Source organism: Apilactobacillus kunkeei (genome assembly GCF_001308195.1).
Classification (GTDB): Bacteria; Bacillota; Bacilli; order Lactobacillales; family Lactobacillaceae; genus Apilactobacillus; species Apilactobacillus kunkeei_C.
In genome coordinates, this window is sequence record NZ_JXDF01000031.1 from 1 (window position 1) to 57,671 (window position 57,671).

48 protein-coding genes (1 of these 48 running past the window's edge) are annotated in these 57,671 nt (G+C 36.8%); 21 read left to right on the plus strand and 27 right to left on the minus strand.

What is annotated here, in order from left to right:
* The 3 genes from RZ78_RS06930 to RZ78_RS06940 form a co-directional block, all read right to left on the minus strand.
* Positions 1-2,743 (minus strand): KxYKxGKxW signal peptide domain-containing protein (locus RZ78_RS06930; RefSeq protein ID WP_191978854.1); only part of this gene is annotated, 2,743 nt, incomplete at its 3' end.
* A gap of 373 nt (positions 2,744-3,116) precedes the next feature.
* Positions 3,117-5,321, minus strand: coding sequence for a lectin-like domain-containing protein (locus tag RZ78_RS06935; protein WP_054608563.1), 2,205 nt, complete (start codon positions 5,319-5,321; stop codon positions 3,117-3,119).
* A gap of 145 nt (positions 5,322-5,466) precedes the next feature.
* Positions 5,467-6,348 carry a LysR substrate-binding domain-containing protein gene (locus tag RZ78_RS06940; protein ID WP_053793090.1) on the minus strand — a complete coding sequence of 294 codons (882 nt, stop codon included), beginning with the start codon at positions 6,346-6,348 and terminating at the stop codon, positions 5,467-5,469.
* 137 nt (positions 6,349-6,485) lie between these two features.
* Between RZ78_RS06940 and RZ78_RS06945 the strand changes: the two genes are divergently transcribed.
* Entirely contained in the window at positions 6,486-8,114 is a 1,629-nt protein-coding gene (locus tag RZ78_RS06945; protein ID WP_054608564.1) for a malolactic enzyme, read from the plus strand.
* 60 nt (positions 8,115-8,174) lie between these two features.
* On the opposite strand, the gene RZ78_RS06950 is transcribed toward RZ78_RS06945, so the two are convergent.
* A complete protein-coding gene (locus tag RZ78_RS06950; RefSeq protein ID WP_054608565.1) occupies positions 8,175-8,942 on the minus strand; it encodes a methylenetetrahydrofolate reductase in 768 nt (255 codons plus the stop codon).
* Positions 8,943-9,361: 419 nt separating this feature from the next.
* Between RZ78_RS06950 and RZ78_RS06955 the strand changes: the two genes are divergently transcribed.
* Complete coding sequence (locus RZ78_RS06955; RefSeq protein ID WP_041153185.1) at positions 9,362-9,733, plus strand: GtrA family protein; 372 nt, start codon at positions 9,362-9,364, stop codon at positions 9,731-9,733.
* A gap of 45 nt (positions 9,734-9,778) precedes the next feature.
* Here RZ78_RS06955 and RZ78_RS06960 read toward each other — a convergent pair whose 3' ends face one another.
* The gene (locus tag RZ78_RS06960; protein WP_054608566.1) at positions 9,779-11,875 is read right to left on the minus strand and encodes an AAA family ATPase; all 2,097 of its coding nucleotides are present in this window, start codon (positions 11,873-11,875) and stop codon (positions 9,779-9,781) included.
* A gap of 412 nt (positions 11,876-12,287) precedes the next feature.
* Between RZ78_RS06960 and RZ78_RS06965 the strand changes: the two genes are divergently transcribed.
* The 4 genes from RZ78_RS06965 (at position 12,288) to RZ78_RS06980 (ending at position 16,381) form a co-directional block, all read left to right on the plus strand.
* Complete coding sequence (locus RZ78_RS06965; protein WP_054605096.1) at positions 12,288-13,733, plus strand: amino acid ABC transporter substrate-binding protein/permease; 1,446 nt, start codon at positions 12,288-12,290, stop codon at positions 13,731-13,733.
* Positions 13,730-14,467, plus strand: coding sequence for an amino acid ABC transporter ATP-binding protein (locus tag RZ78_RS06970; RefSeq protein ID WP_054608567.1), 738 nt, complete (start codon positions 13,730-13,732; stop codon positions 14,465-14,467). Before RZ78_RS06965 ends, RZ78_RS06970 begins: the two co-directional genes overlap by 4 nt.
* 112 nt (positions 14,468-14,579) lie before the next feature.
* A complete protein-coding gene (locus tag RZ78_RS06975; protein ID WP_053795932.1) occupies positions 14,580-15,002 on the plus strand; it encodes a MarR family winged helix-turn-helix transcriptional regulator in 423 nt (140 codons plus the stop codon).
* Positions 15,002-16,381: a DHA2 family efflux MFS transporter permease subunit gene (locus tag RZ78_RS06980; protein ID WP_054608568.1), complete on the plus strand. Its 1,380-nt coding sequence runs from the start codon at positions 15,002-15,004 to the stop codon at positions 16,379-16,381. Before RZ78_RS06975 ends, RZ78_RS06980 begins: the two co-directional genes overlap by 1 nt.
* 40 nt (positions 16,382-16,421) lie before the next feature.
* On the opposite strand, the gene RZ78_RS06985 is transcribed toward RZ78_RS06980, so the two are convergent.
* Positions 16,422-16,613: a hypothetical protein gene (locus RZ78_RS06985; protein WP_140999841.1), complete on the minus strand. Its 192-nt coding sequence runs from the start codon at positions 16,611-16,613 to the stop codon at positions 16,422-16,424.
* 199 nt (positions 16,614-16,812) lie between these two features.
* Here RZ78_RS06985 and RZ78_RS06990 point away from each other — a divergent pair, with 199 nt between their 5' ends.
* On the plus strand, positions 16,813-17,835 hold the full coding sequence (locus RZ78_RS06990; protein WP_054608570.1) for a YeiH family protein: 1,023 nt from the start codon (positions 16,813-16,815) through the stop codon (positions 17,833-17,835).
* 34 nt (positions 17,836-17,869) lie between these two features.
* Here the strand turns inward: RZ78_RS06990 and RZ78_RS06995 are convergent, their stop codons facing one another.
* A complete protein-coding gene (locus RZ78_RS06995) occupies positions 17,870-19,246 on the minus strand; it encodes an aldehyde dehydrogenase family protein (protein ID WP_054608571.1) in 1,377 nt (458 codons plus the stop codon).
* 327 nt (positions 19,247-19,573) lie between these two features.
* On the opposite strand from RZ78_RS06995, the gene RZ78_RS07000 reads away from it, so the two are divergent.
* A complete protein-coding gene (locus RZ78_RS07000; protein WP_054608572.1) occupies positions 19,574-20,470 on the plus strand; it encodes an ABC transporter ATP-binding protein in 897 nt (298 codons plus the stop codon).
* Complete coding sequence (locus RZ78_RS07005; RefSeq protein WP_054608573.1) at positions 20,463-21,707, plus strand: ABC transporter permease; 1,245 nt, start codon at positions 20,463-20,465, stop codon at positions 21,705-21,707. The genes RZ78_RS07000 and RZ78_RS07005 overlap by 8 nt, the downstream gene beginning before the upstream one ends.
* A gap of 43 nt (positions 21,708-21,750) precedes the next feature.
* Here the strand turns inward: RZ78_RS07005 and addA are convergent, their stop codons facing one another.
* Both addA and RZ78_RS07015 read right to left on the minus strand, forming a co-directional pair.
* Complete coding sequence (addA, locus tag RZ78_RS07010; RefSeq protein WP_054608574.1) at positions 21,751-25,476, minus strand: helicase-exonuclease AddAB subunit AddA; 3,726 nt, start codon at positions 25,474-25,476, stop codon at positions 21,751-21,753.
* Positions 25,476-29,045, minus strand: a complete 3,570-nt coding sequence (locus RZ78_RS07015) for a PD-(D/E)XK nuclease family protein (protein WP_054608575.1) — start codon at positions 29,043-29,045, stop codon at positions 25,476-25,478. The genes addA and RZ78_RS07015 overlap by 1 nt, the downstream gene beginning before the upstream one ends.
* Positions 29,046-29,403: 358 nt before the next feature.
* Between RZ78_RS07015 and RZ78_RS07020 the strand changes: the two genes are divergently transcribed.
* Together RZ78_RS07020 and RZ78_RS07530 are read left to right on the plus strand one after the other, a co-directional pair.
* Positions 29,404-30,210 carry a manganese catalase family protein gene (locus RZ78_RS07020; RefSeq protein WP_053795941.1) on the plus strand — a complete coding sequence of 269 codons (807 nt, stop codon included), beginning with the start codon at positions 29,404-29,406 and terminating at the stop codon, positions 30,208-30,210.
* Positions 30,211-30,374: 164 nt separating this feature from the next.
* Entirely contained in the window at positions 30,375-30,524 is a 150-nt protein-coding gene (locus tag RZ78_RS07530) for a hypothetical protein (RefSeq protein ID WP_155443317.1), read from the plus strand.
* Positions 30,525-30,560: 36 nt separating this feature from the next.
* Here the strand turns inward: RZ78_RS07530 and RZ78_RS07025 are convergent, their stop codons facing one another.
* Positions 30,561-30,911, minus strand: a complete 351-nt coding sequence (locus RZ78_RS07025; protein ID WP_054608576.1) for a hypothetical protein — start codon at positions 30,909-30,911, stop codon at positions 30,561-30,563.
* A 160-nt stretch (positions 30,912-31,071) separates the two neighbouring features.
* On the opposite strand from RZ78_RS07025, the gene RZ78_RS07030 reads away from it, so the two are divergent.
* Together RZ78_RS07030 and RZ78_RS07035 are read left to right on the plus strand one after the other, a co-directional pair.
* Complete coding sequence (locus RZ78_RS07030) at positions 31,072-32,265, plus strand: PucR family transcriptional regulator (protein ID WP_054608577.1); 1,194 nt, start codon at positions 31,072-31,074, stop codon at positions 32,263-32,265.
* Positions 32,266-32,282: 17 nt separating this feature from the next.
* A complete protein-coding gene (locus tag RZ78_RS07035; RefSeq protein WP_054608578.1) occupies positions 32,283-32,864 on the plus strand; it encodes a hypothetical protein in 582 nt (193 codons plus the stop codon).
* 35 nt (positions 32,865-32,899) lie between these two features.
* Here the strand turns inward: RZ78_RS07035 and RZ78_RS07040 are convergent, their stop codons facing one another.
* The 4 genes from RZ78_RS07040 to RZ78_RS07055 all read right to left on the minus strand — a co-directional run bounded on the left by RZ78_RS07040 (position 32,900) and on the right by RZ78_RS07055 (position 36,944).
* The gene (locus tag RZ78_RS07040; protein ID WP_054608579.1) at positions 32,900-34,285 is read right to left on the minus strand and encodes an amino acid permease; all 1,386 of its coding nucleotides are present in this window, start codon (positions 34,283-34,285) and stop codon (positions 32,900-32,902) included.
* Between the two features lie 154 nt (positions 34,286-34,439).
* A complete protein-coding gene (locus tag RZ78_RS07045) occupies positions 34,440-35,825 on the minus strand; it encodes an amino acid permease (protein WP_054608580.1) in 1,386 nt (461 codons plus the stop codon).
* Between the two features lie 193 nt (positions 35,826-36,018).
* Positions 36,019-36,375: a hypothetical protein gene (locus tag RZ78_RS07050; protein WP_034532328.1), complete on the minus strand. Its 357-nt coding sequence runs from the start codon at positions 36,373-36,375 to the stop codon at positions 36,019-36,021.
* A gap of 14 nt (positions 36,376-36,389) precedes the next feature.
* Positions 36,390-36,944 carry an NAD(P)-binding oxidoreductase gene (locus RZ78_RS07055; RefSeq protein WP_054608581.1) on the minus strand — a complete coding sequence of 185 codons (555 nt, stop codon included), beginning with the start codon at positions 36,942-36,944 and terminating at the stop codon, positions 36,390-36,392.
* Between the two features lie 135 nt (positions 36,945-37,079).
* Between RZ78_RS07055 and RZ78_RS07060 the strand changes: the two genes are divergently transcribed.
* Together RZ78_RS07060 and RZ78_RS07065 are read left to right on the plus strand one after the other, a co-directional pair.
* Positions 37,080-38,012, plus strand: coding sequence for an aldo/keto reductase (locus RZ78_RS07060; RefSeq protein ID WP_054608582.1), 933 nt, complete (start codon positions 37,080-37,082; stop codon positions 38,010-38,012).
* 176 nt (positions 38,013-38,188) lie between these two features.
* On the plus strand, positions 38,189-39,499 hold the full coding sequence (locus RZ78_RS07065; RefSeq protein WP_054608583.1) for an NCS2 family permease: 1,311 nt from the start codon (positions 38,189-38,191) through the stop codon (positions 39,497-39,499).
* A gap of 42 nt (positions 39,500-39,541) precedes the next feature.
* On the opposite strand, the gene RZ78_RS07070 is transcribed toward RZ78_RS07065, so the two are convergent.
* From RZ78_RS07070 to RZ78_RS07080, 3 genes are all read right to left on the minus strand, one after another.
* Positions 39,542-41,374 carry a retron Ec67 family RNA-directed DNA polymerase/endonuclease gene (locus RZ78_RS07070; RefSeq protein WP_191978855.1) on the minus strand — a complete coding sequence of 611 codons (1,833 nt, stop codon included), beginning with the start codon at positions 41,372-41,374 and terminating at the stop codon, positions 39,542-39,544.
* A 294-nt stretch (positions 41,375-41,668) separates the two neighbouring features.
* Positions 41,669-42,019 carry a fluoride efflux transporter FluC gene (locus RZ78_RS07075; protein WP_054608585.1) on the minus strand — a complete coding sequence of 117 codons (351 nt, stop codon included), beginning with the start codon at positions 42,017-42,019 and terminating at the stop codon, positions 41,669-41,671.
* Complete coding sequence (locus RZ78_RS07080) at positions 42,016-42,399, minus strand: fluoride efflux transporter FluC (RefSeq protein ID WP_054450884.1); 384 nt, start codon at positions 42,397-42,399, stop codon at positions 42,016-42,018. The genes RZ78_RS07075 and RZ78_RS07080 overlap by 4 nt, the downstream gene beginning before the upstream one ends.
* Positions 42,400-42,637: 238 nt before the next feature.
* Here RZ78_RS07080 and scrK point away from each other — a divergent pair, with 238 nt between their 5' ends.
* The 3 genes from scrK (at position 42,638) to RZ78_RS07095 (ending at position 45,197) form a co-directional block, all read left to right on the plus strand.
* Complete coding sequence (gene scrK, locus RZ78_RS07085; RefSeq protein WP_054608586.1) at positions 42,638-43,522, plus strand: fructokinase ScrK; 885 nt, start codon at positions 42,638-42,640, stop codon at positions 43,520-43,522.
* A 261-nt stretch (positions 43,523-43,783) separates the two neighbouring features.
* Entirely contained in the window at positions 43,784-44,785 is a 1,002-nt protein-coding gene (locus RZ78_RS07090) for a zinc-dependent alcohol dehydrogenase family protein (RefSeq protein ID WP_034532357.1), read from the plus strand.
* 19 nt (positions 44,786-44,804) lie between these two features.
* Positions 44,805-45,197 carry a VOC family protein gene (locus RZ78_RS07095; RefSeq protein ID WP_053795955.1) on the plus strand — a complete coding sequence of 131 codons (393 nt, stop codon included), beginning with the start codon at positions 44,805-44,807 and terminating at the stop codon, positions 45,195-45,197.
* A gap of 49 nt (positions 45,198-45,246) precedes the next feature.
* Here RZ78_RS07095 and lepA read toward each other — a convergent pair whose 3' ends face one another.
* From lepA to RZ78_RS07125, 6 genes are all read right to left on the minus strand, one after another.
* A complete protein-coding gene (gene lepA, locus RZ78_RS07100) occupies positions 45,247-47,040 on the minus strand; it encodes a translation elongation factor 4 (RefSeq protein ID WP_054608587.1) in 1,794 nt (597 codons plus the stop codon).
* A 13-nt stretch (positions 47,041-47,053) separates the two neighbouring features.
* Positions 47,054-47,698, minus strand: a complete 645-nt coding sequence (locus tag RZ78_RS07105; protein ID WP_054608588.1) for a TetR/AcrR family transcriptional regulator — start codon at positions 47,696-47,698, stop codon at positions 47,054-47,056.
* A 104-nt stretch (positions 47,699-47,802) separates the two neighbouring features.
* The gene (locus RZ78_RS07110; protein WP_054608589.1) at positions 47,803-49,137 is read right to left on the minus strand and encodes a GH25 family lysozyme; all 1,335 of its coding nucleotides are present in this window, start codon (positions 49,135-49,137) and stop codon (positions 47,803-47,805) included.
* A 74-nt stretch (positions 49,138-49,211) separates the two neighbouring features.
* A complete protein-coding gene (locus RZ78_RS07115) occupies positions 49,212-49,913 on the minus strand; it encodes a hypothetical protein (protein WP_054608590.1) in 702 nt (233 codons plus the stop codon).
* A gap of 76 nt (positions 49,914-49,989) precedes the next feature.
* Positions 49,990-50,784: a metal ABC transporter permease gene (locus RZ78_RS07120; protein ID WP_034534243.1), complete on the minus strand. Its 795-nt coding sequence runs from the start codon at positions 50,782-50,784 to the stop codon at positions 49,990-49,992.
* 8 nt (positions 50,785-50,792) lie between these two features.
* Positions 50,793-51,461, minus strand: a complete 669-nt coding sequence (locus RZ78_RS07125; RefSeq protein WP_237756585.1) for a metal ABC transporter ATP-binding protein — start codon at positions 51,459-51,461, stop codon at positions 50,793-50,795.
* Between the two features lie 128 nt (positions 51,462-51,589).
* Here RZ78_RS07125 and RZ78_RS07130 point away from each other — a divergent pair, with 128 nt between their 5' ends.
* The 3 genes from RZ78_RS07130 (at position 51,590) to RZ78_RS07145 (ending at position 53,737) form a co-directional block, all read left to right on the plus strand.
* Entirely contained in the window at positions 51,590-52,453 is an 864-nt protein-coding gene (locus RZ78_RS07130) for an N-acetylmuramoyl-L-alanine amidase (RefSeq protein ID WP_081006958.1), read from the plus strand.
* A 146-nt stretch (positions 52,454-52,599) separates the two neighbouring features.
* Entirely contained in the window at positions 52,600-52,917 is a 318-nt protein-coding gene (locus RZ78_RS07135) for a hypothetical protein (protein ID WP_054608591.1), read from the plus strand.
* A 517-nt stretch (positions 52,918-53,434) separates the two neighbouring features.
* The gene (locus RZ78_RS07145) at positions 53,435-53,737 is read left to right on the plus strand and encodes a hypothetical protein (RefSeq protein ID WP_054605126.1); all 303 of its coding nucleotides are present in this window, start codon (positions 53,435-53,437) and stop codon (positions 53,735-53,737) included.
* Between the two features lie 30 nt (positions 53,738-53,767).
* Here RZ78_RS07145 and RZ78_RS07150 read toward each other — a convergent pair whose 3' ends face one another.
* The 4 genes from RZ78_RS07150 to RZ78_RS07165 form a co-directional block, all read right to left on the minus strand.
* Positions 53,768-54,487, minus strand: a complete 720-nt coding sequence (locus RZ78_RS07150) for a hypothetical protein (protein WP_054608592.1) — start codon at positions 54,485-54,487, stop codon at positions 53,768-53,770.
* Entirely contained in the window at positions 54,480-55,379 is a 900-nt protein-coding gene (locus RZ78_RS07155) for an XRE family transcriptional regulator (RefSeq protein WP_155451865.1), read from the minus strand. The genes RZ78_RS07150 and RZ78_RS07155 overlap by 8 nt, the downstream gene beginning before the upstream one ends.
* A gap of 210 nt (positions 55,380-55,589) precedes the next feature.
* Entirely contained in the window at positions 55,590-56,507 is a 918-nt protein-coding gene (locus RZ78_RS07160) for a DMT family transporter (protein WP_054608594.1), read from the minus strand.
* Between the two features lie 104 nt (positions 56,508-56,611).
* A protein-coding gene (locus tag RZ78_RS07165; RefSeq protein ID WP_054608595.1) for an MFS transporter crosses the window boundary here: on the minus strand, positions 56,612-57,671 show its 3' portion. The gene runs 161 nt beyond the window's last position; the window shows 1,060 of its 1,221 coding nt (coding positions 162-1,221); its start codon lies beyond the right edge, outside the window; its stop codon occupies positions 56,612-56,614.

The window sequence follows — 57,671 nt, forward strand, 5'->3', positions numbered from 1 at the left end:
CCTTACTGCTTACAGCTGAGCTTTCTGCCTTACTGCTTACAGCTGAGCTTTCTGCCTTACTGCTTACAGCTGAGCTTTCTGCCTTACTGCTTTCGGCTGAACTTTCTGCACTGCTACTTACAGCTGAACTTTCTGCCTTACTGCTTACAGCTGAGCTTTCTGCCTCACTGCTTACAGCTGAGCTTTCCGCCTTACTGCTTTCGGCGGAACTTTCTGCACTGCTACTTACAGCTGAACTTTCCGCACTGCTACTTACAGCGGAACTTTCCGCACTGCTACTTACAGCTGAGCTTTCTGCCTCACTGCTTTGCGCTGAACTTGCAGCACTGCTACTTTCGGCGCTACTGCTTTGAGCGGAACTTGCGGCACTGCTACTTTCGGCGCTACTGCTTTGAGCTGAACTTGCGGCACTGCTACTTTGTGATGATTCACTTGATGCAGGTTTTGGAACGTAAAGGAATGAGATTTCAGTATATGTTGGTTCGGTGTCACCAAGTGGAGCGGAAACATCCTTAGTAACAGTTGGATTGCTAACTAATGTGTAATTAGGAATTTGGGCTGCATTAGCAGTAACCGCTTTTTTATCAGGTTCATAGCTTCCCCAAGTAACTTCACCAGTTTTTTGATTCTTAATACCCGTCTTAGTGAATGTCACATAAATATGTTGGTCATATCCTGGAATGTTTACGTATGATCCGGATGGCCCACTAGTATTTGTTTTATCCTTAGCTAAAACATTAACATCTTTTACTCTTGTTTGTGTAACTGTTTCAAGTGGATCCATGTAAACAGTCTTAACAACGTCATCCCCTAGTGGTGTTAAAGTACCAGTCATTTCACTGGTATCTTCTGGAACATAACCATCAATAGTAGGAACTGTGAACTTGTATGAAGTTTCCCCACTTGAAATCTTCCATGGGTCCCAAGTGATTGAGTTATCTCGGGTGTCCTTCAAACCGCTTGAAACAAATTCAACTGAACTGCTATCAGTTTTTATCACTTTATTAGTAGTTGAATCTACATAGTTAACAGTTGCGGTTCTAGTAACTTTTTGATCAGAAATAGAAACATATGGGTTAACTAAAGTAAATGTTGCTTGAGCTTTGGCATTGCTTGAGTCAGTAGATGTGTAGGTTAGATTTAATTGTTGTGATGCTCCTGGAGCCACCTTTATGGTTTGTCCATCGCTAACGTTTCCATCATTTGTAACATCAACTGTAGCATTATCTAACTTTTCGTATCCGCCTGGGTTACCATTAACAGTCTTGTATACATTAACGCCATCTTTTAAACTGTTTGCAGAATATACATAAGTTCCATCTGGTTGAGTGTATGCAGTTTGGTTAGGTGCAACAATCCATGAACTTCCTGTATCGCCTTTAGCAGGAATTATCTTATAAGTGTATTCACCTATTCTTTGAGAACCATTTTGATCTATATCGCTTCGATAGTAATCACCATATCCAACGACGTGATAACTACCTGATAAATCTGTATATGGTCTGTAAGCCACAAAATCAACGATGTCTTTTGTGTAAGCGGACTTAGAAAAATCTGAATAAACAGCTCCATTATTATCAATGCCAAATGAAACACCTGGCTTATCGGTGATGTCTTCAAAAGTCACACCTTCATCATGAGATGCATATAGTTTTAAATTATTTAAATCAAAGTTTTTACCATCACTAAATAAAATTCGAGTACCATAATATCCTGCTATATTCCCACGGTTGAACTCACCTGTAACTACAAAGTATGGTTTTCCATCTTTGTTAGTATATGATGGAGAATAATATGCACTACCGCCATCAGTATTAACATAATTGCCATTTGTATTACTTTGACTGTAATCTTTAACGTCGTCAGGGTAATTCTTAATAAAGTGGCTTGATAGATATCCAGGAATTCCGATATCATCAGGATTCTTCTTTTGGTCTTCTTCTTTAGTGTTTGGCAATACTGAAATTTGATTGCCATCGACATTTATATTTTGTTCACTTTCACCTGGTAATTGTAGTGATGAAGTGATATTCACATTGACTGGATCTGGGTTAGTTTCGTGTTCTTCACTATCACCATCCCAGTCATACTTAGGTCCCTTTACAACTAGTGATAAATTAATGTTAACTGTTCCAGGATAAAAGTCCTTATTAGTAGTTAATGTGATTGTGTTTCCAGAAATACTGTCATCAAAATTATTTTGACTTGAGTAATTTGAATATACAGAATATGAGAATACATCATTAAAACTAGTTTTTTCTGGAGTATTGACATTAATTTTAATTTGAGTTCCCTTTGGAATCACTCTTCCAAGGCTGTCATTGTTAGTCAATGTTAATGAATAGTTAATGGATGCATCTTTCTTAACATTAGTAGTTTGAGAGCCTAGATTACTGATGGTAGCATTTACAGAGCTTTGCGGAGCTGAGTAATCACCTGATTTACTTGCTTCGATGCTTGTAGATTGACTAGCATTACTTGGTTGTGCTGACTCACTACTTTGTTGAACAGCAGAACTGTCGTTGCTTTTATCTGAAGTTGAATTGGTTGTGCTTGATGATGATTGTTTATCACTTGTACTAGTGGTTTCATCCGCGTGCGCAACAACTCCAGTTGGTAATGCGCTTGATGTTTGAGATACCACAAATCCGGTACCCAATAAAGCTACTGAGCTCATACCAATTACGACCCAGTTCTTTTTGACTTTATGTAATATCTTTTTTGATTTTACTTCCTTATTCATAACATCCGCTCCTTTTATCTAAATCTCATAGTGTATTTTAGGTTAAAAAGATTGTGAAAACAGCATTTATAAGTTTAAGTTTGCTATGATAAATTTAAAAATTTCATTGGAATATTTAAGTCATTTGAATATTTTTTCAAACTTTTTATAACGCATATATAAAAACACCTATCTCAATAAGAGATAGGTGTTTTTATTTTTATACATCTTGGTTTTATATTAGAAACTATCTAACTATGTGACTAGTCTTAAACTTGCATCATTTACTAAAACTTTGTGATAAACCAAAGTAGATTTTTTGTCTAAAAAATTCAAAATTTAGCAGTTGTTTTTAGTTTTCCATAATTAGAAAAAAATCCAATTATATAAATCCTTAATGCTTACGTCTTCTTCTTGATGCAACAAATGCTAAACCTAAAGCCAAAGCAATCAGACTTGTACCAACAGCAACTAACACATTTTCATGTGTTTGATCACCGGTTTGTGGTAAACGTTTTGCATCTTTGTTGTTTACTAATGAATTTGAAGCATTACTTTCGTGATGTCGAGTTTCATGAGTAGAGGCAGATGAGCTTTCTGCGCTACTGTTTTCTGCGGAACTTTGTGCTGAGCTTTCTGCTTTACTGCTTTCAGCAGAACTTTGTGCACTGCTGCTTTCTGCTTTACTGCTTTCAGCAGAACTTTGTGCACTGCTGCTTTCTGTAGAACTGTGTGCTGAGCTTGCTGCTTTACTGCTTTCAGCTGAACTTTGTGCGCTACTGTTTTCTGTTGAGCTTTGCGCTGAACTTTCCGCCTTGCTGCTTTCAGTGGAACTTTGTGCGCTACTGTTTTCTGTTGAACTTTGTGCTGAACTTTCCGCCTTGCTGCTTTCAGCAGAACTTTGTGCGCTGCTGTTTTCTGTAGAACTTTGCGCTGAGCTTTCTGCTTTACTGCTTTCAGTGGAACTCTCTGCACTACTACTTGCAGATGAGCTTTGTGTACTGCCGTTTTCTGTTGAACTTTGCGCTGAGCTTTGTGCACTATTACTTGCAGATGAACTTTGTGCACTGCTGTTTTCTGCAGAACTTTGTGCTGAACTTTCCGCCTTGCTGCTTTCAGCAGAACTTTGTGCGCTACTGTTTTCTGTTGAACTTTGTGCTGAACTTTCCGCCTTGCTGCTTTCAGCGGAACTTTGTGCGCTACTGTTTTCTGTTGAACTTTGCGCTGAACTTTCAGCTTTGCTGCTTTCAGCAGAACTTTGTGCGCTACTGTTTTCTGTTGAGCTTTGTGCTGAGCTTTCCGCCTTGCTGCTTTCAGCAGAACTCTCTGCACTGCTACTTGCAGATGAGCTTTGTGCGCTACTGTTTTCTGTTGAACTTTGCGCGGAACTTTCAGCCTTGCTGCTTTCAGCGGAACTTTGTGTTGAGCTTTGTGCACTGCTACTTGCAGATGAACTTTGTGCGCTACTACTTTCTGGGTTTAATTGTGAACCAGGAACATATTGATTCTCAATCGATTTTTTCCCATCTTCTTGAGCTTTAGTTACTCCATCAGAAGTAGTTTGTTGTTGAACATTATCATATGCTTTTTGCAACTCATCAGAAACCTTTTGGTTTTGATCATTTTTTTGTTCGTTTGTTAATTTATCATCATTATTAATTTTATTTGTTGTGTCAGTTGCTGTGTTCTTAAGTTGATCCATTGCTGATTGTTGGGATAAATAAATTGGATCAGCTGAATAAGAAAAGCTATCTAATTGGACTTGTTGTAAGTTGTGACTCAATCCGGTAGCAGCACTAATTACTAGCACCATATTTTGACTGTTACCATCATACGTTTTTGTCCATGTTTGGTTATCATAAGTGACAGTAAATTGCTTAGTTGATGCATTGTAAGAAAAGTCAAACGGTAATAGTTGAGCGTCCTTATTTAAAATACTGGATTTATCTTGAATGAATCGTACTGATGATTCGTTCTTTAGTTGTTCTGAGTTACCACTACCGTCGGTGTAGGTAAATGCTCCAAACGGTGCATCACCTTGACCATCAAGTTTTGCATTATCACCATTTGGCAATGGATCGTCGCCATGATTATAAAAAGTATCAAGTTTAAATCCAACAGCATTCGGAATTCCCCACATACCAACAGATGCTCCTGAACTAATAGCGGTTTTAACAGAGTTTGGATGCAAGAAGATTGCTAGACCATCGGCTCCACCTTCTATATCAGTCTTATCCCCAAGATAAATTGAACCCTTAAGGTCAAAACTTCTATTCATTGAAATTTTATTTTTTAGCGAAACACCACCACTTTGAGAAACATTATCAGTTGTAAGTGTAATAACACCATTTTCTTGATTGTATGAAGCATTATTTAAAGTGTCAAAATAGTTATTAAAATTATTCTTATCAATATTGATATTCACAGGACCTTGGTTGTCCAAGGTGTCAGCATGAACGACAACATTTGAAGATACGATGTTGGTATCTTGTAATGTAGTATATCCTGCACCTAATAATGATACTGTCGCCATTCCAATAACGACCCAGTTCTTTTTAACTTTATGCAATATCTTTTTTTCTTTAGTTTCTTTGTTCATTATGGTCTCCTCCATCTTTTCTATTAATGTTAATTTTAGATGAAAAACGGCATCATTGCAGTATATATAACATTAAGAATATCTAAAGATTTTTAAGAAAAAATATACAAAAAAGTCCTAAGATTAAACTTAGGACTTTTTATAGTTATCTTTTAAGTGAATCTCTAATGACATCTAAAACTTCCTTTTGGAAGTCATTGAAGTAATGTGATTTTAGGTAAACCAGGTTGGTAACAAACATTGGCATATCTTCATCTAAGAATTCCAATTTCACTACCCCATCTGGAACCTGAACTAGTGAGTTAAAGAATCCGACACCAACGTTGTTGGAAATCAGACTCATGATGTTGTTGGTTTCATTTGATCTGAAAATCACGTTTGGATGAAATGAATTGCGCTTAGCTAATTGGTTAAAGGATTCGTTTTGGGTAAAACCTTGTTTGAATAGTACAAAGTCTTCCTTGGCTAGGTCAGCAAAATGAATCTTCCCTTCATTAGCTAATGGATGGTCCTTTGAAACGTATGCACAGAATGGAATTCTTTCGATTTCTTCTGTTTCGATATCTGGATCTTCCAATGGGTTGTTAGAACCTAGCAATGCTAAATCTAATTCCCCATTCTTCAAGGCCGACTTGGTCGTTTCAGATCCATATTCATAGGTAATAATACTATTTAATAATTTTCTTTCCTTTAAATGTTGAGCAATTGTAGGAAAGTATCTCGTTTCAATAATTGGTGGTAGTCCGATTGAAACTTTTTTGGCCTTCAAGTTGGCGATATTGCGCTTAGCAACGTCAAAATGACGAATGATTGCGCGAGCGTGGTTCAACAATTGTTTTCCACTATCGGTTACAATGAGTTCGCCATGGGTACGATGTCTAATAATCAACTTAGCGTCCATCTCTTTTTCCAATCGTTGCAGAGCAAAAGTAATGGTAGGTTGACTTACCTTAAATTCTTCAGCAACTTTCGAAAAAACTTTTAATTCCGTTAAGCTTATAAAATATTCTAGGTCTCTGGTGTTCATAAAAAACGCCTCCCAGCGTTGATATAAAAAGGTTTTATTTTTAGATATAAATTATATTTATTATAACACTAAGTTTTGACTATAAAAATACCCATGTATTATTATCTATATATAAATTATGAAAAGAGGTAAGCACTATGTCTTTTGGATATGATATTTTAAACAATCCTTTCAAGAATAAGGGTACTGCATTTACTAAAGAAGAAAGAAAAGAACTTGGTTTAGAAGGAATGCTTCCACCATACGTTCAAACTTTACAAGAACAAGTGGACCAAGCTTACGCTCAATTCCAAAGCAAACCATCAGATTTAGAAAAACGTGTTTTCTTAATGACTCTATTTAACGAAAACCGTGTTCTATTCTACAAGTTATTCTCACAACACGTTGTTGAATTTATGCCAATCGTATACGATCCAACAATCGCTGAAACTATTGAAAACTACAGTGAACTATTCGTTCAACCACAAAACGCTACATTCTTATCAATCGATGATGATCTAGATTCAATTAAGACTTCATTAAAGAATGCTGCTGAAGGCAGAGACATTCGTCTAATCGTAGTTACTGATGCTGAAGGTATCTTAGGTATTGGTGACTGGGCTACTAACGGTGTTGATATCGCTGTTGGTAAACTAATGGTTTACACTGCCGCTGCTGGTATCGATCCTAGCCAAGTTCTACCTGTTGTGCTAGATGCTGGTACTAACAACGAAGAATTACTTAAGGACCCAATGTACTTAGGTAACAGACACGAACGTGTTTACGGTGAAAAATACCACAAGTTCGTTGATACTTTCGTAGAAGACGCTGAAGAAATGTTCCCAGAAATGTACCTACATTTCGAAGACTTCGGTCGTAGCAACGCTGCTGAAATTCTAGACAGATACAAAGACAAGTACACTGTATTCAATGATGATATCCAAGGTACTGGTATCATCGTTCTAGCAGGTATCTTAGGTGCATTAAACATTTCTGGTGAAGAAATGAAGGACCAAACTTACGTATCATTTGGTGCAGGTTCAGCCGGTACTGGTATCGTTTCTCGTGTATACGATGAATTCGTACAACAAGGTATGGACCCAGAAGAAGCTAAGAAGCACTTCTACCTAGTTGACAAGCAAGGTCTATTGTTCGATGACGACGATACTTTGACTCCTCAACAAAAACCATTTGCTAGAAGCCGTAGCGAATTTGATAACGCAGATTCACTAACCACTCTAGAAGCAGTTGTTAAAGAAGTTCACCCAACTATCCTAGTTGGTACTTCAACTCAACCAAACACTTTCACTGAAGAAATCGTTAAGGACATGGCTGCTCACACTGAACGTCCAATTATCTTCCCTATCTCAAACCCAACTAAGTTGGCTGAAGCTAAGGCTGAAGACTTACTAAAATGGACTGACGGTAAAGCTCTTATCGGTACTGGTATCCCAGTTAACGATATTGAATACAACGGTACTACTTACCAAATCGGTCAAGCTAACAACGCCCTTGTATACCCAGGTCTAGGTCTAGGTGCAATTGCTGCTACAGCAACTGTTCTAGATGACGAAATGATTTCCGCAGCTGCCCACTCACTTGGTGGTATTGTCGACACTGACAAACCAGGTGCTGCTGTCTTACCTCCAGTTTCTAAGTTGGATCAATTCTCAACTACTGTAGCTAAGGCTGTTGCCGATAGCGCTGTAAAACGTGGTCTTACACGTGAAGACATCAAAGATGTTGATAAAGCTATCGAAGATACTAAGTGGGAACCTAAGTATTAATCTCTCTTTTAGATGATGTGTGTATAAAAAAAGACGCCGAAGGGCGTCTTTTTTTGTGCGCTAAATTTTATTAATCATCTTTTCAGTGTTTTCCGCATTATTTAATGAATACAAATGAATGTGGCTAGCACCCGATTGTTTGATTTTATTAATCATCCCCGCGGTGTATTGCACACCATCATCACCGAACTCATCGCCATGATGATTCATCAAAGCATTCAGTTCATCTGGAGCAGTCGAATGAGTCATGTTTAGCATCTTTTCTGCTTGTGATATCGAAATTACCGGCATAATCCCAAACCAGATTGGCGTATCGATTTCAATTTGATTTAAATAATCAACGTAATCATTTGCGTCAAAGCTAAACTGTGAAATCAGATTCGTGCATCCCTTTTCAATCTTTTGTCTCAACCATTTCATTTCTTCGTCACTACTATTTAAGTAGCAAGTGCCAGAGATATTCACATGTGGATATTGTTGTTTGATAAATTCAATTAGTCGATCAGCATGTGGAAATGTCACCGCCGTATCTTTTTGCGATAACTTATCCCCACGCAGTGCCAGCACGCTGTGGATATCGTGTTGTTGCATCAAATCAATCATCTCTTGGACTCGTTTTTCATCCTTGTCGATTCCAGTCAGATGAATGACGACATCAACGGATGAATTGGCATGAATGTAGTCGGCAATTTGAATGCTTTGTAGCAGGTTATCCATGTCGTGATTTCTATCGGTAATCGAGATGAATTCTGGATTTAGTTTTAATAAACCATCCAGGTTAACTTGATCAATGTTGGGTGTAATCTCAAAAGAATATTGTAAGGACATGCGAATCTCCTTTTTGATTAATTATTGTTTTCATTATATACCATCCGTATAAAAAAAGGCCTCCTTTTATAGAAAGCCTCTTTTGTCTTTATTTCCACAAGTCAAATCGTCCGCATAATTTATTTACGTCTTTTGCTGATATATGTCGAAGCAAGGCAGATTAAATTCAAGACAAATAGAATAATAAACGCAGTATTTTGATATTTATGTGGGCCAAATAAGTACATCCCTGTCAAAACAGAAACTATTATCAAATTAATATATCTTAAAAGCTTAATCATACCGATTTCCCACTTTCGCTTTTGAATAGTTAAATATTTTGAAATCATAATAGCATACTATTAAAAGATTTCCATATAAAAAATAATTTTGGTATATACTACTATATAAGTTCAAATGATTTCACACGGAGAAAATAAATGATTAATATAATTAAGCAATTTTTCAAATTCGGTATCGTTGGATTTATTAACACTGTACTAACCTATTTAATTTATACGTGCCTATGGCGGATTACATCTCCTACCATTGCCATGGCAATTGGGTATGGAACCACTACTTTGATTGGTTTAACCATCAATAAAAAGTGGGTATTCAAAACTAGTGGTAACGTTACTAGAACTGCAATTAAATATTATTCTACCTACGTATTCACATGGTGTTTAACAGTACTATTAACCTACCTATTATCTGTCTACACATCTATTAACGAACAAATTGTCCCGGTACTAACATTAATTGTGACCGTTCCAGTTAACTTTGTACTAAGCAAACTATGGGTATTCAAATAAAAAAGAGACCGTTCCTACCAAACGGTCTCTTTTTTATTATTCAGATTACTTGTTTTCACTAATTACGACAGTACCATCTTCCATTTCAGCCTTTAAGTGCTTAATGTCTTCATGGTCTAGGTAGAAGTCAGTAATCTTGTCTCTGATTTCTTGTTCAACTACTCGACGTAGTGGACGAGCTCCCATGGCTTCATCATATCCTTGTTCAATTAAGTGGTTCTTAACATCATCTGATACGACAACATCCATGTCTTTCTTAGCTAATGTAGCATTCACATCTGCTAACATTAAATCAACAATTTCTTTCAAGTCATCCTTTGTTAAGTGGGAGAATTCAACGATTGCATTGAATCTGTTTAAGAATTCTGGACGGAAGTATGGAGCTAGACGATCCATTAGCTTCTTGTCCTTGTCGTCGTCACCAGTAAGTGCTTCGTTACCGAAACCAGCGTTTGAAGTAGCAATTACAACAGTGTTTTTAAAGTTAACCACATTTCCTTGACCGTCTGTTAAACGACCATCGTCTAATACTTGTAGAAGAAGTGTTAGCACTTGTGGGTTAGCCTTTTCGATTTCATCTAATAATACGATTGAGTATGGGTTTCTACGAACCTTTTCAGTCAAAGTATTGTTGTTGTCGTTGTATCCAACGTATCCAGCTGAAGCACCGATTAACTTGGAAACGGCAGTTGGGTCGGAGTATTCTGACATATCTAGACGGATAATGTTGTTCTTGTTACCAAACATGTCCTTAGCTAATTGCTTAGCAAGTTCAGTCTTACCTACACCAGTAGGACCTACGAATAAGAATGAACCAATTGGACGGTTACCTTCGTCAAAGCCGGCACGGTTTCTACGGATAGCACGAGCGACCGCAGCAACAGCTTCGTCTTGGCCAATTACCTTGCCTTTTAGACGGTCGCCCATAGTCTTTAATCTTTCGATGTCAGTGCTGCTCATCTTAGCAACAGGAACCCCAGTTAATCTTTCAACTGACTTAGCAACATCGTTGACAGTAGCAGTGACTTTCTTTTCGTCACTCTTGTTGTCGATTTGCTTTTGTAGTTCTTCAATCTTGTTCTTGTGGTTTAATGCTGATTCGTAATCTTCCTTAGCTGCAGCATCTTCTTGAGCCTTCTTTTCTGCTTCAATCTCATCTTCGATTTGCTTTTGATCTAAGACTGGATGTTGAGCAGATAAGTGTGCAGCAGTCATATCTACTAGGTCAATGGCCTTGTCAGGTAGACTTCTTTGTGGAATGTATTGAACTGAGTAGTCTACAGCAGCTTTCAATACTTCGTCAGGCAAAATCACATTGTGGTGTTCTTCATATAATGGACGAATACCTTTCAAGATTGCTAAAGTAGTTTCTTCACTTGGCGCCTTAATTTGTACTTCGTTGAAACGACGTGACAAAGCAGCGTCCTTTAGGATTGTGTTTCTATATTCATCTTGGGTAGTAGCACCGATAACGGTAATTTCACCACGAGATAATGCAGGCTTGATAATATCTGCCAATCCCTTGGATCCACTTTCGTCGCCGGCATTACCAGCACCTAGGATTTGGTGGATTTCGTCGAAGAATAGAATAACGTTACCCTTTTCTTGGACTTCCTTAATTAAGTTTTGAATGTTTTCTTCAAAACTACCACGGTATTGAGTTCCGGCTTCTAGACCAGAGATATCAATACTAATAACTTCCTTATTCTTAATTGATGCAGGTACGTCGCCCTTAACAATTGCTTGAGCTAAACCTTCAACAACGGCAGTCTTACCGACACCGGCGTCACCAACTAATACAGGGTTGTTCTTGATTCTTCTGGATAATACTTCTGCAGTTTCTTGGATTTCCTTGTCTCTTCCAATTACTGGGTCTAACTTATTATCTCTAGCTTCTTGAGTTAAGTTTCGACCTAACTTTTCAAGAATTCCTCCTTTATTAGATGCAGCTTTTTGTTGGGTATTAGGTTGGCCACCTTGTAGTTGGCCACTTCTTCTTAATTCTTCTAATTGTTCTGGGGTAACTTCTTGACCATTAATCATGTATCGACGTTGGGTATTTGAGTTACCTGTATCGCCTAAAAATTGGTTAAAAATTTTGTCAAAATCATCGTTAAATGGATCAAATGGACTTCTTGCCATAGTACATCCCTCACATTTCATATAATATTTTATTTTCAAATACATTAGCCAAACACGGCATGTATTAGATAAGGCTTTTAGTTGTTCTCTTATTTCCTTATCCAAAGAATATAATACCACCTAAATTACATAATTCAATACTAAATTTGACCTTTTTTGACCTTTTTCTTACATATACGCTTAAAACCCTTGATATATAAGGATTTCTGTAAAAGTAAAATTTTCCTAAAGTTTTGTTTTTAGTTTTATACAAGTAATTACATGTTATATTTTGTGACATAAAAGCTTAATTTTTTAAAAAATATTTCGAATTCAGATATACAATCTTTGTTAGTTCTGATATTATAAAAACAAGCAATGTTATGAAATATAACGTGGAAAAGAAATACTACTTTGAAAAGGGGTTTTACTAATGAAGCGACATTTTCCAGTAATCCGATGGTTAATGGTATTAAGCATCGGATTGGTCGTTGCTCTTGGTTTATTCTCAGCACCTATTAAATCAAATGCTGCAGAAAAGACTTATCAAATTGGTACGGATGTGACGTTCCCACCATTTGAATACGCTAACGACAACAATAAATACGTCGGAATTGATATTGACTTAATGAATGCAATCGCCAAGGATCAAGGTTTTAAAGTAAACTTTAAACCAACCAGTTTTAATGGAGCTATTCAAGCTGTTCAATCTGGTCAATTAAATGGTATGGTCGCTGGTATGTCAGTCACTCCAGAACGTAAAGGGACATTTGATTTCTCTACAGCATATTACAATTCTGGTGTTGTAATGGCTGTGTCTCAAAACAATAATGACATTAAGAGTTTAAAAGACCTAAAAGGTAAAACAATTGCAGTTAAGACAGGAACCACAGGTGCTCAATATGCACAATCCATTCAAAAGAAATATGGGTTTAAAATAAGCACTTTTGATGATTCAAGTAACGTATATGAAGATGTCTTGACTGGTAACTCAGTTGCTTGTTTCGATGATGAACCCGTTCTAAGATATGGTATCAATCAAGGAACTAAACTAAAAATTGTTACTAAACCTGCAGCAGGTACTCCTATCGCACTTGGTGTAAAAAAAGGAACTAATAAAGATCTTGTAGAAAAGTTCAATGCTGGTCTTGCTCACTTAAAGAAAAATGGTGAGTATAAAAAAATCATGGACAAGTACTTAAATGCTAAGAAAAACACTGAAGATAATCATTCATTCTTTGGTATTCTAAAGCAAAACAAAACTTTCCTATGGCAAGGTTTCCTACAAACATTGTGGCTAACAATTGTTTCTATTATTTTTGCTACCATTTTCGGTGTAATCTTTGGACTATTTGGTGTTCTACCAATCAAGTTCTTCCGTGGACTTTCATCAACAGTTATCTACTTATTTAGAGGTATGCCTCTACTAGTTCTAGCACTATTTATTTACACTGGTATTCCAACATTAACCGGTACTAGAATTCCTGCATTCATCGCTGGTGTTATTACATTAATGCTAGATGAAGGTGCATACATCGCCGCTTTTGTTAAGGGTGGTATTGAATCAGTTGATAAAGGTCAAATGGAAGCTGCCAGATCACTTGGTTTACCATTCGGTAAGTCAATGAGAAAGGTTATCCTACCTCAAGGTGTTAAGTTAATGGTTCCATCATTCATTAACCAATTCATCATTACCTTGAAGGATACTTCAATCCTATCAATCATTGGTATTCTAGAACTTACTCAAACTGGTAAGATTATCATCGCTAGAAACCTTGAAGGATTCAAAGTTTGGGCAATGGTTGCAATTATTTACTTAGTTGTAATCACCCTATTAACTTGGCTATCAAACTGGGTAAAAAGGAGAGCTAAGATATGAGCAAAATTAAAGTAACTGATTTACACAAGCAATACGCAGACAACCATGTCTTACGTGGTGTAGATTTAGAAGTTAAAGATAACGAAGTAGTTGTTATTATCGGCCCTTCCGGTTCAGGTAAGTCAACTCTATTAAGAACTTTAAACAAATTAGAAGAACCAACTTCAGGTTCAGTGGTTGTTCATGGTACTGACATCGCCCAAAAAGGTGTTAACATTGATCAAGTTCGTGAACAAATCGGTATGGTATTCCAACACTTTAACCTATTTAATAACCTATCAGTTGGTAAAAACATTATGTTAGCCCCTGTTGAATTAGGTAAGCTATCAAAAGAAGATGCTGTAAAACAAGCAAAGAAGTTACTAGGGGTTGTTGGTCTGGAAAATAAATTTGACGCCCCTGTAAATTCACTATCTGGTGGTCAAAAACAACGTGTTGCTATTGCACGTGCTTTAGCAATGAACCCAGACATCATGCTATTTGATGAACCTACTTCTGCTCTTGATCCAGAAATGGTCGGTGACGTTTTAAACGTTATGAAGAAGTTAGCTAAAGAAAAAGGTATGACAATGGTAGTTGTTACCCATGAAATGGGCTTCGCTAAAGAAGTTGCTGACCGTGTTGTATTCGTAGATGACGGTATCATTCAAGAAGAAGGTACCCCTGATGAAATCTTCAATCACCCTAAAAATGATCGTCTAAAATCATTCCTATCAAAGATTTTGGAAGTATAGTATTGAAGGACCTCGCTTATGCGGGGTTCTTTTTTTGTGCATTTTGCTTGCATTTTTGTTTTGTCCCCTTTATAATTGTTAGCATGCTAACAAAATCTAGGAAGTGATATTCATGACAGAAAATATTGGTAGACAGTTAAAAATTGCATCAACCCAACTTACAAAACAATTTGATAAGTTTGCGATTCAATACGATTTAACAAGTATGCAGATGTCTGTAATAGACTTCTTGACCCTGTTTAAAGATCAAGAAATGTTTCAAAAGGACATCGAACACGAATTTAATATCCGTCGTTCCACCGCTTCAACGTTATTGAAGCGAATGGAAGATAAGGGATTAATACGCCGTGTTGAATCGAACAAGGATGCTCGTCAAAAACAAGTCATCCTAACCGATTTATCCGTTCAATACGAAGACGACATTCAAAAGTTCATGGTTGAAACACAACAACAAATCCATAGTTTCTTGTCTGATGAAGAATACGCTTCCCTAGAGAGTAGCTTAGCAAAAATCATTAAACATATGGGGGATTAATAATGGATAACAAAATTTCATTAAAGACATTACTGTCAGTTATTGCAGCTGGAATTATGTCATTTAGTGGTGTTGTTATTGAAACTTCAATGAACATCACCTTCCCAACTTTGATGCGCGACTTCAACGTGGGAACCAGTACTGTCCAATGGATGACTACAATTTATTTGCTTATTGTATCAATCGTTGTTCCGCTTTCAGCAATATTAAATCGTAACTTTAAAACCAAGCAATTATTTATCGTATCAAACTTACTATTTATTATAGGAGTTGTTTGTGACTTAACCGCACCATCATTTACATTCCTATTAATCGGTCGTGTAATTCAAGGATTCGGAACTGGAATTGCACTACCATTGATGTTTAACATCATCTTGGATCAAGTACCTGCTGAAAAAATCGGTGTCATGATGGGGGTCGGTAACTTGATTACCGCCATCGCCCCTGCCGTTGGTCCAACTTTCGGTGGAATTGTGGTATCTTCAATCGGTTGGCGTTACATCTTCGCCATCCTATTACCAATACTCGTGATTTCATTAATCTTAGGTGTCTTAAACATCGAACAAAAACGCGAAATTAAAAAGACTAGCCTAGACTTTGTTGGCCTAATCCTAATCGTGATTACATTCACTGGTTTAGTATATGGTTTCTCCAACATGGGTGCCGGTAACATCCTAAGTGCTGTTGTCATTCTTCCAATCATCATTGGTGTGATTGCTTTGATTACTCTTTACATGCACTGCATTAGAAGCAAGAATGCTATCTTGGACCTATCTGTTCTTAAAAACCAAAAGTTTGCTGGTCACATTGTTGGATTCTTCATCCTACAATTCATCACATTAGGTTTATCATTCATCTTGCCTAACTACGTGCAAATCGTAAACCACTCATCCGCGTTCATTGCTGGTCTATTGGTATTACCCGGTGCCGCAATTGGTGCCATCTTAGCCCCACTATCTGGTAATTTGTACGACCGTTTCGGTGCTTACAAGCCACTAGCACTAGGAATGTTATTTGGACTAATTGGTTTGGTATTATTCGCCATCTTTGGAACTCATTTGAGTAACACCATGATTTTAATCTTCTACGTAATTTACATGCTATGCATAGGACTATCATTTGGTAATATTATGACAAGTGGATTAAGCCAATTAGATGGTGAACAAAGAACAGACGGCAACGCCGTATTCAACACCCTTCAACAAATCTCAGGTGCCATTGCCACTTCCATCGTTTCTGCTATTATTACTATCAGTCAATTGAGTAATAATAACGAAGCTACTGGAACTGCGGTTGGATCACTTCACGCGTTGATTTTATTACTAGTATTAATCGTGATTGCTAGTCTAATCTTAAACGCCGTTGTAAAACGAAAATAGCAATAAAAAAGCCTAACGTTTAAAACGTTAGGCTTTTGTTTTACTTCATTTTTCTGACGCTAATAAAAATTTTAGTTGCAGGATAAAAACTAACATTGAATTCATCCTTGATAGCTTTAACAACCTCGCTATCTTCATCATGTTCTTCAATCATGGCACGTACTTTCACAACGTTGTCATAATTGTTCAATGTGTCTCTAATGACACGGTTGTTTCTAATGTTTCTAACCACATTATAAATTTCAAGGATAAGTAAAATAAGAATCGAAATTATGGTCCACATATATAAGTTATCACTCCTATTACTTATAATTATACGTGATATGGCGATATTATCAAAATCATATTAACTAAAGCTTAACAATTCAACGGTTTAGAAGGGTTGTCATACGTGATATAATTTAAATATTATAAATAAAGGAGAAATTCATATGATTGATACGATTAAAAAACGTACCATTGGATTTCTAGCTGCAGCTATTATTGCAATTATTAGTCAATTTCTTACAGCTATTATTCCAAACATCGGTGGAGCCACCATCGCAATCCTAATCGGAATCGTGTTGGGTAACACCGTTTTAAAACAACCAGTTCTAAGTGCTGGTACCAAGTTTGCTGAAAAACGATTACTGGAATACTCAGTAATGCTACTTGGCCTTACCATCACTTTCCAAACCATTCTTCAATTACACTGGTCCGGATTACTATTCATCATCATCCAAATGACCATCACCATTATCGCTGCCATCATGATTGGTAAGTGGCTTCACTTCGGTGAAGGAATTTACCTTTGCATGGCCGGTGGTAACGCGGTTTGTGGATCATCAGCGATTGCTTCCATCAAACCAGTCATTAATGCTTCCGACGAAGATGCCGGAATGAGTATCACATTGGTAAACCTAATGGGAACCGTAATGATGCTAGCTCTTCCAGTCATCGGTACCATGGTATTTGGTCACGTTGACATGCTACGTGGTGCCTTGATTGGTGGTACCGTTCAATCAGTTGGACAAGTTATCGCCAGTGCAACGATGGTTAACCAAACTACCGTCCAATTCGCAACTCTATTCAAGATTATGCGAATCATCATGCTAGTGGTTGTGGTTACTGTGTTTGCACGCATTCATGCTAAAAACGAAGCATTAGCTAACGCCGAAAAAGAAGTTGAAGCAGAAGTAAAGAAAGGTAAGATTGATTTTCTACCATGGTACGTTCTATGGTTCTTAATCTTCTGTATCCTAAATAGTTTCTTCCACCTTCCAGCTTTCATCGGTAACACTGCTCACCTATTGAGCTCATGGTGTGAAATCATCGCACTAGCCGCTATTGGTTTACGTCTAAACTTAAAGGCGTTCCTAAAGGCTGGAAAGCGTTTTGCCATTTACAGTGTTTCAGTTGGTCTAATTCAAACCATTGTGGCACTAATCTTAATCAAGCTGTTAATTCACGCATAATAAAAAGACTAGGCAAATGCCTAGTCTTTTTTAATTACATATACTTTTTAATAAGTTCTTCAAAGTTACTATTCTTACGTGGGTAAGCAATTTTCTTAAGGTTGAGTAAATCAAAGTCAGTAACGTTATGTGAAATGGAGTTAAAGCCCCATGAACCAGTTCCTAGAGTTAGTGAAGGTTCCAATCCGTTAACGATGCTACCAACACCACCTAGACAGCAAGGAGTATTGACTAGGATACGGCAGGCCTTCATCTTAATACCGAATTGGGTAATCACGTCAGAATCAGTTGATCTAATTCCGGCAGTGTGACCTAATCCACCATAGTTTAGGATTGATTCTAGAGTTTCGTATGCATGGTCTGAATCAGCTACCTTGTATACTGATACAACTGGTGAAAGCTTTTCACCTGAAAGTAAGTGGTCAAGACCAACTTCAGTTAGTTCTGCGGCCAATACCTTGGTACCTTCTGGCACTTCAATTCCGGCCATGTCAGCAATTTGCTTAGCTGAACGACCAGCGATTGGTCCGTTAACACCACCAGTTTCAGGGTTAAACATAGTTTGTGCTAACTTATCTTGATCTGATTCAGCGATGAAGTATACACCAGCGTCACTTAGGCGTTTCTTCATGTCATCATAGATGGCTGAATCGATTACCAGACTGTTTTCAGTGGCACAAATCATACCATTATCAAAGGTCTTTGATAATACGATGTCTTTAACTGCTGCATCTAAATCTGCGGACTTTTCAACATATAATGGTGCGTTACCAGGACCCACACCTAATGCGGGTTTACCACTTGAGTAAGCGGCTTTGACCATGGCAGGTCCACCAGTCGCTAAAATCGTTGCAACACCAGGGTGATGAATCAAAGCATTGGTTGCATCAATGCTTGGTTCACTAATCCATTGAATTGAATTCATTGGTGCCCCTGCTTTAACGGCTGCATCTAATACAATTTCAGCTGCTTTTATTGAGGACTTCAAAGCTTGTGGATGGAAACTAAATACGATTGGGTTTCTAGTCTTCATCGCAATGATTGCCTTAAATAAAGTAGTTGAAGTTGGGTTGGTAACTGGAGTAACACCAGCTAACACCCCTAATGGTTCTGCAATTGTAACTGTTTTAGCTTCATCGTCTTCATCGATAATTCCAACAGTCTTATGATTCTTAATGAAGTTACCAATTTGACCACTGGCAAAAATGTTCTTCATTGTCTTGTCGTGAGTATTTCCACGACCAGTTTCTTCATGAGCCAACTTTGCCAATTCCGCACTGTTATCTAAACCAGCTTGGACCATTGCATCTACAATTGAGTCTACCTGTGATTGATCTAAACCTTCTAATTCAGTTAATGCAGTATGTGCATTGCTTACTAAATTGTTAATCATTTCATCAACTTGAACCATCAAAAACGCCCTCCTTTAATTTAGATACTCCTAACGTTTTCAATTTGATTGTATCAGTGTCAATAAAGGGTTTCAACCCATTGATCACCAGAAAATAATTAATTTTCACTATGTTTTTTTGAAGAAAATATCCATTTTTAATTAAAAAATAGGTCAACTTTGTTCACCTAATCACAAGTCAAAAGTGCTATATTTAGGCCTTTTGATTTCCGCAAATTCAGTAATGATAAACATACTCGATGTCTAGTTTTCACCGGCGAAAATTAAATTTTAATTTGAATATCATTATGATATTATTAGGCTTATCAAAACAGAGGAGATGAGCTTATCTTAAAGATTGAAAATATTTCCAAATCATTTTCAAAAGTCCAAGCTTTAAACAACGTTTCATTCGAAGCTAAAGACGGCCAAATTCTTGGCCTAATCGGACAAAACGGTGCTGGTAAATCAACAACCTTTCACAGCATTCTTCGTTTTATCGAATTTGATGGAAAAATTACATTAAACAATCACGAAATCACCGTTAAGGACTTCAACGAAGTGGGATATCTTCCAGAAGAACGTAGTCTATTCGAAGACCTAACAATTGAAAGTCAAATTACATACTTTGCGGAACTAAAGGGCCGCGACAAAAAATGGGTCAAGGAACGCATTGACTCATGGTTAAAACGCTTCGAAGTTAAGGGAGAAGCAAAGGACAAAATTAAATCATTATCTAAGGGTAACCAACAAAAGGTCCAACTAATCTGTACCCTAATTCATGAACCAAAGTTGGTAATTCTAGATGAACCATTTAGTGGTTTGGACCCTGTTAACGCCGATCTTTTAAAGAAAGAAATCATCAGAACTAAGGAAAATGGTGCTGCCATCATCTTCTCAAGTCATGACATGAACAACGTTGAAGAACTTTGTGATCACGTCGTCATGCTTAGAAACGGTAATGTTGTTTTAAACGGTGGCGTTGATGAAATCAGAAACCAATTCGGCAAGAAATACATCTTTGTGACAACTGACATGTCCGTAAACGAACTAGCTGCACTTGATGGTGTCAGCGAAGTGGTTGCACGTGGTCATAACCGTTACAAGATTACCCTTACTGATGAAGAATACGGTAAGGCCCTCTTCAACGCCGTGAGTCGTGGCGAATACATCGAAGAATTCAGCCAACAACCACCTACATTAGATGAAATCTTTAGAGAGAAGGCGGTGGCAAAACATGCATAAGTTCAATATTGTCTTCATGAGAAACTACCTACTACACTTAAAATCAAAGAGTTTCATCGCTTTGCTAGTCACACCAATCGTTTCAGTCTTAATTAGTGCTGGAATTGGTGGACTAGTTGCCAGTTCAACCAACAACTTTGACGACTACCAAGTCGCCGTTGTCGGGGATTCAAGCGTTAAAAGTGAACTAGTATCCAAGGATAAAGATTCCATTGATACCAGCATCAAGTCCGAAAGTAACGCCAAAAAGGAACTTAAGAAGGACAATATTGATGGTTACATCAAGGTTTCCAAGGAAAACAACCAATACAAAATTAACTTTTTTGGAAGTAGCTCCTTAGATAGCGACGTTAAGGCCGATTTATTAGCAATTGTGAACCAAAAACAATCTGCCATTAACGTTAAAACCAGTAATGTCACTAGCGAACAATACAAACAATTGTCTGTAAAACCAGCGTTTAAGTCATCAATCACTGATAAGGAAAAGAAACAAAAATCTGATCAAACATCCAATGCTAATACAGCATCAATCTATGTATTAATCTTTATTTCCTACTTCTTTACCTTAATTTATGCTTCCATCATGTCCACCACTATCGCCAAGGAAAAAGGCACCAAGATTTCAGAAGTTATCTTCAGTAGTGTCTCACCTAGCACATACTTTAGTGGTAAGGTTGGTGCCGTGATTGCTTTGATGGCAACACAAATGGTAATTTACAGCGGTGCCGGAGTGATTGCATACTTCGTATTGAATATGTATCCATTCTTTAACTCACTATTTACATCCCAACACATATTGATTAGTACGTTTATCGGTAATATCTTTAGTATTAACCTACTATTCATCTTAGTTGGTTTCGTAATCTCAATCGTGCTTGCAGCGATTTGTGGTTCTCTTTCAGCCAACGTTGAAGGAGCCGCCAAGTCATCTCAACCACTTGTATTCTTGATTTTATTTATCTTCGTGCTTTCATTTAATTTTGTTAATGATGGTTTTTCTGATTCAATCTTTTCACAAGTTGGATCATACATCCCACTATTCTCATCATTCTTGATGCCAATTAGATTGATTAATCATGCTGCAAACTTATTTGAAGGAATCATTTCACTATTGATTGCGATTGCCTTCATCGCTTTTGTTACTTACAAGTTCTCAAATGTTTACAAGTTATTCATGCTAAACAGTGAAGAAGGTAGCTTCTTCAAACGTATTAGATCAGCTTTAAACAATAAATAAGAAAATAAAAATAACCCTGAACTTTTATGTTCAGGGTTATTTTTTACTTAATTTTGACTGGTTTATTAATTGATAGTAGATAAATAAATTTATCAGTAACCGGTTTATGCAAGATGTTTTCCAACGCCTTAGCATATAGGTTAATTTGACCCTTGTACTTCTTAACGGCCTTATCAATACTTCTATCACTATCATTTGGAACGTAGTCGGTCTTGTAATCAAACAAGATGACTTCATCGTCTAACTCGATATAACCATCAATAATCCCGTGAATTAGGATTTTTTCTGGTGAATCGGCGTCAAAACCAGGGAATACAAGATTGGCATCCATTAGCATCGAGAATGGTGCTTCACGATGAATTCTTTCTGGATGAGCCAGCATTTGTAGTCCTAATTCACTGTCAAACACATTAATAACTTCTTGGGTTTGAATTAAGTCAGCGATTTCTGGGGTAACGATTTTATCGGCAACTAAACGTTGTAGCATCCCTACCACGTCTCCTACTTCTGGCTTGTGGTCCAATGGCACCTCTTGTAGCAACAAGTGGGTGGCAGTACCGACTTCAGCAGGACTTGGTTTGACAACCGATTGCATGAACTTAGGAACCGTGAAGTTTGAACTGACGTACATGTTCTTTTGCTTATTGTTTTCTTGCCAATGTTCATCATAGTTACCCAATTGAATGCTATCCGGATCTTCAAATAGTCGTTTAATTTCGGAAACTGATTGATAAGCAGTGGTATGGGTCGCAACTTGATTTTGATAAGTGAAGTCCAAGACCTGGTCAACATCATCAACATTGATATCCTTTGGCACCATCTTCTTGGCACTTTCAACAATGTGATTTAACCACTTGGCACTAACCGCACTGTCGCCTGATGGGCTGTGTTGAGCTAGGTCGTTTGCATTCACGAATTCAACATCAAAGTTAGTCTGATCATCATCTAAACCTTTATAGGTAACGTCGTCACCGAACTTGTTTCTAAAGTTAGGATGACGGACCAATGCAGGTCCAATCCAGTCTAGGTAACTCTTGGCACCACTTCTTAAAGCGGCATCGACTAGTAAGGTGTCACCACTGGCAGCCTTGTTCCAGGCATCGATGACCTTAGTTCTGTCGTTTTCATTCTTGCTGGCACCAACGATGAATAATTGTTGCTCAGCACGGGTTAACGCAACGTATAGTTTACGCATTTCTTCGGCCAATAAGCCTTGGTTTTCGATTGCACCAACCACTTGGCGTTGCAATGAATCTTGTTTGATTCTAGTTTCAGGGTCGGTGTAGGTAATTCCTAGTCCTAGATGATCATTTAGGATGTAGGCCTTATTGCTGTCTTGTCTATTGAAACCATGTGAGGCATCCATTAGGAAGACGACAGGGAATTCTAGTCCCTTACTACCATGAATGGTCATTACTGATACTGCGTCTTGGTTGTCATCAGCATTGGCCTCATCCAAGTCTTCGTTTCTTTCTTGCATGCGACGCACAAATCGAACGAATTGGAATAATCCCTTAAAACTAGTTTGTTCGTAGTCATATGCACGTTCGTATAGGGCATGTAAGTTAGCTTGGCGTTGTCTTCCAGCAGGCATCCCTCCAACGTAATCCAGGAATCCGGTGGTTTCATAGATGTCCCAGATTAAATCAACAATCGCATGTTGTTGGGCAACATCTCTGAAGTGTTTTAATTGTTCGACAAATGTCTTCACGCGTGAGAATACTTGGTCACCAAATTCGGAGTGATCCATGTTTTCGTAATTGTCGTAGAAATTAATTACGGCATTGAAGTAATCACCGGTCTTTTGGTTAATTCTCAAGTATGCCAATTGGTTTTCATTTAAACCAACCATTGGCGAACGCAATACCGCCACCAACGGAATGTCTTGGTATGGATTATCGATGATTGATAACATCGACATCATAATTTGAATTTCGGTGGTCTTGAAGTAACTTTGCGCCCCGTTGATTAGGACTGGAATGTTGTATGAACCAAAGATATCGGAAATGATGAGGTTGTTATTTCTCGTCGAAGAAATAATTGAGATATCAGAGTATTGAATTGGACGCATCACTTGTTTGTCACGGTCAAACACTGGTAGCTGCTTTTCAACCATTTCGTTAATCTTTTGGGCGACCATTTCGACTTGGCCATGCGCACTGTCTTGGACTTGGAATTGGTCGTCGATTGGTTCTTCTTCGTCGTCCTTACTTTCGTAAATCATCACATCAACATTGGATTGTAATTCGTCTGGATAGTATTTCGCACCGGCCTTTAGTTTGGCATCCCCGGTGTAGTCAATTTCACCAACTCGTTTGTCCATTGTTTGGGTGAAAACTAAGTTGATGAAGTCATCGATGTTTTCTGCGGAACGGAAGTTATCGGGTAAGACAATGGTGTGGCCATCTTCGCTATCCATGCGTTCAATAAACATTGATGGATCGGCTAGACGGAAACGGTAGATGGATTGCTTAACGTCTCCCACCATGAACATATTGCTGTGTTCTGGGTTCGCCAATGTTGATAAAATCGCGTCTTGTAGACGATTATTATCTTGGTATTCATCGACCATGATTTCATTATATTGATTTTGGAGGTTCACTCTGACAGCCTTAGATTCGCCGTCTGAGCCAGATAGGATATCGTAGGCATAATGTTCCACATCAATGAATTCTAGACAATGACGCTTCAATTTAGCCTTTTGATAGCTATCTGTGAATGCTAGGACAACTTGTATCAATTTCTCGATTAATTGCTTGGAAGCCTTCATTACTGAAAGGTTTTCTTCTTCGTTTAATGCAAAGTATTTATCAGGTAGTTTTTGAACCGCCTTCTTGGCGTTGTCACGAATGTCTTTGATACGGTCATGAAGTCCCTTGGCGATGTCGTCATAGTCCTTGGTAACACGTGGGAAAGCCTTGAACTTGATATCTTCAAAGGCTTGCTTAATGTCGTTCCAATCGGAATCAGGCAACATGTCATATAGACCATTGATATTATCGATATCGACTTGAACGGCATCCGCTTCCTTTTCCATCAAATTTTCGTCAGCAATGCGTTTAGCAGATTCAAAAGATAGACGTTGTTGTGTTAAATCATTTTGAATGAATGGTAGTAGATTGTTTTGGTAAAAGTCGGAATGAATCAAATCATCCCCATCGATATCGTAAATCTTAGTGGTATTTTTCAACCATTCAATTGGGTCACGGTTTACGTTGGCATAGTCGTAAATTCTAAATACTAAGTCGGTTAGCCCATCATCGGAACGGTCATTGGAGAAGTTTTCGGTCAATTGAGCAAATAGCCCATCACTATCGTTGGCGTATAGATCTTCACGAACTGAATCCCAGACCTGTTCTTTTAGCATTTGGCTTTCTGTTTGATCCGCCAACAGTCTAAAGTTAGGGTCCAAATCAATAATGTAGTAGTAACTTTGGACGATTTTTTGACAGAATGAGTCCATTGTTGAAATATCAGCGACTGGCAAACGACGTAACTGACGCACTAAAAATGCCTTAACGTCGGAGTCAGTGGCTTTTTTCAATTCTTGTTGAAGTGCCTTTTGAATACGGTCACGCATTTCCTTGGCAGCGGCCTTGGTAAAGGTAACGATTAGCATTTCATCAATGTTGACGCGGTCGTGTAACAACTTGTTGATAACACGATCAACTAAGACACGGGTCTTACCAGAACCGGCTGAGGCTGAAACGAGGACGTTTTCATCAAAATGTCCGGTAACGGCTTCTTTTTGTGGCTTTGTGTATTCCATTATTGATTGTCCCCCCTTAGCATTTTCAAGACGTCTTCTAACGAGTAGTTAGGCACATCTCTGTAGTTATTTTCATTCAATAGCGGATCGAACTGCATGATTGAACGATAAGGTGTAAATTGCATTGCGTCTTGGTTTTGACCAAAGCGCGCTGGTTTCAAATCGATGTTTCCAGTAAAGATTTCTAATCCGGCCTTCTTGATTAGGTCCTCGTTGTGAGATAGCAATAGGTCTAAGTCTTCGGGTTGCACGATTGGACTGGACTTGTAGAAACTACCATCTTTTTTCTTTCTCAGTGGATAAACGTTGGATGAACCGTACTTGTCATCTTCGATGGTCTTATCAATCTTATCCAATAGTTCACCGTCGTTTACTAGAATTCCTTGGTATTTTTGTTTGCTTAATACCGCTTCTTCAAATGACTTCTTCAAGTCATCCTTGGTGTACTTAGGATTGTAGATGTGCATGTAAACGGCACCGGCCAAGGCGGCCTTTTCTTCTTCATCAATGATGCCTAGGTTGTGCGCTAACACATCGATGTAGGTCATCATTTGCATGGAAGTTCCGTCGTATACACGGGAGAAGTCCAACTTACGTTCACTGGACTTGTAGTCGACAATTCCTAGGTAATTCTTGCCGTCGACGTTCATTGAATCGATTCTATCGATTCGACCACGGACGTTAACTAACTTCGCGGTCGTTAATTCGTTGCTCTTAGGCAATTCAAAACTAAGTGGTTTTAAGTCATCCTTGTGACCAACTTGACCGAATGATATTTCGGTCTTTTTCGCACGCATTGGTGTGTACTTGCTTTGTTTTTGAATGGTTTCGATTGTGTGTTTAACGGTCTTAATCAATTGATTCTTGATGTAATTCATTCGACTAGAACTACTCAAAATGGTGTATTGGAAGTCATTTGGATCTTCTAACATCTTGGCCACAACGGTATCAACCAATTCGTTGATTGCTTGTTTATCCAAGTTTTCCAAGTCGATATGTTCTGAGTTCACAATGCGCATCAAGTGGTCCATTGATTCGTGGTAGAACTGACCGGTACTTGCTGGTGATAGGTCAAAGACATCACGTTCTTTTAGTTTCAAACCATAGCGCAAGAAGTATTCGTATGGGTTGCTGTAGAATTGTTCCAACTTAGAGATGGAAGTATTGATTTTATCCCCGTATAAACCGGTAACGATTTCTGGCAACAATTGTGTTGGTGTGTTGTTGTAGTCTAAACCACCCAATAGTTTGTTGGTTAAGTCACGGTAGTTTAGGTTTTGATCTAGTTTGTTATATACATATTGCCATGCTGGGGCCAAATTAGAATTGTTTAGTTTGGCGTCTTGGCTGGCTTGAACCAGGTGACGAAGCGTTGAACGATAAGTTCCGACATATTCGTAGATATCCTTGGCATCAGCGGTTGGATGACTGGGAATGTGTTGGATATCAATGCCGAAGTGTTCCGCAATTCTGGAAACGTATGGTGAGATGGCAACTGAAGATTCGTCACTATCGCCTAGACTGTAGGAAAAGATTAGCTTTTCACTACCTGATAGGAATGCTAGATAGTTTAGGAATGGATCGTTGGCCATTTGGTTTTCAGATGTTTCACGCAAGTATTGGTCATCGTCAAAGAAGTCACGCAAATCATCACGGTCCGCGTCACTAAATAGTGCTTCGTTGGTAATCTTATCGGGCATTACTTCGTCAGTGGCACCCATCATGAAGACCACTTTACGGTTGTTCATTTGAACGATTCCACTTTCAGAAATGGCAACTTGGTCCAATGTGGAAGGAATTTGTGAGTAGTTGGCACCTGAGAATCCACTTTGAAGAAGACTCAAAAAGTCGTCGGCAACAAATTCACGGTTCCCTAGAATTGAAACGTAGTCGTCCAATAAATTACAGAATGTTTGCCATACCTGTTCTGGTTGCGCCGCATCCAATAGATTGTCCTTTAAGATGGAGTCGTTACGCCATTGCTTTAGTCTTCTAACTACTCCCATGTCAACTAGGAATTGGAATAATGTGGCAGCAGCTTCTTGACCCGTCTTGGCGTTTCGCATCTTCTTGAAGAATGGTGGGAAATTATCACCAATAAAGTGTCTAATCACGTTAATCTTCCCAGAAATATTGCGCATTCTGTCAGCTTGAACACCAAAATCACTGTCTGACAGCCATGCGTATTGCCAGTCTTCCTTTTGAGTCCAGCGAGAGCCTTCATAACCATTCTTTAGTACCAAGTTTTCGGTTAAGGCAACGTATTGACGGTAATCGTCACCTTCAATAAAGTTACCGTTGCCATCACCTGGGACCATTAATTCGGTCTTTAATAAACGCATGACGTCTTGGTATTGGTACTTACGAGAGCCGTTTTCTAGACTGAAAAGAGCATCGATTAATTCGACCAATGGATGGTCTTCCATTGATTTGGTAACGTCGTTAAACGCGGGAATGTCGAGTAGTTTAAATACTGGTTTGATTACGTTTTGGTACTTGTCCAAGTGACGAGTCAAGATTAAGAAATCGGAGTATTTGTAGCCACCATGAGCGACCATTTGGCGAATCTTCACCGCGATATTTTCCACTTCAGCAAACGGACTGTCGGCACGGTAGACCTGAATGCTGTCAGGATTGCTTAGTGAACTCTTGTCGATATCGCCTAGTCCGGTGGATTGTGCCCAGTATGTATCTAGCTTGTGTAAATCATCAGACACGCGAAGATTCTTGGCCATCTTATCGACTAATACGGGAACGTTATTGGCACGGGCAATATTGTAAAAACGGTTGTACCACTTGGCTGATTGGAAAAATAAGTTAGGACCTTGTGGTAGTTCGTCGGGGTACTTGCGATCCAAGTTCAAACCAATGGTAACCCCAGCAGAACGCTTGATTAGTAGTTCGACTAGCTTGGCTTCTTGGGCGGTAAATTGGTTAAAGCCATTGAAGTAGAAATGACTGCGGGATAAGTCTAGTTCATCATTTTCGATAAAACGACAGAAAAGGTTTAAAACGTCTGATTTATATAGGTAGATTCCTTGAGTTTGTTCCTCAAAAGCGCGGTAAATGATGATAAAATCATGCATTTTATCGCGTAATCCAGCGTTTAGTTTGTCATTGTTTTCAACGATTTTTTCAAGGTTGTCGGCAGAAATTTGGCCGGCTTGCATTTCACTGATTTGTTGAGCTAATTTTTGAATAAACCCAGGTTGGCCGGTTTCACCCCTAAAGACGGTCAATTCATCCTGGTGGTCGATTAAAATTTGGTAGATCAGCATGCTAATACCGGAGTCGCTTAGTCTTGTCTTTTGGTATTCTTGGTTATTCTTCATGTAATACCAGACAAGTCGGGTAATGGAGAAAGTCTGGAACTTACTTTCGGCATAGATTGGTTCGTTGTTGGTGTTTAAGTCCTTTAAAGCTTGCACTTCGGATTCGAACTTAATGTGGTTAGGCACTAGATAGAAAAATTCATCATCAGGGTGATTGTTGATTGATTCTTTTAGTGAATCAACGATGACTTCTTCATGATCATAGCTGGCGGTTCCCAAAATAAATTGTAAAGACATTTCATTACCCCTTTTTCATGAATTAATAGTCTAATTATATAATACGTGAAAACATGTGTCAGACTTTTCAAACATTTAATTATTCTCCAAAAGATGATTAAGTCGGCGTTTATGCAAACGATAATTTTTTAATTGAAAAAAGTTTGGATTTTTCGAGTCATAATCTTTGGTGCAGTTATTCGGTTGTGGTATATTAAATCGTACACAAAATATTAATACAAAACGTATGGATATTTTGGGCAATAAAAAACAATTAAGATGTAATATAGGATCGATTTTTTATTTATTGGGATAAAGCTCTGACTTGGGTTTTAAAAATCGTCTACCGCCTTGAACATCTAAGGAAAGAGGTACTGTTATGTTCAGACATACTCGTAAACTACAATACAACGCTAAGCCAGATCGTCCAGATCCAATTATGGCTCGTCGTCTACAAGAAGCCCTAGGTGGTCAATGGGGTGAAACTACTGGTATGATGTCATACCTATCACAAGGTTGGTCATCAACTGGTGACGAAAAGTACAAAGACTTACTATTAGACACTGGTACTGAAGAAATTGGTCACGTTGAAATGATCTCAACTATGATTGGTTACCTATTAGAAGGTGCACCAACTACTATGACTACTGAAGAAATGAAGAATGACCCAGCTAAGGCTGCCCTACTTTCAGGTATGGACCCAGAACATGCATTAGTTCATGGTTTAAACGCTGGTCTAAATAACCCTAACGGTGCTGCATGGAACGCTGGTTACGTTACTTCATCAGGTAACCTAGTTGCTGACATGCGTTTCAACGTTGTTCGTGAATCACAAGCTCGTCTACAAGTTAGTCGTCTATACGACATGACTGATGACGAAGGTGTTCGTGACATGTTGAAATTCCTATTAGCTCGTGAAACTCAACATCAACTACAATTCATGAAGGCTCAAGAAGAACTAGAAGAAAAATATGGTGTTATCGTTCCTGGTAACATGCACGATATTGAACACAGCGAATACGCTCACGTTCTAATGAACTTCTCTGATGGTGAAGGTTCACGCGAATTTGAAGGCCAAGTTGCTAAAGACGGTCAAAAGTTCACTTACCAAGAAAACCCAGAAGCTATGGGTGGTATCCCAGAAGTTAAACCAGCTGATCCTCGTTTACACAACGACCAAGGTTAATTTCTGCCCGCTACTCCTACAATTTTCGAAATACGACAATTAAAATTATTAATCCAAATGAAAAACTTCAACTTCGGTTGGAGTTTTTTTTATATTTTCTTAACTTGTTATTTTTTCATAATAGAATTAGAATTAAATTAATAAAATTTATAGGAGTGTTTGTCGTGCAATTTATTTTTGCTTTACTTCATGGAATCGCCGAAATGATTTCTAATTCAATTGCTTTTCACTTAACCCTATTACATATCGAACCTTCAAACATCTTTTTGAAGCTTCCCCACATTATTCAATCAATTGTTAACTTTATTAGATAGATCAAAAAGACACTCCTGTTTAGGAGTGTCTTTTGTTTATTTGCTTAAATCATTATCATTAAAAATTTTGGTGATCTTAGTTCCGCTACTGTCGACTCTTCCGTCAACACCAATGGTTAAAGATTTGTTTCTATATGTAACAACGTAGTATAAAAGTTTTCCCGACCCTTGGTTATCAGTAAATTCCGGATGTTCTTTACGATGTTTTTGAATGAACTTAATAACTTCTGGTTCTTTACAAACCTTCTTCAAACTTTTATCGTTTTGAACGATACCGTAATATTCATTTTTCACACTGAAATCAGATTGCTTGTAAATGTTAAAGGCAAGAACTGCCACTACCAAGATACCAATCGATGCCACAATTACGAGAACAACTTTTTTCATCTTACATAACCTCTCTCTAATCCAAAATTAATGTTAGCCTTAAGCATATCACTTTAGAACATCAACGTAAATAACACAAGCATGGAGTGTCTTCTGTTTAATATCTAATTTATTATGGTAATATTAGTCACAATAAAAACATAAATTAGGAGGAATGCCCATGCCATCAAATAGTGAAGCTGAACAGTTAAAGAAAATCATGAATGATACTTTAGACATATCAAAATACATATTAGCCAGCAAAGACGATGACGAAATCCTTACCCATATTGCAAATTTAATAAATTGTGACGCATATATTATGGATGTTTTCGGTCGCCTTCGTTCGTATAGTGACAACGCAAAGATGGATGCATTCCTCTTCGAATCTGTAATTCATGATTTAAAACTCATCGAACTAACCGAACCGGTAACCTTTTTAGACAAATACAGTATCTATCCACTAAAGACGATGGATAAGTTTACCCGCAGATTTGTGGTATTTTCCATGAAAATGCCTAAAGATTTAAGTACTCAATTATTGATTGAAAACATGGTCAACCTACTAAGTCTAGAAAACATGCAGGTCAGCATTAATTTAAATCAAGTGAGACAACGTCGCAACGAATTATTCAACAGTATTCTGACACAAAATTTACCTGAAAATGCTTTCGAAGATACTTTGAAACTAAACGGCCTAGACTCCAATTCAATGTATAAGGCGTTTGAAATCGACGAAATCAATTCTGTTGATACCGGACACCATCAGGAAGATATGCACCGAGTTAATGACTATATCTACTGGTACTTCGAAAAACTACAAATCCCAATCATATTGATTTCATGGCATTTCAAACCATTCATTTTGGTCAAAACTAAGAAAAATTTGTTGCCGCTATTAAACGAACTAAGTAAGTTCATCCACGAAAACTTTGTGGAATCAAAGGCGCAAATCGGATACACCGACGATGCCAAGCCACTGATTCAATTCAAGAAGTTACTCCGCGAAGCTGATGAAGCATTAGACGTCGCTAAACGTGAAAACATATTGAAACCAAATAAATTCATCCCTCAACAGGTTGAAGATATCTTGAGCCTAGTACCAAAGAAAGAAGCCGACATGTTTGTCGATGCCATCCTCGGTCCTGTTTTAAACTTAAAGGAAGACGAAAAAGATGAACTAATCGAATTGCTTTCCTATTATTATGCAGACAATCAATCGATTTCAATGGCTGCCAACGATCTATTCATTCACAGAAACACCGCCGTTTACCGATTAAAGAAGCTAGAAAAACTACTTAACATGAGCCTAAACGATGTTTCAGATAGTGAACAACTCAGAATGGCTACCAAATTATACTTAATTCACCATTAATAAAGGAGCTAATTTATTTGATTGATAGCAATATAAAGAAACATATTGATAATAATGATCTTTTGGAAATATACTCAAAATCTAGAGATAACTTCGAGTTTGAAGATTTTATTCTGGGAATTATTGTGTCAGAAAAAGATAATTATCTATTGGTTGAAACTATAGATGATTCCGGACTTTTAGATTCATATACATTATTACTAAAAAGCGATATTTCTAAAATATCTTCAGACACCAACTATACAAACGTATTTACCCATTACGTCAATAGTAATAAAAAGAATAATATATACGATCCTTTTAAGCTGAAAAAGGAAATGAGTAGTATGTGTAATAAAAAACTGGATGATATTATCCAAGCTTTCTTGAGTAACAGAAAAGTTATATCACTTTGTACAAGTGTTGATGAAAACTTCCATAAAGGAAACATAATCGCATATGACAACAATCACATCGTTTTAGATGAAGAAAGGTATCAACAAACTTTTGAAAGTGAAATAACAGAGAAAAATAATTTAATAAAATTAGATACTATAACTGCTTTTGACTTAGTCAGTAAGGAAAATAAACTATACGAAGAATATTTAAATAACCACTAAAAAAGAGCTAACCAAAATGGTTAACTCTTTTTTATTTAGGCGTATGCTTTTGAGCTTCTTTCCTTTAGATATAGAGCTCCGCAGAAAACGATTGACCAGATAATTGCACCAATTGCTCCAACGACGTCACCTGGGATAAAGAATAGACTCGCGAAGATGACGAAGAAGAATAGGATTGTTAAAGGACTGGTAATTGCGTATCCAGGCATCTTGAAACCATCGCTTAAAAAGTCGTTTGATGCGCGGTACTTTCTGTGAGCAACCATTGTTAGTAGGTAAACAATGATGTACATGTCACTTGATGATCCAGCCACGATTGTAAATACAGAACTCACGCTGTTACTTACACTCATGATTGGAGTAATGAAGATTAGAGCAGCCGAGATTAGAATTGCAGCACTTGGGATTCCGTTTTTAGAAACCTTACCGAAGTGTCTGTTCATGAACCCTTCCTTACGTCCTTCAGTAGCTAGTTGGTAAAAATGACGTCCAGCAGAAAAAATAATACTGTTTAGCGAAGATGAAGCTGATGTTAATACAACGAAGTTAATAATAGCAGCGGCTGCAGGTAGTCCAGCAAGTGAAAATACTTGAACGAAGGGACTCTTATCTGGAGTAATTGAGGTCCATGGAATAACGGCCATGATAACGGCTAGCGCTCCAATGTAGAAGATCATAATTCTCCATAGAGTTTCGTTAACAGCCTTCTTCACAACTTTGTGTGGGTTCTTTGATTCACCTAGGGTGATACTTACGAATTCAATCCCTTGGAATGCGAAGAATACCATTGGGAAAGCAGAAATGAAGTTAAATGATCCATGTGGGAATAAAGTAAAATGATTAGTAATATTGCTAATTGATGCATGTCCCAAAGGTGTTGATGTGTGTGAAAATACCATGATAATTCCAGTTACAATCAATGCGACAATTGCCACAATTTTGATCATTGCAAACCAGAATTCAGCTTCACCAAATAGTTTTGCAGCAATTAAGTTAATTGCTGTTAGGACAACCAAGAAGGCAACTTCGACAATCCACGATGGAACATTTGGGAACCAGAAGGCAAAGTATGTAGCAATGGCAGTTAGTTCAGCCATGCTGGCAAACAAAAGTCCTAACCAGTAACTCCAACCAGTGAAGTATCCAGCAGTTGTTCCAAGGTATTTAGAGATAAATGATACGAAAGTGTGTTGGGAAGGATCGGCGTAAAACATTTCTCCAATTGCTCTCATCATTAGAAAGAAGAAACATCCTAATACTAGGTACACTATCATTACTGACGGTCCCGTCTTTGAAATGGTACTGCCAGATCCAAGGAATAACCCGGTTCCGATGGTTCCACCAATCGCAATCATCTGAACGTGACGGTTGCTTAGTGAACGAAGTGTACCATCCGCATTTTTTGTGATTTTTTCTTGCATAAAGATTCCCCCTTTTAAGCTTATTGATTTATTCGTTGATCAACTTAACTTTGATTGTTGAAAATATTATCATCATTTTTCTAGATGACAATAGCTCTAAAGGAGTTTTGGCAAATGTCACAATGCGGTTGTAATATCATACAAAAGCGCTCAATTATGCATTAGAACGGGAAATAAGGCGTTTTATACCGATACCTGCATAGAATGCAACTGTCCAAATTACTGCACTAATTGCTCCGACTTCATCCCCTGGAATGAAGAACAAACTAACGAAAATGAATACAAAAAATAAAATTGTTAGTGGGCTTGTAAATTGGTAAGCAGGCATCTTAAATCCATGATCCAAGAAGTCGGCTGACTTTCTGTATTTACGATGCGCAAACATGGTAAATAGATAAACGATAATACACATATCACTGGTTGCACCGGCAACTAAAGTGAACATGAATGAAACACTATGAGTAACCGTTAGGATTGGGTTAATCAAGATTAAAGCTGCGGTCAAACCAATACTGGCGATTGGAATCCCGTTTTTAGAAACGTGAGTTAGGTTTTTATGAATGAATCCATCGGTATGAGTATCCTTAGCTAGTTGGTACAAATGACGACCTGCTGAGAAGATGATACTGTTCAATGAAGAAGCAGCTGATGTTAATACCACGAAGTTAATTACAGCCGCTGCTGCTGGCAATCCTGCAATTGAGAAAACTTGAACGAATGGACTGTTAGTAGGAGATAGTTTTGTCCATGGAATTACCACCATGATTACTGATAATGCCCCAATGTAGAAAATCAAAATTCTCCATAGGGTTTCATTAACAGCCTTCTTAACGACTGTCTTTGGATCTTTGGATTCACCAAGCGTGATGCTGACGAATTCGATTCCTTGGAAGGCGAAAAATACCATTGGGAATGCGGCAAAGAAATTAAAGAACCCATGAGGAAACATTGTAAAATGATCAAAAATATTCCCAAATGAAGCGTGTCCTACCGGTGTCGAGGCGTGGAAGAACGCCATGAAAATACCGGTAACAATCAATGCAACAATGGCAATCACCTTAATCATCGCAAACCAGAATTCTGCTTCACCAAAGACCTTAACGGCAATGATATTCAATGTCGCTAAGACGGCTAAAAAGACGACTTCGATTAGCCATGCCGGAATGTGTGGAAACCAAAAGTTCACATATGTAGCGATTGCTGATAATTCGGCCATGCTGGCAAATAGCAAACCAATCCAGTAACTCCATCCGGTGAAGTACCCAGCAGTATGACCTAAATACTTAGTAATAAATGCAACGAAAGTATGCTGACTTGGATCAGAGTAAAACATTTCTCCGATTCCTCTCATCATCAAAAAGAATAAACAGCCAGTTACTAAATAGACCAATAATACTGATGGTCCAGTCTTTGAAATAGTACTACCTGAACCTAAAAACAACCCTGTCCCGATGGTCCCGCCAATCGCAATCATTTGGACATGGCGATTACTTAGCGAACGAATTGTTCCATCAGCGTTTTTCTTGTTTTTATCATGCATAGAAATGCCTCCATTCGGCTTTCCCATTTTCATAATTTATACTTATCCCACTTAATTGTTGATAATACTAGCATTTATCGCCCTTTTAATAAGCAAATCTGGATGAATTTGTAACATTATACATACGACTTGTAGAATCATACAAAAAAGCCACACCATTTATTGGTGTGGCTTCGTTTCATGTGAAACATTTTTATTTATTTTGTGGCAACTTGTTATCTGCTAACACATCGTTAGTGTATTGTTCCACTTGTAATGCAACCTCAGCAGCGTTTGGATCGTTTGGTTGTAAATGACTAGCAGTGTCTTGTGCAACCGCCCAGTAAGCCAAACTATCGGTAACTGGAACGATATCTCTAACAATTTCCATCTTTAATTCTGGACGTTGTTTTTGGAGAGTTTCAAAAGTTCCGTAGTTGGTAATCATGTGAATTTCACCGCCAGACTTTGGTGAAACACTCTTGAAGATTACCAAGTGTGATTCCTTTTGAGTGTCAGTTAATTGTTGTTTGATTTGTTTCAATTGTTCTTTGTTTAATTGTAATGCCATTTTAAGCACCTCACTTATCTTTCGATTAATCCAATGGATTGATTGATAAATTGTTGATATTCTACTACTTTCACGGCAGTGTTTGCAACATTATCCGCAGAAACACGACCGTATTGCATTGAGATTCCTTCATCAATTACGTCCAATTCACCTGTTTGTTCATCAACGATTTCGACCGGTCTTAGGATGGTGTATGGAATTTCATATTCGTCAACCAACTTAACGGCGTATCTTTGTTGATTCAAATATTCCTTATTATTATCCACATCCGGATAAGTCACTTCTTCGGTTAATTCATTATCGATACCGGCCGTTGATAACATAATAAACTGGTCAAGTGGTGGGTTAACGCGGTCCAATGCTTGGATGACCGCTCCGATTTGTAGATCGACATCAAGTGGCCCCAAGAATGTGTAGATAACGTTTACGCCTGTCAAATTGTCGGCATATGCACTAACATCCTCGAAATCGATGCCATCTAGTAAGTTTACTTCATATTGATTTGATAATTTATCGTAGACCTTTTTGCCCAATTGATGAAAATTACCAATAATCAAAACCTTTTTCATGGTTAACCCTCCTTCATTCATTAAATTTATTTTATCAAAAATTAATGCTTAAGTTAACGCCAAATGGTTTAAAAATCGGCGTTTAGGGTTCATAATTGTATTGAACGTATAAAAAATTTGAGGAGGCCTTTTTACATGGTAAAAATTGGTAAATCAAACGTAGAATCAACCCCACTTGGTTTAGGAACCAATGCGATTGGTGGTAACAACTTATTCCCAAACTTAAAAGATGAAACTGGTATTCAAATCGTAAAGACCGGTCTAGATTCCGGAATCACCCTATTAGATACTGCATTTGCATACGGTATGGGTCATTCAGAAGAACTAATTGGTCAAGCCATTAAGGGCTACGACAGAAGCAAGTTCGTTATTGCTACAAAGGCCGCTCAAGACACATCAGACGGCGATGTAAAAATTAACAATAACCCACAATTCTTAAAGCAATCTGTAGACGATGCATTGAAGCGTCTACAAACTGACTACATCGATATCTTCTACATTCACTTCCCAGACGACCAAACTCCAAAGGATGAAGCGGTTGCTGCATTAAACGAAATGAAGCAAGAAGGTAAGATTAAGGCAATCGGTGTTTCAAACTTCTCACTAGATCAAATCAAGGAAGCTAACAAAGACGGCTTAGTTGATGTTGTTGAAGATCAATACAGTCTATTACACCGTGATGCTGAAACTGAAATGTTCGATTACTTACGTGAAAACAACATTTCATTCGTACCATTCTTCCCATTAGCATCTGGTTTATTAACTGGTAAGTACTCAGAAGTTGTCGACTTCCCTGAAAATGATATCAGACACGGTAACCCTGACTTCACCGGTGAACGTTTCGAAAAGATCGTTGAAAAGGTTAACAACCTAAAGCCACTTGCTGACAATCATGGTATTACCACTGCTCAATTAGTATTAGCATGGTACATCAAGAACCCAGACGTTACTGTTGTTATCCCAGGTGCAAAGCGTCCAGAACAAGTACAAAGCAATGCCAAAGCATTGAACGTTTCACTAAGTGACGATGAATATGCACAAATTGATAATGACTTTAGAAACATCTAATCGATTTTAACTCCAATGTTCGGATTTTACTCCAACATTGGAGTTTTTTTATCATAAAACGTCAATTTTTGTTTAAATTTATCTAAAATAGTTCGCTTTTTAGTGGACTTATGTTCTAAATATGGTAATATATACGTATAATATTAATAAATACGAACATTAAAGGAGAATGTTTCATGTTAAAGGGAATTGCTAATTTCTTTCATTTTGATGAACTAGGTACTAACTACCGTACTGAATTCATCGCTGGTTTAACTACCTTCGTTTCAATGGTTTACATTCTATTCGTAAACCCAAACGTTATGAGTGCTTCAGGTATCGATAAGGGTGCCATGTTCACTGCAACAGCACTTGCAACCGCTCTTGGATGTTTCTTAATGGGAATCATCGCTAACTACCCAATCGCTTTATCTACCAGTTTGGGTACTAACGCTTTCTTCGCCTACTCAGTCTGTGTGGGTATGAAGGTTCCTTGGCAAACAGCGCTAGCCGGTACATTTATCGCAGCTATTATTTTCATGATTTTAACAGCGTTCAAGCTAAGAGAAACAATCATCGACGCTATTCCAGCTGATTTAAAGAGTGCCATTGCCGGTGGTATTGGTCTATTCATTGCCTTTCTTGGTTTAAACCAAGGTGGCCTAGTTGTTGCTGACAAGGCAACTCTAGTAACGCTTGGATCACTTCACGTTGGTAGTACTTGGTTAACTATCTTTGGTTTAATCCTAACCGTTGTATTAATGAGTGCCCGCGTTCCTGCAGCTATCTTCATTAGTATGGTTGCTACTACTATCTTAGGTATGGTTACTGGATTAATCGCTTTACCAACTCACGTAGTTTCAAGCGTTCCAAGTATCAAACCAATCTTCTTAACTGCAATTTCACACGTTACTGATATCAACACATTACAACTATGGATTGTTGTATTTACCTTCTTATTAGTTACCTTCTTCGATACCACTGGTACTCTAGTTGGTTTAGCTAAACAAGCTGGTTTCATTAAGGACAACAAAATCCCACGTATCGGCCGTGCCCTAGGTTCTGACTCACTAGCCATGGTTGGTGGTTCTCTACTAGGTTCATCTCCAATGGGTGCCTTTGTTGAATCATCAGCAGGTATCGCCGTTGGTGGTCGTTCTGGTTTCACAGTAATCGTTACTGGTATCTTCTTCTTACTAGGAACATTCTTCTCACCACTACTTGGTGTAATTACCGATCAAGTTACTGCTCCTGCATTAATCGTTATCGGTATTCTAATGGCTAACGCCCTACGTGATATTCACTGGGACAAGTTCGAATTAGCTGCTCCATCATTCTTGATTGTATTAGGTATGCCACTTACTTACAGTATCTCAGATGGTATTGCTTTAGGTTTCATCGTATACCCAATCTCAATGTTGGCTGCTAAACGAGGAAAAGAAGTTCACCCACTAATGTACGTGCTAGGTGTAATCTTCATCATCTTCTTCTGGCTATTAAACGAATAATAAGACAAATAAAAAGAGACCTCTGCGGAGGTCTCTTTTTAGTTATTTACAAAATTCCTTTAATTGGTCTAATAGAGGAATAAATCCACTCAAACCAACAGTATTGTAGTGTTTATAAACATATTTGGACAATGTTTGCTTTCCAAATTCTTTATCCGAGTCTTTATTTGCGTTTCTATTAAAAGTTTTTTGATTAATTGTTATAGTTGACAAATCTATTAAATTCTCAATGTCTATTGATAAATCATTATTACCTTTAAAATTTTTATCATTGATATGATCATCAATATAGTTTTCTAACTCTTTTTTATAGTTTTTATCTTTAATTAAAGTTATCAAATAAAGATTATCAGCTATCACTAATTTCCCTTCAGAAATAAGTTTTCTATATTGACTTGTTGCTTTATTACCATAAACATGATTTAAAAAGGAACGTAGTGGTTTATTTTTCTTATCGAGATATTCATTATCAAACAATAAAATGACTTTCTTACTTTTGTTACCTAGTTTATTTACAAAATAATCATAATAATTTTTATTTTCCTTTGTCTTCTTATCTAATGCAATACCCCAATATTCAACTATTTTACTCATTACACTTGCGCCATCGTCAGACAGTCCCAAATAATAGTCTTTAATGCTATAGTCTATCTCATTACGTTTATAGTTTTCTTTTAATAAATCTTCGTTTCCTCTCTTAAAAAAATCAATATTAAACTCAAAAGTTCCATTATTATTTCTAATAAGCTCTGGATATCTATTATAATACATCATCATTGCAGCCTTTATATATCTAATGTCTGTCTTACCCTCAACAAAAATTAATGGTTTAGAACCGTGAATAAAATATTTATAAAATAGAAATTTTCGATATTGCTCATCAAATCCGCCCAAATAAGGTTCATATCTATACTTAGTCGTTGATTTTATGAAATTGCTGTATTCCTTACTTTTTCTTGCATATTTTCTTGATTCAATTAAAAAATTATAACGTTTCACTTGATTTACAAAAGCAAATCTACCTTCAAGTTTATTTAATTTATCAAACTTTTTACCGTCTATAAAATATTTCCCGTCACTGTACAGATTAAAGGCTTGAGCTCTGAGATCTCTGTAGTACTTTCTGGAAACATTAATTTTTTTGTTAACTACCAAACCGGTAACTTCTTGCTTAGAAGAAGAAAATTGAAGTCTTGTCTTCTTTTTGTTAATTTTAAATCCTTGTCGATAAAGTAAAAATTTTAATTCTTCTACAAAGTTAATATACCTATATTTGAAGTTGGAATCGTTGGTAGAGAATGTCATATCATCAGCATATCTCGTATAGTCTAGCTTGTATTTTTTTGAAAGTTTCAAAATCTTAAAATCAACTATTCTAAAAATAAAATTAGTTAATACAGGGGAAGAAGGGGATCCCTGAGGTAATTTATTTTTGTATGTAAATATTTTGCTCAAAATTACCGAAAGTTGCTTATTCATTTTAAAATCATTGCTTTTCTGAAGATACCCATACACTCTACCAAAATTAAATTCATCGAAAAAGTCCTCTATATCTAAGTTTAGGATAAACTTCTTATTTCTGTGTACTTTAGCATTAGACATTATATTTCTTTTCTTGATAAATGCTTGAGATACATTAAATGAGCCATATTTATTATCATATTCCTCAGAAAGCTTTTTTTGTAATTTCTTTTGTAATTTCTTCAACGGACCCTTCGGGCATGATATAAACCTACTACCTCCACTTTTCTTAGGTAAAGAGAATTCCTCATAAAAAGAATCTACGCCCTTAAAATAAACCACAAAATTTATTAGTTTAACACTAACACCTATATATCTAGATAAAGATTCTACGCTTTTTACATCTTTAAACAAAAAAATCCCCCCAGAGTACAAAAAAAGTATAAGATCACTCATTTCGACAGCGCCCCTCAGTTTACAGGTACACCTGCTTACAAGTAAATTTGGAAGCTAAAGTTAGTAGAAGGGGACACCCCCCACCAATTTGGTCAAAACTCGCGAATCACGAGCACATAATCTGATCTTATACCATCATTAATTTTATTGTAGTCCGTGTAATCTTTCAAATTAAATTTCTATTAGTTTTAAATGTCATAATTATACGATTTATACATTTATTAATACATAATACGGAAATTTAATAAAATATTATATTAAATATCCAAGTAATGCTGCCAGAATCCCTAGTAATGCACTTAATAGGTAGTATGCAAATGCCATGACCTTTTTCTTGGTACCCAATTGTACTGTTTCATTCATATAGGTAGAAAAGGTGGTGTATCCACCAAGAATTGCAATAGAAAAAGCAAGGATAAAAGTATTTTTAGATAGCTGTCCATTAACCAATCCTAACAGAAACGATCCAGTGATGTTAATGAAGAAAGTCGCCACTGGAAAGGCGTTTTTCGAAAACATCTTCTTTAGTCCATTGGTAACTCCAAAACGGATTAGAGAACCAACTGCGGCACCCAAACCAACGATTAAAACACTCTCAATCATAGTTGATCCTCCTTATTTTCAAAGCTTTGGCCTAATTTATTTCCAATCTGAGCTAATATTAAACCTCCGATTAGACTCACTAATACGTATAAAAGACCTATACCAATTTTGTGGTTTAAAAACAAATTGACACTGTCGAATGAAAATGTTGAAAAAGTGGTAAACCCACCAACTAAGCCAACACTTAGCCCCGTCATTAAATCATTAGATATCTCAATTAAATAAGGAAGTGCACCAGTGATAAACGCTAAGACAAACGCACCAATTAAGTTAATTATGATGGTTGCGATAAAGTGATCATCGCCAGCTAAAATCGTGAAGTATCCACGCAAAATACCGCCAATAAAGGCTAGAAGAAATATGTATAGTACTCTTCTCATCTAAAATTACCCTTTCTATTTATAAACATTCATAATAATAAATCTTATCATACGTCGTATATTTACTATACCAATTAGCATTTTTACTTTGACATTTAGTCTGTTAAAACTTATCATAATTAGAGAGTGATAACTAAAATTAAAAAACATTAAAAACAAAACTTAAAATCTTAGATAAAAATTTTTAAAACCGATTTATAGATAAGATAAGAAGATATAAATAAGGAGCAATAACTTTATGTTACTGGGAAGCATAGAGGCTGGAGGCACAAAGTTCGTTTGTGCCGTGGGTAACACTGACTACCAAGTTTTAGATAGTTTGGTAATTCCTACCACTACCCCTGTTGAAACCTTTAGTAAGGCTATCGACTTCTTCAAACAATTTGAAGATTTAGCAGCACTAAGTATTTCATCATTCGGCCCAATTGAAATTAGAAAAGATTCCACCAAGTACGGTTACATTACCGAAACTCCCAAGCCTGGTTGGTCAAATGAAAACTTTTTGGGAGTATTTAAAGAGGAATTTGATATTCCAATGTATTGGACAACTGACGTTAACGGATCAGTGTTCGGAGAATACGTTAATCTAAAAAATAGCGGCCAAAGGTTAGATTCTTTGGTTTATTACACTATCGGTACAGGTGTCGGTGCTGGAATCATCATTAACGGACAATTTGTAGGAGACATGGGCCATCCAGAAATGGGTCACGTGAAGTTAAAACGTCACGAAGACGACCTGGATTTCGATGGAATATGTCCATACCACAAGGACTGTCTTGAAGGACTAGTCTGTGGACCTACATTCGAAGCCCGTCTAGGTATGAAGGGGCAAGAAGTTGCGCAAACTAACCACGTTTGGGACATCATGGCCTACTACGTAGCACAAGCTGCATTGCAAACAACACTAACCTTCAGACCTGCCAAGATTATTTTTGGTGGTGGCGTAGTTAGTGAAAAATTTCTCAAAAAGGTTAGATCGGAATTTTCTAAGCTATTAAATGGCTATATTGACATTAAGAACCTAGAAGAATACATTTCAACTCCAACCCTTGATGGAAACGGCTCTGCAACCTACGGAAACTTCGCTTTGGCTGATGCTTTGATTAAGCACGAAGTTAAATAAGTTCAGTTTTACACAATCTAAAATTGAATTGATTGAATATTTTTATAAAAAAATTTACACGGCGTAAAACGTTATTATATCAACGTTATACGCCGTTTTTTCGTGCCTTTTATATAAACTTAAGAATTAAATTTCATCAAAACACTTTCATTTTTTTAAAAATGAGTTATTATAATACTTGTAAGTTTGTGAAAGTCTTAATTAATTCACAACTTCATAAAAAATAATACTTAAAATTCAATTTGGAAAGGATCTTGAATTATGAAAGCATTAGTTTTAACAGGCAAGAAACAATTAGAAATCCAAAACACTGAAATGCCAGAACCAAAGGCAAATGAAGTTGTTATCAACGCAAAATACGCTGGTATCTGTGGTACTGACTACGCACTATACAATGGTCTACCAGGTTCAGCTGACGCTGTTCCTCCAATCGTATTAGGTCATGAAAACTCAGGTGTTATCTCAGCTGTAGGTTCAGATGTTACTGATCTTAAAGTTGGTGACCGTGTTACTGTTGACCCTAACATCTACTGTGGTAAGTGTGACTACTGTCGTACAGCTCGTCCAGAACTATGTGACAACCTATCAGCCGTTGGTGTTACTAGAAATGGTGGTCTAGAAGAATACTTCACTGCCCCAACCCAAGTTGTTTACAAGTTACCAGACAACGTTGACTTGAAGTCAGCTGCTACTTGTGAACCTATCTCATGTGCCGTTCACGGTATGGACTTATTAAACATCAAACCTTACCAAAAAGCTCTAGTTATTGGTGATGGTTACATGGGTCTAATCTTTGCACAATTACTACGTTCATACGGTGTTAAAGAAGTTGACTTAACTGGTCGTCATGATGACAAATTAGCTGCTGAAAAAGAAAAGCTAAACATCGACCGTGTTATCAACACTACTAAGGAAGAAATTCCAGCCGAATATGACGTTGTTATTGAAGCCGTTGGTCAACCAGCTACTCAAGAACAAGCAATCGAAGCAACTGTTAAGGGTGCTCAAGTATTAATGTTCGGTGTTGGTGCTCCAGATCAAAAATTCAGCATGAACACATACGAAGTATTCAAGAAACAATTAACTATCCAAGGTGCATTCATCAACCCTAACTCATTCGAAGATGCTATTGCCCTACTACAAAGTGGTAAAGTTAATGTTGAAAAGATTATTGATAACATCATCTCACTAGAAGACGTTGAAAGTGTCCTAAATGGTACTTCAAACCTAACTGGTAAATGTGTTGTTAAAGTTTCTGACTAATTTTTTGGAGGCTTAAATTATGGCTTTAAACGATTACTTTGATGGACTACAACACGTAGGTATCCCATCAAAAGACTTAGACAAAACAATCGAATTTTACAAATCACTTGGTTTTGATCAAGCTGGTTTATTCCACAATGGTGAAAACCGTTGTGCCTTCATGAGATATGGTAACCTAACCGTTGAAACATGGGAAGGCGATCCAGTTGCAATGGAAAATGGTTCTATCAACCATATTTCAATGAACTGTACTGATGTTGATAAAGCATTCGCAGCCGCTAAAGAACAAGGCTTCGATGTTTTAGACGATGAAATCCAATCAATCCCTACTTTCTGGGATAACGGAATCCGTTTCTTCAACATTCAAGGTCCTAATCACGAAAAGATCGAATTTTGCCAAATTGTAAAATAATATCTTTCGATCATAAAAAGCACCCAAGCATTATGCTTGGGTGCTTTTTTTATTCAATATTCAAAATCGCATCAAATACTGATTGTGGTAGTTGAATTGATTCACTAGCACTCTTGCGTTTATTCAAACTCTGACGACGCAATAGAGCTTGCTTTTTAGATACACTCTTTTTATCACCACTAACAGCGGCATTTTTGCGCAATGGTGGCACATCTACTCTGGCAACCACCCTTCCCTCAATATATCCTTGTACTGGCATTGGATATAATTTTCGAGGAATTACATACTTAAGTTTATGAACTATTTCTTGTGCTAATTTTTCGGCATTTAAGCGGTGAACAATAAACGTTAGTTCATCCACTGGGGCGTAGTTTACATCGATTGTAATTTTAACGATATCCGATTCAACATACTCCATAAATTGACTATCGTATGTCGCAAATCCATGCGTAATTGACTTCAACTGATTAAAGAAATTAAACGCAATTTCAGCTAGAGGAACACTGTAAGTCATCTTAACTAATTGAGCTGTGTTATCCATATCTAACAAAATCCCTCTACTCTTGCTTACTAATGTCATCACGTCATTAACAGTCTCACTTGGCGTTTCAATAATGACCTTATTGAAAGGTTCTTCAATGGTATTTAATAAGGAAAAGTCTGGTAAATCAGACGGATTATTAATCGTCTTCAACGTATCATCATTTTTAAGAGTATAACGGTAATTAACATTAGGTGAAGTGATTATTACGGGTATTGAAAATTCATTAATTAATCTTTCTCGCACAATTTTAAGGTGGAACATCCCCAAAAATCCACAACGATAACCTGGTCCCAATGAATTAGAGACGTGTTCAACAAATTCAATTGATGAATCATTTAACTTTAACTTTTCCATTGCCACTTTTAAGTCGTCAAAGTCAGCATCCTTAGGGTAAATTCCCGCAAAAACCACACTACGCGCTGGTTTATAACCTGCAACAGCTCTATCAGTTTGACGAGATTGACCAGTGATCGTATCACCGACACGAACATCCGATGGATCTTTAATCCCAGTGATAATATAACCGATGTCACCAGCTTTTAATTCTTTTAATGGTAATAGTTGCGGGCTAAAAATGCCCACTTCTGGTGTCTCAAACTTCATCTTCTGATTAATTGACATCAACTTATCGTTAGCCTTGATTACCCCGTCAATAACCTTCACATATGCGACAACTCCTTGATAAGAATCATAATGTGAATCAAAAATCATCGCCTTTAATGGCTTTTTTTCATCACCTTTAGGACTTGGAATTCGATTGACAATTGCCTCCAAAACTTCATTCACATTCAATCCCGTTTTAGCTGAAATATGAATAATATCAGTTTCTAAAAATGATTCATCTAACTCATAAAGTTGTTGTTCACACATATCAACTTGAGCACTTTGATTATCAACTTTATTAATGACTGGAATAATCACTAAATTATTATTTTTAGCAATCCGATAATTGGCGACAGTCTGTGCCTGTACTCCCTTGGTGGCATCCACTAGTAAGATAACGCCATCGCTGGCCGACACGCTTTTTTCGACCTCGTAATTAAAATCGACATGCCCAGGGGTATCGATTAAGTTCAATTCATATTCTTGGCCATCAGTAGCACGATAATTATTACGTACTGTTCTAGATCTGACAGTAACTCCATGGTCTTGTTCGACCTTCATATCATCTAAGACTTGTTCTTCATTGCCACGAAAACTAAAAGTATCAGTCATCTTCATAATTTGATCGGATAATGTCGATTTTCCATGATCAATGTGGGCAACAATCGAGAAATTACGGATATTTTCTTGTTTCATCATAGTTACTCCTTTATTTACCAAGTAACCCCGTTAAATAAAAATCAAACGTTTCAATTGAATCATTTAGAATACTAACTTTAAAATCATTCATATCAACTCGAATTGGTTCTTGGTTAAACGAATCTAAATTCGATAGGTTAATTAACCCACTGGCAATACTACTTTGAATAATGAAGATTTTATTGGCAGTCTTTACACCAATTGAAGGAAATGAATCATGAATGAATTTAGCTAACCTTTCATGGACTTCATATAATCTTTGGCGCCCTTCAATTGTCTCTTCTTTAGATGCCTTACCTTCTAGAATTGGTCCTCTCAATGCGTTCAATTTAATTAATGTTAAATGGTTTTCAATTAGGTTCTTAGTGTTTGCTAGTAAAAACGATTTTAATTCATCTTCGGTTGTTAACTTGGTCTTTTGTAATTGATTTAGTGTTTCTAAAAAGAATTTTTGATATCCCACCAATAAAAGGTGCATAAATATATTTTCCTTAGTCTTGAAATAATTAAAGACTGTTCCCTTCGCAATGTGGCTCTTTTGCGCAATTGAATTAATGGAAATATCATAAAAGTCATTTTCTTCAAACATCTTAAGCGCTGTTTCTGCTATCAACGCCTGTTTACGTTGTTTTTCGTCGGCAGTTTTTATATTCATGATTGACTCCTTTTTCTAAAATGACCATTGGTCACTATTGTATATGAAGTTAAAAATTAATACAACAAAAAAACGTCCAATCATTTAGATCGGACGTTTTTATTTTAAGCCACGCGGTATTGATATTTCTTAGCATGCTTGTGATGAATCCTCTTCACACTGTATTTATAGTATTTTTTAGACTTGTTATGCTTCTTATTCCTATAAGAACGATGTAACTTCTTATGCTTCAATTTATTCTTAACGTGGTAACTAAGCTTCTTGGCATAATTATACTTGGCATGCTTACGAGTCCTCTTCTTAGCTAACTTGTAAGTATATTTTTTCTTACTGTGCTTCTTGTACTTCTTAGCATGTTTTTTTGCGATACGTTTCTTTGTAGTATGGTTTAGCTTGTAAGTGTACTTACTATGCTTTTTGGCGTGCTTCTTGTAAGCCTTCTTGTGGCTCACCTTTTTGGTAGTAGCACTAGCATATTGATAAGTATTGTTAGTAGTTGCAATCTTCTTTGTAGCTTGTTTTTTTATGCGATATGCACGTTTTACATGCTTTTTGGTGTGATGACTTACTTTATTAACAAGTGGTGTGTATTGGACCTTTTTAGCCTTTGCAGAGGTAGTCTTAGTAATAACTTGTGTCTTAGTGGCCTTATGTAAAACATTGGCTGTAGCATGTTTTTTGATGTGTCTAGCGGTTCCTGTCTTAGCAACAGTACGATTGTGACCGTTAGCAGTCTTTTCGGTTGTCCAGAATGCTAACTTACGACCACCAACCGGAATGGTGTCGGCATCTAGAGATTCACCTAATGCCTTACTTTGGTACTTGTCTGTGTATTGCCACAAATCATAGTTGTACTTTGGATTTGGTGTGTAGTTGGTGTAGTTAGCCAACCATACCGCACTGTATGCATTCAAAGTACTTTGTTGGAATTGATCCAAGATTGATTGTGAACTGTACAAGATAACCGGTTGTTTGGTTAGTTGTTTCATCGCGTTTGCCCAACTGACCGCATTTTGATCGGATGTGTTGGTAAAACCAGTTTCAAAATCATTTACATAGAATCTAGCATTTGGGGCTAGTGAATATAGACGTTGTGCTTCTTCTTGAGCTTGAGCGGAATTGGTGTATCTACTGTAGCTGTATACACCGTATGGAATTCCATACTTGTCCATCAAGCTGATATTATTATTTACCTGTTGATCATGATATTGACCATCTTGAATTCTTAAAACAACGAATTTAACTTCATTCTTTAAATTCATTACTTGTTGATCATTTAATTGCCCCTGAAATTCAGAAATATCATAGGCCACTGGTGTGTATGGTTTAAATGATTGATTTGTATCAGCGTGAGACTTGATACCATTCAAAGATAAGGCCATTGTTGATCCTAACGCCGCGGAAAATAATAAATGTTTTATTTTTTTAGAATCATACATTTTCCAATACCTTCATTTCGAATATTTTTTGTCACAATAAAACCAGGTCAAAATAACCTGGTTTTTTAATGCATTTACTTAAGTGAAGTTACCATTTCTAATGCTGTGTTTAGAGAGTTAGCTTTAATTGAGTAAACGTCATTACCCATTTGCCAAGTAATAGTTGCTGAACCGTCGATTTCGGCGGTAATACTACCCTTGCTTTCTGGAACTGGTAGGTTGTGGTTTTGGATGTAACTTACTACGGTCTTACCCTTAGTAGTTGCGGCACCATTGTTCTTACCGAAGTTACTACCGTGTGTTAGTAGTGACCAGTTACCAAAGTTTGCTTGGATGTATTCTTGTCCGGCACCCTTATCTGAGTGACCAACAACGTTGTAACCTAAGTTAACTGATGGTAGACCAGCAACGTTTGCAGCAGCTTGGTATCCAACTTGTTGCATTGCAGCTGAATCACTTTCATAAGTGTGCTTAGTGTAGGTAGCGTATGTTGAACCATTGTTTAAGTAGCTAATTGTAAAGTTGGTCTTGTTTCCATCCAACTTAGCATTTACGCTTTGGCTTGAATCTAAACCATTGCTTTGTGGTAACTTTTCATTTCCTAATTTATTTGAAATCTTGTCATTGCTTGATGATGCTGATGAGCTCATCTTACTAGTTTGAGTAGTTGAAGTTGAACTTGATGCATCACTATTGTCGCTTTTCTTTTGTCCACAAGCAGTTAAAACTAATCCTAAAACTGCAACTGCAGGTAAAATCTTCTTCCATGCTTTCATAATGTAGGACATCTCCTTAAAAAACTATTTGAGAACAGTATAACAAAACATCAGTGTTACGTTAATAAAGTTTGTATTAAATTCTTGTTACTTTATCATAGATTACCGCAATAATATAAATGATTGTTTCGATTGTTGCGATAAAGAAACTTACTGGTAAGTTTGTTACAAAGCTTAAGTATAGACCAAACCAAGTCCCAATTAAAGAAAAGACAAATGTCAAAATGGTCATTGACCAGATACTGTGCACAAAGTAGCGTGCTGATGAGGCTGGAATAGTCAATAGCGCAAAGATTAGAAGTGATCCTACAATTTGTGCTGTCACACTGACAGTACATGCAAGTAGAATCAAGAAAATCACTGATACTAAGGTGTTGGCACGGGAGTTAAAACTAGCACCAACATTATCAAATGAGTTATATTTTAGTTTTCTGTAAATCAAAGTGGTAATTACGATGATGGCGATACTTAAGCCAACCAATGTTTGTACATTGCTGTAACTAATTCCGACGATACTACCAAATAAGATGTTGGTAGCGTAACTTGATTGGGTATCAGCCAATGATAGAAATAAAATTCCTAACCCAATGAAGAATACCGAGAAGACACTGATTGATGATTCACGACGGCTCACCCTTGAACCAACGGTACCAATCATCAATGAACTTAATACGGTGAATAATAGCATCCCTAAGATTGGGTTGGTTCCCAAGAAGACACCAAATGATGCCCCGGAGAAACTAATTTCTGAAAGTGTGTGGGTGAAGAAAGCAGTCTTTCTAGCAACCACGAATACCCCCATCAATCCACATAGAATGGAGATGAAGAAACTAGCGACGAAGGCGTATTGCATGAATGGATAACTTAACATTTCTAACATTATTGAGCCTCCTTCACTGGTTTAATGGTGCCGGCTTGATTGGCAATGTTTAAATCATAGTCACCATATTGTTGTACTAAAACCGGATCGTGAGTGATGAATAATACGGATGCTCCAGTTTCAGCAATGACGCTTTTAACTACGTCTAATAGCATGAATTTAGCTTCCTTATCCAAGCTGGCGGTACTTTCATCCAAGATTAGTAACTTAGGTTGAGATACCAATGCTTGAGCCAAGTAGACACGTTGTTGTTCCCCACCGGAACAGCTACCCAAAGGTGTGTTGGCCAAATCTTGTAACTTGGTCATTTCGATAACTTTTTGGACACTTTGTTTTTCTTTTTTGCTCAACCATGGCAATATTGAATGTTGTAAACCTAATCCGATAAAATCAAAGACGGTCAATGGATAGTCATCATCAATATTTCTCAATTGAGGAATGTATTGCATATCTGATCGTTTGATTTTGGATTGGACGTGTTCATTTTTATTAAATTGTTTTAAAATAGTCTTTATTAATGTTGTCTTCCCAACACCATTTTCACCTGTAACGCAGGTTAAGGTCTTGGCAAAGATATCAAAAGACAAATCGTTAATTAATTTACGGTTCTTAACAGATACGTCTAAATCGCGTACTGATAAGATTAAATTGGATTCTGTACTCATCATTAATCCTCACTGTTTCAATTATTTATATATCATTGTAGTCTGATTATGAAAACAATCAAACATCTGATATATATTAATTTTTGTTATATAATTGATTTTAACATACATAATACAATCGGGGTGATAATTTGGTTAATCGTTTTATAACTAGATTCAGGGAAACACCAAACAACAAGCTGATTTACCGCGGTGTCGTAACTCTTATCCTCTTAGTAATTTTAATAATCGAATTAGCCAGATTTTTATCATTACCTAAGGTTGATGCCACTACTTTATATCTACGTGAACAACCCAATGACGAATCAAAAATAATTAAAACAATTCCACATGGTCGTCATTTAAGTATCATCAAATCAAAAAACAATTGGTGGTACACAAAATATAATGGTCTAAAAGGTTGGGTGCCTTCATGGCTAGTTAATGTCGACGACTACGACGTCAGAACCAGCGACAAGTTAGCCCAAAAGACAATCATTATTGATCCTGGCCACGGGGGTGGCGATTCTGGTACCCTTTCAGCCAACCAAAAGTACATGGAAAAGACATATACCTTACAAACTGCTAAAAAAGTGGCCGCAGAATTAAGAAAAAAACACGTGAATGTCGTTATGACTCGTACTGATGATACTTACGTGACATTGAAAAAACGAACAGATATGGCCAGTGATTATCATGCCGACCTCTTCGTTAGCTTCCACTTCAATTCCGATAACGGATACGGCAGAGCCAACGGTTATGGTATCTACAACTACCACAAGAATGCGGTCAAGGTGGCCGACCAAGTCGCAGATGGTTTAGACAACCTCCCCGTTTCAAATCGCGGGGTCTCATTTGGTGACTACTACGTCTTACGTGAAAACAAACGTCCGGCAATCTTATGCGAAATGGGGTTCATGGATAGCTCACACGATCTTCCATATATTCAAAGTTCCACTTACCAAGAACACGTCGCTAAGGATGTCGCAAAATCACTTGATAAATATTTCAATTAATTATACAAAGCGTCCATTGAGGGACGCTTTTTTTAATGTTTAAAACGTATATAAGACAACATTTATAACATTTTTTCTTTTTTTCGTTATAATACACTTAGTTAATTCAACGAATATTACATAACAAACATGGAGGAAATACACTCATGAAAAAATCAACTAAGATACGACTTAGTCTCCTTATTATAGTCGGTATTTTGTTAGGATTTTTAGCAGAGGTGTTTTTAACCATTCTTGATAACTGGGCATCCACCGTAATTATCTCGTCTTCAATAGATGTGTTAATTTCAATTTGCGGAATTTCTATTTGTGGTGTCGTTTTTATTTTTTCTTATTTGGGCATAGTTAAGCACGACGACAAGTGGTCAATTAGAGGCTATTTTTACTCATTTATTTTTTATGATGTCATGGTTATTTTAGGTGGCGTAACTGGAAAATTCTTACTACAACTGTTTATCAATTAATGATTAAAAATAAATCTGATTTTTTAAAATGTCTTGTTTTATTAATTTATCTTTATGTTTTTAAAGTTTTATATAATTTTAAACCATTTCCATATAAATATTTTTCTCTTAAATTATAATGATAACCGTTGTATAACGGTTCTAAATTTAAGGGAGGAAAATATAGTGGATAATAAGACAAGAAATCGAATAATCAAGCTATGTATTACTGGTATTATTCTTGGCTTCTCTTCAGAATTAGCCTTAACAATCCTATATTCATGGCAAATTGATTTTATAAAATCTTCATATATATATTTTGCACTATCCATTGTATTAATGATCTCAATCGGTCTTTTGATTATATATTTGTTCCTTAGAATCATTATGGTCTATCCTTTAGGATCTAGTTTTCACTATCTAATACACTTCGCAGTATACGATGTATCAATACTAATTGGCGGATCTTTGGGTAAGGTTATACTAACTGAAATAATTAATAACCTAAAATAATAATTTATAGGAGTCCTATATTTAAATGAAAAAGCAACGTTTGTCTCAGTTGGGTAATATGGCTTTAATCGGCTTAGAGACTGGTATCACTTTCTTAGTGCTGGGTAATTTAACCCAGTACGTGTTAATAGATCCCGAAGGGGCAAATCTATTTGAAATCATATTTGGCGTAATTGCCGTCATCTTATCACTAATAATTTTCTACGAGTCGAATAAAAAATTTTACCCAATCACTGATTGGCAATATCAGGGGAATTTAATTGCATTTGAAAGTTCATTCTTTTTCGGGGTATTTATCGCAAAAGTTATTATGGATTTATTTATATAGTAAAAAAAAGACCTCCACCGAGGTCTTTTTTTATTGGATACCTTTTTTTATTGCTCTGAAAAATAAGAATAAAATGATTGCTAAATGGACAACAAAGGTAATTACAAATAGCCAAATTAATTTGTCATAACTACCGCCATTTTGAATAGCGTTGGCTAGTTTAATGACATAATATCCCGGGAACAATTTTTGAATGTCAGTAACTACATCAAAAAATTTATTTTGGACGAAAGTGTAAAAGGGAGTTATAAAAAGTGCAACCACACACATAAGTGGGAATCCTGCTATATCAAGCAAATCCGCTTTGCAAATTACTCCAATCAAAAAACCTATAAAGCTAAGATACATCCCCAATGATAATAAAATAATTATTAACGACAGTATAGATAGATTAAGGGAAATTGAGCCCAAGATTATTGCTTCCAATGTCAATATACATAAGATTAATAAATTTAATAGCACTTGTTGAAGCATATCATCCATTATCCATTTAAATGGACTATATGGAGTGGTCTTAATCGAGATTAGATAATATTCCTTTGAACTACCCACTCTTTTACCAAATGTAACAATTGAATTACCAATTATTCCCATAAGTGCACTAATAATGAACCATACCGTGACTAAATTTTTTGCGAAACTTCCAATACCTATGTCCATAAAAATGAACCAAACCGCTGGAAAAATAATGGTAAAAACCAAAAATCTTTTGTTGCGTAAAACCGTTTTTAAGTTAATTAAATTAATCATGATTCAACCCTCCGTTATTAGCACGATACCACTGTTCAACAGTTTGATTGTGGCTGTGAATCTTATCAACGTTCATGTCACTTTCAATTTTGCCGTCCTTCAACAATAAGACTCTAGAAAAGAACTTATCGATTTGATTGAAATCATGAGTAACCATTAATATTGATCCAGTAACATGTTCAAGGTGATGCCATAAGATATCAATAGTTTCCAAATCCATTCCTACTGTTGGTTCATCTAAGACTAATAGTTTTGATGGTGCCATTAAACTTAATAGAAGAGACAATCTACGTTTTTGTCCACCTGATAAAGATCCAACATAATGGTCCATTAATTCAGAGAAATTGAATTCTTTTACTAGAGATTCGACATGATTATTGTTCTTTACTTTATTTAACAATTGAGTTAATTTGATTAGTTCAATAACCTTCATATCATTAATAAGAACATCATTTTGCGGCATTAGTTTTAATCCCTTTTTCTTATTAAAACTAAATTTTACATTACCACTATCAGCTTTTTTAAGTCCCGTCATAATGCTAATCATTGTGGTCTTACCTGATCCGTTTAAACCTAATAAAGCAATTCTTTCGTTATCATAAATATCTAGACTCAAGTCGTTTAAAACTTGGTTATCATATGATTTGTTTAGATGTTTGATGGAAACCAATTTATCTTTATCGGACTTGTTACCCATGATTAAATTATCCAGGCTGGTGTTAAAAATTTCAGAAATACTAATCAACTTATCAATACTAGGTTCAGATTCACCATTTTCCCATTTCGAAATTGATTGTCTAGTAACAAATAATTTATTTGCTAAAGCAGCTTGCGATAATTGATTTTTTCGACGTAAACCAATTAACTTACTACTAAATATGTTCTTTTCCATGTAATTCATTTCACTCCTTTTTTCGAATTACTTTTTATTATCACTAAAAAATTTTTTATGTATATAACATCCCGGCTAAAAGCGGATAATCTTCTTTGACAACCTCGCAACCTAGGGTTGCAACGTTGTCATATCAATACCTATTATACATTTAATCTAAACCAAAATTATTTTATTAAAATAAAAAAGACCTCCATCGAGGTCTTTTTGTTAATATAATTTTATGATTGCAACGGCGATTAACATCACTACTAAACCAATGTATTTCATAATACCAACCGGTTTTTTCGGTGAATTCAATAGTCCATATTTATCGACCATTACACTACCGAATAAGTTACCCAATAGGACTAAAACGACAGTGGTTCCGGCACCGATTTGTGGACTTAGGAATGCGTTTGATAAAACGAAGATAGCCCCCAAGATACCACCGAGCCAAATCCACCAAGGATTGCCCTTTCCAATCGCATCTTTAGCGTAAACGTATGAACGATCAACTAGTCCGGTAATCACAAATAAGATGATGGTACCAACTAAAAATGAGATAAAGGCTGCATGAATTGGTGAATGAAGCACTACACCCAGATGGCCATTAACCGGTGCTTGAGAGGCCTGGAACATCCCTGCGACGATTCCTAGAATCTGCCAAGGTAATTGTTTGGCCTTATCGGCACCATCACTGCTCTTTTTATCTAGGACAACCATCAAAATACCAACAACTAGTAGGATGACTCCGACTAATCTGATGATTGTGAATGCATGGTGGTCAGCGTCAAATAAGGAAAAGTTATCAATAATCATTCCCATGATAATTTGACCTGTAATTGGCATAATCACCGTTTGCACCGCTCCTAGGTAAGGAAAAATTAAAACGTTAGTGGTTAAACCAATCACACCAAATAATCCGCCCAACCAAATCCATTCTGGTTGACTTGTAAACAAGTGACTAGAAAAGAATAGTGATTGACCACTCAATAAAGTGGCGAAAAGTAACGCGATGGTTCCAATCGTAAACGATAGCATTGAAGCTAGAAATGGTGATCCACCAGCTCGATTCTTCAAGTTTGTATTGACCGAGGTCTGAATAGGTAAAACCAATCCGGCTAAAATACCGAGTCCGTATAACATTAAAATGCCCCCCTCAATTATGTAAAATAAAACCTCCCGGTACGGGAGGTTTTTAGTTTATATATTATTATTACATGTAAAAACTAATTCGTCAGAATAAAAGCTTATTCTTGCGTTGCTAGACCCTTCAAAGCAGGAATAGACATCATAGTGATGAAACTAATTAGGTATAGTACTGATAGCATTGCCATAATTACTAGTAATGAATGGTTTTCCATCAATAAACCGATAATGGCTGGTGAGAATCCACCGATTGCACGTCCGAATCCCATGATGAAGTTGTTCGCAGTGGAACGAACTTCAGTTGGGTATAAACGACTAATGATAGCACCATATCCACCATACATCCCGTTTGAGAAGAAACCTAATACTGTTGAAGCTAGTAATAATGTGAAACCATTGAATGAGAAGGTAATTCCATATACCGCCACAGAAGCAACTAGTAAGAATAAACCAAAGGCCTTTCTGGGACCAATTTTATCTAAGATGGTACCAAAGGTTAACATTCCCGCACTCATACCAATGATGGTAACAATCGTCCATAGTGATGAACCAGCAACACTTAAACCAAGTTTCTTTTGCATGATTGAAGGTAACCAGTTAATTAGACCATAGTATCCGGCGATTTGCACAATTACCATCACGATTAATGCGATAGTTTGGTATGCCAATCTTGGTGTTGCAAATAATTTCTTTACAGAAACCTTAGGACGCTTGCCTGTTTCCATTGTATCAATGAAATCTTGGCTTTCAGTTAGGTTCTTTCTGATGATGAAGGCAAAGAAGATTGGAATGATTCCGATTAGGAAAAGTGAACGCCAACCAAATGCTGGAATCATAATCGCTGCTAACACAGCTGCCATCATTGATCCAACTTGACCACCTATTGTGGTGATTGACACTGACTTTCCTAATTGCTTTTTCTTAAATGATTCAGCCACCATGGCAACACCTGAACCATATTCACCCCCGGCACCTAGGCCGACACAAAAACGTAAAATAGCAAAAGTAATAAAATTCTGGGCAAACATAATCCCGGCAGTTGAGATGGCGAAAATGAAGATGGTGTAAGTCAAGATACGTACTCGACCAAATCGGTCAGCTAAAAGACCAAATAAAATACCACCCAACAACGATCCAAAAGTAGTAACTGTTGAAAGCATT

What these genes read in the sequence shown, in the direction of transcription:
- RZ78_RS06960 (WP_054608566.1), bottom strand. Translation starts at nt 11,875, where the DNA reads ATGGCAAGAAGTCCATTTGATCCATTTAACGATGATTTTGACAAAATT.
- addA (WP_054608574.1), bottom strand. Translation starts at nt 25,476, where the DNA reads ATGGAATACACAAAGCCACAAAAAGAAGCCGTTACCGGACATTTTGAT.
- RZ78_RS07025 (WP_054608576.1), bottom strand. Translation starts at nt 30,911, where the DNA reads ATGAAAAAAGTTGTTCTCGTAATTGTGGCATCGATTGGTATCTTGGTA.
- RZ78_RS07135 (WP_054608591.1), top strand. Translation starts at nt 52,600, where the DNA reads ATGAAAAAATCAACTAAGATACGACTTAGTCTCCTTATTATAGTCGGT.
- RZ78_RS07095 (WP_053795955.1), top strand. Translation starts at nt 44,805, where the DNA reads ATGGCTTTAAACGATTACTTTGATGGACTACAACACGTAGGTATCCCA.
- RZ78_RS07155 (WP_155451865.1), bottom strand. Translation starts at nt 55,379, where the DNA reads ATGGAAAAGAACATATTTAGTAGTAAGTTAATTGGTTTACGTCGAAAA.
- RZ78_RS06945 (WP_054608564.1), top strand. Translation starts at nt 6,486, where the DNA reads ATGTCTTTTGGATATGATATTTTAAACAATCCTTTCAAGAATAAGGGT.
- RZ78_RS07050 (WP_034532328.1), bottom strand. Translation starts at nt 36,375, where the DNA reads ATGGCATTACAATTAAACAAAGAACAATTGAAACAAATCAAACAACAA.
- RZ78_RS07045 (WP_054608580.1), bottom strand. Translation starts at nt 35,825, where the DNA reads ATGCATGATAAAAACAAGAAAAACGCTGATGGAACAATTCGTTCGCTA.
- RZ78_RS06940 (WP_053793090.1), bottom strand. Translation starts at nt 6,348, where the DNA reads ATGAACACCAGAGACCTAGAATATTTTATAAGCTTAACGGAATTAAAA.
- RZ78_RS07105 (WP_054608588.1), bottom strand. Translation starts at nt 47,698, where the DNA reads ATGAATATAAAAACTGCCGACGAAAAACAACGTAAACAGGCGTTGATA.
- RZ78_RS07060 (WP_054608582.1), top strand. Translation starts at nt 37,080, where the DNA reads ATGGTAAAAATTGGTAAATCAAACGTAGAATCAACCCCACTTGGTTTA.
- RZ78_RS06970 (WP_054608567.1), top strand. Translation starts at nt 13,730, where the DNA reads ATGAGCAAAATTAAAGTAACTGATTTACACAAGCAATACGCAGACAAC.
- RZ78_RS06955 (WP_041153185.1), top strand. Translation starts at nt 9,362, where the DNA reads ATGATTAATATAATTAAGCAATTTTTCAAATTCGGTATCGTTGGATTT.
- RZ78_RS06965 (WP_054605096.1), top strand. Translation starts at nt 12,288, where the DNA reads ATGAAGCGACATTTTCCAGTAATCCGATGGTTAATGGTATTAAGCATC.
- RZ78_RS07110 (WP_054608589.1), bottom strand. Translation starts at nt 49,137, where the DNA reads ATGTATGATTCTAAAAAAATAAAACATTTATTATTTTCCGCGGCGTTA.
- RZ78_RS07005 (WP_054608573.1), top strand. Translation starts at nt 20,463, where the DNA reads ATGCATAAGTTCAATATTGTCTTCATGAGAAACTACCTACTACACTTA.
- RZ78_RS07160 (WP_054608594.1), bottom strand. Translation starts at nt 56,507, where the DNA reads ATGTTATACGGACTCGGTATTTTAGCCGGATTGGTTTTACCTATTCAG.
- RZ78_RS07075 (WP_054608585.1), bottom strand. Translation starts at nt 42,019, where the DNA reads ATGATTGAGAGTGTTTTAATCGTTGGTTTGGGTGCCGCAGTTGGTTCT.
- RZ78_RS07145 (WP_054605126.1), top strand. Translation starts at nt 53,435, where the DNA reads ATGAAAAAGCAACGTTTGTCTCAGTTGGGTAATATGGCTTTAATCGGC.
- RZ78_RS07120 (WP_034534243.1), bottom strand. Translation starts at nt 50,784, where the DNA reads ATGTTAAGTTATCCATTCATGCAATACGCCTTCGTCGCTAGTTTCTTC.
- RZ78_RS07080 (WP_054450884.1), bottom strand. Translation starts at nt 42,399, where the DNA reads ATGAGAAGAGTACTATACATATTTCTTCTAGCCTTTATTGGCGGTATT.
- RZ78_RS07115 (WP_054608590.1), bottom strand. Translation starts at nt 49,913, where the DNA reads ATGAAAGCATGGAAGAAGATTTTACCTGCAGTTGCAGTTTTAGGATTA.
- RZ78_RS07030 (WP_054608577.1), top strand. Translation starts at nt 31,072, where the DNA reads ATGCCATCAAATAGTGAAGCTGAACAGTTAAAGAAAATCATGAATGAT.
- RZ78_RS07125 (WP_237756585.1), bottom strand. Translation starts at nt 51,461, where the DNA reads ATGATGAGTACAGAATCCAATTTAATCTTATCAGTACGCGATTTAGAC.
- RZ78_RS06995 (WP_054608571.1), bottom strand. Translation starts at nt 19,246, where the DNA reads ATGGTTCAAGTTGATGAAATGATTAACAATTTAGTAAGCAATGCACAT.
- RZ78_RS06990 (WP_054608570.1), top strand. Translation starts at nt 16,813, where the DNA reads ATGATTGATACGATTAAAAAACGTACCATTGGATTTCTAGCTGCAGCT.
- RZ78_RS06975 (WP_053795932.1), top strand. Translation starts at nt 14,580, where the DNA reads ATGACAGAAAATATTGGTAGACAGTTAAAAATTGCATCAACCCAACTT.
- RZ78_RS07020 (WP_053795941.1), top strand. Translation starts at nt 29,404, where the DNA reads ATGTTCAGACATACTCGTAAACTACAATACAACGCTAAGCCAGATCGT.
- RZ78_RS07040 (WP_054608579.1), bottom strand. Translation starts at nt 34,285, where the DNA reads ATGCAAGAAAAAATCACAAAAAATGCGGATGGTACACTTCGTTCACTA.
- RZ78_RS07015 (WP_054608575.1), bottom strand. Translation starts at nt 29,045, where the DNA reads ATGTCTTTACAATTTATTTTGGGAACCGCCAGCTATGATCATGAAGAA.
- RZ78_RS07150 (WP_054608592.1), bottom strand. Translation starts at nt 54,487, where the DNA reads ATGATTAATTTAATTAACTTAAAAACGGTTTTACGCAACAAAAGATTT.
- RZ78_RS07065 (WP_054608583.1), top strand. Translation starts at nt 38,189, where the DNA reads ATGTTAAAGGGAATTGCTAATTTCTTTCATTTTGATGAACTAGGTACT.
- RZ78_RS07090 (WP_034532357.1), top strand. Translation starts at nt 43,784, where the DNA reads ATGAAAGCATTAGTTTTAACAGGCAAGAAACAATTAGAAATCCAAAAC.
- RZ78_RS06950 (WP_054608565.1), bottom strand. Translation starts at nt 8,942, where the DNA reads ATGTCCTTACAATATTCTTTTGAGATTACACCCAACATTGATCAAGTT.
- RZ78_RS07055 (WP_054608581.1), bottom strand. Translation starts at nt 36,944, where the DNA reads ATGAAAAAGGTTTTGATTATTGGTAATTTTCATCAATTGGGCAAAAAG.
- RZ78_RS06935 (WP_054608563.1), bottom strand. Translation starts at nt 5,321, where the DNA reads ATGAACAAAGAAACTAAAGAAAAAAAGATATTGCATAAAGTTAAAAAG.
- lepA (WP_054608587.1), bottom strand. Translation starts at nt 47,040, where the DNA reads ATGAAACAAGAAAATATCCGTAATTTCTCGATTGTTGCCCACATTGAT.
- scrK (WP_054608586.1), top strand. Translation starts at nt 42,638, where the DNA reads ATGTTACTGGGAAGCATAGAGGCTGGAGGCACAAAGTTCGTTTGTGCC.